The 55,115-nt window shown below is 65.8% G+C and carries 57 protein-coding genes (1 of these 57 running past the window's edge); 26 read left to right on the top strand and 31 right to left on the bottom strand.

What is annotated here, in order from left to right; all coding sequences use genetic code 11:
* Both AC07NK_RS18300 and AC07NK_RS18295 read left to right on the top strand, forming a co-directional pair.
* On the top strand, positions 1-894 hold the 3' end of the coding sequence (locus AC07NK_RS18300) for a TonB-dependent receptor domain-containing protein (protein WP_495172053.1). Its footprint begins 1,197 nt before the window's first position; only the last 894 of its 2,091 coding nucleotides appear in the window; its start codon lies beyond the left edge, outside the window; its stop codon occupies positions 892-894.
* A 29-nt stretch (positions 895-923) separates the two neighbouring features.
* A complete protein-coding gene (locus AC07NK_RS18295; protein ID WP_495172052.1) occupies positions 924-1,700 on the top strand; it encodes a hypothetical protein in 777 nt (258 codons plus the stop codon).
* Here AC07NK_RS18295 and AC07NK_RS18290 read toward each other — a convergent pair.
* Genes AC07NK_RS18290 through AC07NK_RS18280 form a run of 3 tightly spaced genes read right to left on the bottom strand, consistent with a single transcriptional unit; the run spans position 1,690 to position 4,756 of the window.
* Positions 1,690-2,733 (bottom strand): GNAT family N-acetyltransferase, encoded by a 1,044-nt coding sequence (locus tag AC07NK_RS18290; protein WP_495172051.1) that lies wholly within the window; start codon positions 2,731-2,733, stop codon positions 1,690-1,692. The genes AC07NK_RS18295 and AC07NK_RS18290 overlap by 11 nt on opposite strands.
* On the bottom strand, positions 2,730-3,614 hold the full coding sequence (locus tag AC07NK_RS18285) for a cupin-like domain-containing protein (RefSeq protein ID WP_495172050.1): 885 nt from the start codon (positions 3,612-3,614) through the stop codon (positions 2,730-2,732). The genes AC07NK_RS18290 and AC07NK_RS18285 overlap by 4 nt, the downstream gene beginning before the upstream one ends.
* Positions 3,611-4,756, bottom strand: a complete 1,146-nt coding sequence (locus tag AC07NK_RS18280; protein ID WP_495172049.1) for a GNAT family N-acetyltransferase — start codon at positions 4,754-4,756, stop codon at positions 3,611-3,613. Before AC07NK_RS18280 ends, AC07NK_RS18285 begins: the two co-directional genes overlap by 4 nt.
* Positions 4,757-5,134: 378 nt before the next feature.
* Between AC07NK_RS18280 and AC07NK_RS18275 the strand changes: the two genes are divergently transcribed.
* From AC07NK_RS18275 to AC07NK_RS18260, 4 genes are read left to right on the top strand one after another with little or no spacing between them, the layout of a single operon-like run.
* Positions 5,135-5,365, top strand: coding sequence for a hypothetical protein (locus AC07NK_RS18275; RefSeq protein WP_495172048.1), 231 nt, complete (start codon positions 5,135-5,137; stop codon positions 5,363-5,365).
* Positions 5,366-5,382: 17 nt separating this feature from the next.
* The gene (locus tag AC07NK_RS18270; RefSeq protein WP_495172047.1) at positions 5,383-5,562 is read left to right on the top strand and encodes a hypothetical protein; all 180 of its coding nucleotides are present in this window, start codon (positions 5,383-5,385) and stop codon (positions 5,560-5,562) included.
* Between the two features lie 3 nt (positions 5,563-5,565).
* Positions 5,566-6,498 carry a CorA family divalent cation transporter gene (locus AC07NK_RS18265; protein ID WP_495172046.1) on the top strand — a complete coding sequence of 311 codons (933 nt, stop codon included), beginning with the start codon at positions 5,566-5,568 and terminating at the stop codon, positions 6,496-6,498.
* Positions 6,495-7,202, top strand: coding sequence for a PA4824 family protein (locus AC07NK_RS18260; RefSeq protein WP_495172045.1), 708 nt, complete (start codon positions 6,495-6,497; stop codon positions 7,200-7,202). Before AC07NK_RS18265 ends, AC07NK_RS18260 begins: the two co-directional genes overlap by 4 nt.
* A gap of 73 nt (positions 7,203-7,275) precedes the next feature.
* Here AC07NK_RS18260 and groL read toward each other — a convergent pair whose 3' ends face one another.
* Together groL and groES are read right to left on the bottom strand one after the other, a co-directional pair.
* A complete protein-coding gene (gene groL / locus AC07NK_RS18255) occupies positions 7,276-8,919 on the bottom strand; it encodes a chaperonin GroEL (protein ID WP_495172044.1) in 1,644 nt (547 codons plus the stop codon).
* A 78-nt stretch (positions 8,920-8,997) separates the two neighbouring features.
* Positions 8,998-9,285 (bottom strand): co-chaperone GroES, encoded by a 288-nt coding sequence (gene groES, locus AC07NK_RS18250; protein WP_495172043.1) that lies wholly within the window; start codon positions 9,283-9,285, stop codon positions 8,998-9,000.
* Between the two features lie 285 nt (positions 9,286-9,570).
* Between groES and AC07NK_RS18245 the strand changes: the two genes are divergently transcribed.
* From AC07NK_RS18245 to AC07NK_RS18225, 5 genes are all read left to right on the top strand, one after another.
* On the top strand, positions 9,571-10,371 hold the full coding sequence (locus tag AC07NK_RS18245) for a hypothetical protein (RefSeq protein ID WP_495172042.1): 801 nt from the start codon (positions 9,571-9,573) through the stop codon (positions 10,369-10,371).
* Between the two features lie 54 nt (positions 10,372-10,425).
* Complete coding sequence (locus tag AC07NK_RS18240) at positions 10,426-12,009, top strand: ShlB/FhaC/HecB family hemolysin secretion/activation protein (RefSeq protein WP_495172041.1); 1,584 nt, start codon at positions 10,426-10,428, stop codon at positions 12,007-12,009.
* A gap of 285 nt (positions 12,010-12,294) precedes the next feature.
* Positions 12,295-14,187 carry a signal peptide peptidase SppA gene (gene sppA / locus AC07NK_RS18235; RefSeq protein WP_495172040.1) on the top strand — a complete coding sequence of 631 codons (1,893 nt, stop codon included), beginning with the start codon at positions 12,295-12,297 and terminating at the stop codon, positions 14,185-14,187.
* On the top strand, positions 14,184-14,741 hold the full coding sequence (locus AC07NK_RS18230) for a GNAT family N-acetyltransferase (RefSeq protein ID WP_495172039.1): 558 nt from the start codon (positions 14,184-14,186) through the stop codon (positions 14,739-14,741). Before sppA ends, AC07NK_RS18230 begins: the two co-directional genes overlap by 4 nt.
* A gap of 66 nt (positions 14,742-14,807) precedes the next feature.
* A complete protein-coding gene (locus AC07NK_RS18225) occupies positions 14,808-15,194 on the top strand; it encodes a hypothetical protein (RefSeq protein WP_495172038.1) in 387 nt (128 codons plus the stop codon).
* On the opposite strand, the gene AC07NK_RS18220 is transcribed toward AC07NK_RS18225, so the two are convergent.
* The 13 genes from AC07NK_RS18220 to AC07NK_RS18160 form a co-directional block, all read right to left on the bottom strand.
* Complete coding sequence (locus AC07NK_RS18220; RefSeq protein WP_495172037.1) at positions 15,191-15,823, bottom strand: trimeric intracellular cation channel family protein; 633 nt, start codon at positions 15,821-15,823, stop codon at positions 15,191-15,193. The two genes, AC07NK_RS18225 and AC07NK_RS18220, sit on opposite strands and share 4 nt — an antisense overlap.
* Positions 15,824-15,867: 44 nt before the next feature.
* Positions 15,868-16,887, bottom strand: coding sequence for a CAP domain-containing protein (locus tag AC07NK_RS18215; RefSeq protein WP_495172036.1), 1,020 nt, complete (start codon positions 16,885-16,887; stop codon positions 15,868-15,870).
* A 111-nt stretch (positions 16,888-16,998) separates the two neighbouring features.
* Complete coding sequence (locus AC07NK_RS18210; protein WP_495172035.1) at positions 16,999-18,687, bottom strand: GGDEF domain-containing protein; 1,689 nt, start codon at positions 18,685-18,687, stop codon at positions 16,999-17,001.
* Positions 18,688-18,827: 140 nt separating this feature from the next.
* Positions 18,828-19,916, bottom strand: coding sequence for a serine hydrolase domain-containing protein (locus AC07NK_RS18205; protein WP_495172034.1), 1,089 nt, complete (start codon positions 19,914-19,916; stop codon positions 18,828-18,830).
* 130 nt (positions 19,917-20,046) lie between these two features.
* Complete coding sequence (gene lpdA, locus AC07NK_RS18200; RefSeq protein ID WP_495172033.1) at positions 20,047-21,441, bottom strand: dihydrolipoyl dehydrogenase; 1,395 nt, start codon at positions 21,439-21,441, stop codon at positions 20,047-20,049.
* 27 nt (positions 21,442-21,468) lie between these two features.
* On the bottom strand, positions 21,469-21,804 hold the full coding sequence (locus AC07NK_RS18195) for a hypothetical protein (RefSeq protein ID WP_495172032.1): 336 nt from the start codon (positions 21,802-21,804) through the stop codon (positions 21,469-21,471).
* Between the two features lie 9 nt (positions 21,805-21,813).
* Positions 21,814-23,043, bottom strand: coding sequence for a 2-oxoglutarate dehydrogenase complex dihydrolipoyllysine-residue succinyltransferase (gene odhB, locus AC07NK_RS18190; protein ID WP_495172031.1), 1,230 nt, complete (start codon positions 23,041-23,043; stop codon positions 21,814-21,816).
* A gap of 20 nt (positions 23,044-23,063) precedes the next feature.
* A complete protein-coding gene (locus AC07NK_RS18185) occupies positions 23,064-26,030 on the bottom strand; it encodes a 2-oxoglutarate dehydrogenase E1 component (RefSeq protein WP_495172246.1) in 2,967 nt (988 codons plus the stop codon).
* A gap of 89 nt (positions 26,031-26,119) precedes the next feature.
* Positions 26,120-27,004: a succinate--CoA ligase subunit alpha gene (gene sucD, locus AC07NK_RS18180; protein WP_495172030.1), complete on the bottom strand. Its 885-nt coding sequence runs from the start codon at positions 27,002-27,004 to the stop codon at positions 26,120-26,122.
* Positions 27,005-27,586, bottom strand: coding sequence for a hypothetical protein (locus tag AC07NK_RS18175; RefSeq protein ID WP_495172029.1), 582 nt, complete (start codon positions 27,584-27,586; stop codon positions 27,005-27,007).
* The gene (mdh, locus tag AC07NK_RS18170) at positions 27,586-28,548 is read right to left on the bottom strand and encodes a malate dehydrogenase (protein WP_495172028.1); all 963 of its coding nucleotides are present in this window, start codon (positions 28,546-28,548) and stop codon (positions 27,586-27,588) included. Before mdh ends, AC07NK_RS18175 begins: the two co-directional genes overlap by 1 nt.
* A gap of 110 nt (positions 28,549-28,658) precedes the next feature.
* Positions 28,659-29,768: an acyltransferase family protein gene (locus AC07NK_RS18165; protein ID WP_495172027.1), complete on the bottom strand. Its 1,110-nt coding sequence runs from the start codon at positions 29,766-29,768 to the stop codon at positions 28,659-28,661.
* 34 nt (positions 29,769-29,802) lie between these two features.
* Complete coding sequence (locus AC07NK_RS18160) at positions 29,803-30,222, bottom strand: VOC family protein (RefSeq protein WP_495172026.1); 420 nt, start codon at positions 30,220-30,222, stop codon at positions 29,803-29,805.
* Between the two features lie 58 nt (positions 30,223-30,280).
* Here AC07NK_RS18160 and AC07NK_RS18155 point away from each other — a divergent pair, with 58 nt between their 5' ends.
* On the top strand, positions 30,281-30,826 hold the full coding sequence (locus tag AC07NK_RS18155; protein ID WP_495172025.1) for a winged helix-turn-helix transcriptional regulator: 546 nt from the start codon (positions 30,281-30,283) through the stop codon (positions 30,824-30,826).
* A gap of 3 nt (positions 30,827-30,829) precedes the next feature.
* Here the strand turns inward: AC07NK_RS18155 and AC07NK_RS18150 are convergent, their stop codons facing one another.
* The 6 genes from AC07NK_RS18150 to AC07NK_RS18125 all read right to left on the bottom strand — a co-directional run bounded on the left by AC07NK_RS18150 (position 30,830) and on the right by AC07NK_RS18125 (position 35,653).
* Complete coding sequence (locus AC07NK_RS18150) at positions 30,830-31,237, bottom strand: hypothetical protein (RefSeq protein WP_495172024.1); 408 nt, start codon at positions 31,235-31,237, stop codon at positions 30,830-30,832.
* A gap of 9 nt (positions 31,238-31,246) precedes the next feature.
* Positions 31,247-32,356, bottom strand: coding sequence for a cell division protein ZapE (gene zapE, locus AC07NK_RS18145; RefSeq protein WP_495172023.1), 1,110 nt, complete (start codon positions 32,354-32,356; stop codon positions 31,247-31,249).
* 10 nt (positions 32,357-32,366) lie between these two features.
* Positions 32,367-32,822 carry a PaaI family thioesterase gene (locus tag AC07NK_RS18140; RefSeq protein WP_495172022.1) on the bottom strand — a complete coding sequence of 152 codons (456 nt, stop codon included), beginning with the start codon at positions 32,820-32,822 and terminating at the stop codon, positions 32,367-32,369.
* Positions 32,819-33,772: an MBL fold metallo-hydrolase gene (locus tag AC07NK_RS18135; protein WP_495172021.1), complete on the bottom strand. Its 954-nt coding sequence runs from the start codon at positions 33,770-33,772 to the stop codon at positions 32,819-32,821. The genes AC07NK_RS18140 and AC07NK_RS18135 overlap by 4 nt, the downstream gene beginning before the upstream one ends.
* Positions 33,769-34,551 (bottom strand): succinate dehydrogenase iron-sulfur subunit, encoded by a 783-nt coding sequence (locus AC07NK_RS18130; protein ID WP_495172020.1) that lies wholly within the window; start codon positions 34,549-34,551, stop codon positions 33,769-33,771. Before AC07NK_RS18130 ends, AC07NK_RS18135 begins: the two co-directional genes overlap by 4 nt.
* A gap of 112 nt (positions 34,552-34,663) precedes the next feature.
* Complete coding sequence (locus AC07NK_RS18125) at positions 34,664-35,653, bottom strand: C13 family peptidase (RefSeq protein WP_495172019.1); 990 nt, start codon at positions 35,651-35,653, stop codon at positions 34,664-34,666.
* A 227-nt stretch (positions 35,654-35,880) separates the two neighbouring features.
* Between AC07NK_RS18125 and AC07NK_RS18120 the strand changes: the two genes are divergently transcribed.
* Positions 35,881-36,372 (top strand): hypothetical protein, encoded by a 492-nt coding sequence (locus tag AC07NK_RS18120; protein ID WP_495172018.1) that lies wholly within the window; start codon positions 35,881-35,883, stop codon positions 36,370-36,372.
* A gap of 9 nt (positions 36,373-36,381) precedes the next feature.
* On the opposite strand, the gene sdhA is transcribed toward AC07NK_RS18120, so the two are convergent.
* Genes sdhA through sdhC form a run of 3 tightly spaced genes read right to left on the bottom strand, consistent with a single transcriptional unit; the run spans position 36,382 to position 39,040 of the window.
* The gene (gene sdhA / locus AC07NK_RS18115) at positions 36,382-38,184 is read right to left on the bottom strand and encodes a succinate dehydrogenase flavoprotein subunit (protein WP_495172017.1); all 1,803 of its coding nucleotides are present in this window, start codon (positions 38,182-38,184) and stop codon (positions 36,382-36,384) included.
* Entirely contained in the window at positions 38,184-38,576 is a 393-nt protein-coding gene (sdhD, locus tag AC07NK_RS18110; protein WP_495172016.1) for a succinate dehydrogenase, hydrophobic membrane anchor protein, read from the bottom strand. Before sdhD ends, sdhA begins: the two co-directional genes overlap by 1 nt.
* Positions 38,576-39,040 (bottom strand): succinate dehydrogenase, cytochrome b556 subunit, encoded by a 465-nt coding sequence (gene sdhC / locus AC07NK_RS18105; protein ID WP_495172015.1) that lies wholly within the window; start codon positions 39,038-39,040, stop codon positions 38,576-38,578. Before sdhC ends, sdhD begins: the two co-directional genes overlap by 1 nt.
* A gap of 195 nt (positions 39,041-39,235) precedes the next feature.
* Between sdhC and AC07NK_RS18100 the strand changes: the two genes are divergently transcribed.
* The 9 genes from AC07NK_RS18100 to AC07NK_RS18060 all read left to right on the top strand — a co-directional run bounded on the left by AC07NK_RS18100 (position 39,236) and on the right by AC07NK_RS18060 (position 49,278).
* Positions 39,236-40,579, top strand: a complete 1,344-nt coding sequence (locus AC07NK_RS18100; RefSeq protein WP_495172245.1) for a methyl-accepting chemotaxis protein — start codon at positions 39,236-39,238, stop codon at positions 40,577-40,579.
* An 18-nt stretch (positions 40,580-40,597) separates the two neighbouring features.
* Positions 40,598-41,962, top strand: coding sequence for a methyl-accepting chemotaxis protein (locus AC07NK_RS18095; RefSeq protein WP_495172014.1), 1,365 nt, complete (start codon positions 40,598-40,600; stop codon positions 41,960-41,962).
* A gap of 47 nt (positions 41,963-42,009) precedes the next feature.
* Positions 42,010-42,711: an SDR family NAD(P)-dependent oxidoreductase gene (locus AC07NK_RS18090; protein ID WP_495172013.1), complete on the top strand. Its 702-nt coding sequence runs from the start codon at positions 42,010-42,012 to the stop codon at positions 42,709-42,711.
* Positions 42,712-42,721: 10 nt separating this feature from the next.
* Positions 42,722-43,453: a hypothetical protein gene (locus AC07NK_RS18085; RefSeq protein ID WP_495172012.1), complete on the top strand. Its 732-nt coding sequence runs from the start codon at positions 42,722-42,724 to the stop codon at positions 43,451-43,453.
* Positions 43,453-44,430, top strand: coding sequence for a 50S ribosomal protein L11 methyltransferase (locus tag AC07NK_RS18080; RefSeq protein ID WP_495172011.1), 978 nt, complete (start codon positions 43,453-43,455; stop codon positions 44,428-44,430). Before AC07NK_RS18085 ends, AC07NK_RS18080 begins: the two co-directional genes overlap by 1 nt.
* A gap of 106 nt (positions 44,431-44,536) precedes the next feature.
* On the top strand, positions 44,537-45,970 hold the full coding sequence (locus AC07NK_RS18075) for an efflux transporter outer membrane subunit (protein ID WP_495172010.1): 1,434 nt from the start codon (positions 44,537-44,539) through the stop codon (positions 45,968-45,970).
* On the top strand, positions 45,970-47,361 hold the full coding sequence (locus AC07NK_RS18070; RefSeq protein ID WP_495172009.1) for an efflux RND transporter periplasmic adaptor subunit: 1,392 nt from the start codon (positions 45,970-45,972) through the stop codon (positions 47,359-47,361). Before AC07NK_RS18075 ends, AC07NK_RS18070 begins: the two co-directional genes overlap by 1 nt.
* Positions 47,279-48,070 carry an ABC transporter ATP-binding protein gene (locus tag AC07NK_RS18065; RefSeq protein ID WP_495172008.1) on the top strand — a complete coding sequence of 264 codons (792 nt, stop codon included), beginning with the start codon at positions 47,279-47,281 and terminating at the stop codon, positions 48,068-48,070. The genes AC07NK_RS18070 and AC07NK_RS18065 overlap by 83 nt, the downstream gene beginning before the upstream one ends.
* Positions 48,070-49,278: an ABC transporter permease gene (locus AC07NK_RS18060; RefSeq protein WP_495172007.1), complete on the top strand. Its 1,209-nt coding sequence runs from the start codon at positions 48,070-48,072 to the stop codon at positions 49,276-49,278. Before AC07NK_RS18065 ends, AC07NK_RS18060 begins: the two co-directional genes overlap by 1 nt.
* Before the next feature lies 1 nt (position 49,279).
* Here the strand turns inward: AC07NK_RS18060 and AC07NK_RS18055 are convergent, their stop codons facing one another.
* From AC07NK_RS18055 to AC07NK_RS18045, 3 genes are read right to left on the bottom strand one after another with little or no spacing between them, the layout of a single operon-like run.
* Positions 49,280-50,137, bottom strand: coding sequence for an EamA family transporter (locus AC07NK_RS18055; RefSeq protein ID WP_495172006.1), 858 nt, complete (start codon positions 50,135-50,137; stop codon positions 49,280-49,282).
* Positions 50,130-50,699 (bottom strand): nucleotidyltransferase family protein, encoded by a 570-nt coding sequence (locus tag AC07NK_RS18050; RefSeq protein WP_495172005.1) that lies wholly within the window; start codon positions 50,697-50,699, stop codon positions 50,130-50,132. The genes AC07NK_RS18055 and AC07NK_RS18050 overlap by 8 nt, the downstream gene beginning before the upstream one ends.
* A complete protein-coding gene (locus tag AC07NK_RS18045) occupies positions 50,686-51,606 on the bottom strand; it encodes an XdhC family protein (protein WP_495172004.1) in 921 nt (306 codons plus the stop codon). The genes AC07NK_RS18050 and AC07NK_RS18045 overlap by 14 nt, the downstream gene beginning before the upstream one ends.
* A gap of 60 nt (positions 51,607-51,666) precedes the next feature.
* On the opposite strand from AC07NK_RS18045, the gene AC07NK_RS18040 reads away from it, so the two are divergent.
* Together AC07NK_RS18040 and AC07NK_RS18035 are read left to right on the top strand one after the other, a co-directional pair.
* Positions 51,667-52,722 (top strand): glycerophosphodiester phosphodiesterase, encoded by a 1,056-nt coding sequence (locus AC07NK_RS18040; protein WP_495172003.1) that lies wholly within the window; start codon positions 51,667-51,669, stop codon positions 52,720-52,722.
* A gap of 19 nt (positions 52,723-52,741) precedes the next feature.
* Positions 52,742-53,038: a hypothetical protein gene (locus AC07NK_RS18035; protein WP_495172002.1), complete on the top strand. Its 297-nt coding sequence runs from the start codon at positions 52,742-52,744 to the stop codon at positions 53,036-53,038.
* On the opposite strand, the gene AC07NK_RS18030 is transcribed toward AC07NK_RS18035, so the two are convergent.
* Positions 53,035-53,760, bottom strand: a complete 726-nt coding sequence (locus tag AC07NK_RS18030) for an alpha/beta fold hydrolase (RefSeq protein WP_495172001.1) — start codon at positions 53,758-53,760, stop codon at positions 53,035-53,037. The two genes, AC07NK_RS18035 and AC07NK_RS18030, sit on opposite strands and share 4 nt — an antisense overlap.
* Positions 53,761-53,876: 116 nt before the next feature.
* Between AC07NK_RS18030 and phhA the strand changes: the two genes are divergently transcribed.
* Together phhA and AC07NK_RS18020 are read left to right on the top strand one after the other, a co-directional pair.
* Positions 53,877-54,743, top strand: a complete 867-nt coding sequence (gene phhA / locus AC07NK_RS18025; RefSeq protein ID WP_495172000.1) for a phenylalanine 4-monooxygenase — start codon at positions 53,877-53,879, stop codon at positions 54,741-54,743.
* Between the two features lie 115 nt (positions 54,744-54,858).
* Positions 54,859-55,115: acetyl-coenzyme A synthetase N-terminal domain-containing protein (locus tag AC07NK_RS18020; protein WP_495171999.1), on the top strand; the 257-nt coding region annotated here is incomplete at its 3' end.

Below are 55,115 nucleotides of genomic sequence, written 5' to 3'. Positions count from 1 at the left end.
GCGCTGTTCCTGATGGAATCGCTCCAGCTCGGCCCGGTGCGGCTGGAGGGTGCGGTGCGCCAGGAGTGGCAGGACGTGAAGTCGTACGCCGCGCGCTATCCCTCGATCAGCCACAGCCCGTTCTCGGCATCGGCCGCGGCAGTCTGGAACCTTGATGACAGCTATTCGGTCGCGCTGTCCTTTGCCCATGCCCAGCGCGCGCCGTCGGTGCAGGAACTGTACGCTTATGGCGTCCACCTCGCGACCAACACATTCGAGATCGGCATGGTCACGGGCAACACGCGGCTGCGCGACAAGGTGTCGCTCGGGGTCGAGAAGTCGAACTCGGTCAATCTGACGCTGCGCAAGACCAAGGGCGCGGCGACCTTCACCATCGGTGCGTACCATCAGGACTTCGCCAACTATATCTATGGCGACACGATCGACCGGTTCGAAGACTTCCGCCTGATCCGCTATGTCGGGCGCGGCGCGACCTTCAGCGGGATCGACGGCGAGGTGCGCTATGAATTCACGCCGCAGTTCGCGGCGTCGGTGTTCGGCGACTATGTCCGCGCCAAGTTCAAGGATGGGCAGGGCAACCTACCACGCATTCCCGCCGGCCGGCTGGGCGCGCGTGCGGATGCCCATCTCGGAGCATTCACCGCGGACGCCGAATATTATCATGTGTTCGAACAGGGGAAGGTCGCGTCCTACGAGACCACGACCCCAGGGTACGACATGATCAACGCGACCGTCGCCTACAAGCTGGAGCTGGGCGCGAACCGCAGCGCGGAGCTGTTCGTGCGCGGGACCAATTTGACCAACCAACTGGCGTTCAACCACGCATCGTTCATCAAGAATGCGGCGCCGCTGCGCGGGCGCAACATCGCGTTCGGCCTGCGGGCGGCGTTCTGAGCGGGCTCCTCTCCGCCCGGGCAGGGGCAGTGCGGACGCGACAGCCGTCCGCACTGTTCCGGCATATCGAGGCGCTTCAGGGCGAGCAGCCCTGGGGCACCGTGCTCGATGCGGGGACGGGCACCAACTCGATCGGGTGGGTGACGTCGATTCCGACCGAGCGCTGGATCGCGGTGAGCGGCGCAGTCGCGCATGCCGCGCAGGTGCGCGACGTCGCCGAACCGGTGCGGCGGCCGCAGGACCGGATCATCGTCGGCAACTGGGCGGACCCGACACTGTTGGCCGGAGAGCGCTTCGATACGGTGCTGGCCGATTATCTGATCGGCGCGATCGAGGGCTTCGCGCCGTACTTCCAGGAGCGGATGTTCGCGCGATTGCACGGGGTGACGGCGGGGCGGCTCTATCTGGTCGGGCTGGAACCCTATGTCAGCCACGATCCCGGGACCGAAGCGGGGCGGATCATCTGGGAGATCGGACGATATCGCGACGCCTGTCTGTGGCTGTCTGCTGAGCGGCCCTATCGCGAGTTTCCGCTCGAATGGGTGGTGGAGCGGCTGGAAACGAATGGCTGGCGAGTCACCGATATCGCGCGCTTCCCAATCCGCTATGGCGCGCGCTTCGTGAACAGTCAGATCGACATGTGCCTGCGCCGGCTGGAGACGATGCCAGACCGGACGCTCGCGGCCGCGCTGCTGGCACAGGGCGAGGCTATTCGCGAGCGTGCACTGGCCACGGACGCGCGCCTCGACGGGCTGCATCACGGATTTGACTATACAATTGCGGCAGAGCCGATCCTCAGCCGGTAATGCGGCGGAGCGCGGCGCGGGCGGCGCGCGCCGCGCCCTGAGACAGGCCGCCGACGCTGCGCAGATTGAACAAGCGCAGGCGGAAGCGTTCGCGGCGCGTGTCCATCCACTCGGCCTTATAGGGCTCGTTGCCATTGCCATAGTCGATCACCGCCGGGTGATCCCGGTCGAGGACGTGGCGGAACATTGCGACCGACAGCAGGGTGCCGGGCGACAGCTCGCGCTCGCTTTCGAGATAGGCGAGCTTGTGGATCGTGGCGTGGCCATTCTCGACCGTCCAGAATTGCGCGGCGACCGGAGCGCCGTCGCGCCGGGCAATGCCGAGGCGCAGCGTGCCGGCGGCACCCTCCGCCGCAGCGGCGGCGCGGAGGAAGGCGGGGGCGCCTTCGTCGGGCTTCCAGCTATGCGCGTAGACCGCTTCGTACGCGTCCCATGCGGCATCGTCGAAACGATCGAGAACCTCGGTGGTGAAGGGCGAGTTCTTTGTCCGGCGGCGGACGGTGTTGCGCAGCTTCGAGGGGCGATTGGCCCAATAGGCGTCGAAGTCGAGGCCTGCGGTGTCGGCAACCCAGTTGGCGGTTTCGAACTGGAGGCGCGGCAGCCAGCCTTGCGCCCGGAAGGCGACCTGAAGTTGTGCGGCGACATCGGCTTCAAGCGGCCACAAGCTGAGCGTGTCGAAGCGGCGGCGCAGGATACGGGCGAGATCGCCGAGCAGGCGGGCGCGGGTGTCCGGATCGGTGCCGGGGGTGAAGAGCGGGGCGAAGGCGAGCGTGTACCAGCTCGCAAGGCCACGGCCATGTCCACCGCCGCAATCGTGCAGCGGCAGCCATGCCGCGGCGTCGCCTTCATGCGCGGTGGCGATGGCGAGTGGGTCGCCGGGATAGATATGCGCGCAGGTGAGCGCCAGCCAGTCGTGGCGGTCGTAGAAGCCGGATTGCGCGGCCCTCGACGCTTCGCATGCGAGACCGTCGAGCGAATCGAGAATTCGCGCGTCAACCTCATGCGTGTGGGTCAGGGGCAGAGTGACGGTCATTGCGGGTCGGGGTTTCCCGTCAGCCGCTTCGCCTTGGCGAGCGCGCGCCAGGCATAGGCCTTGAACATGTTCTGGCTTGGGTAGCGCGCGGGCATGGCGGGGCTGAGGCCCGCGCCGCGCAGCAGGCGGTTGAAGGCATGGGCGTCGGCCTCGCGATAACTCCATTCGGAGCGCCAGGTGACCGAGAGCGAGACCGAGGTCGCCGCGCCGTTCTGTACCCAGTGCGGCGCCTTGACCGGCACGTACAGCCCTTCGCCCGGTGTGAGGGAGATCGGCTGGCCCTTGCCCGCAAATTCGTCGCGGAACGGGAGGTTGCGGTGGGCGCCGCGGTGGAATTCCTCCTGCAGCGCGCCGGGCGTCAGATCGGGGTCGGCGGCGGGGAAGAGCATCATCGTCTTCTCACCCCGCAGCTGGAGGAGGATGTTGTGCTCCGGGTCCATATGGAAGGGCGTGACCGCGCCCGGGGAGGAGACGAAGATGAACGCCTCGCGCTTGATCATCGCGCCGGTGCGGGCCGTGACCAGCGGTTCCAGCTCGTCGAGAATCTCGTCGAGGAGCTGGCGGTAGATCGCGTCCTGTTCGATGAACTTGAGGACCATCCATGAGCCGTTCTGCTCGATCGAGCGGATCGAGTCCGCGACCGACAGGCCGTTATGCTGGACGGTCGAGGGATCGACCTCGATGGGCAAGTTGGCGAGGTTCTGCTCGACATCGACCGGGCGGATGCGCTGAGACAGCTCGACCAGCGACTCGAGCTCGAACAACCTGTGGCCGGTGAGGCCGTGGGCGATCTTGCCCGGCTGCTCGGGATAGAGGGTGGCGAAGCGGGCGCGGGCGTCGGTGTCGAACACGGTTGCCGGCGCGAGGCGGGTGGCGGTCATTCTTCGGTCTCCGGAGGCGCTTGCGGGCGCGTGCGGCGGTTGCGGATGGCTTCGGCCGCGCGCTCGACGGCGCGGGCGGCGTGGAAGAGCGCACGGCTATGCCAGCCGGCGAGGGGCAAAGTGACGCGGACGATGGCGCGGCGTTCGCCCCACAGGCTGTCGATCATCGGGTGATCGGCGCTGGCGCAGCTGTCCATCCAAACGATGGCGGGATTGTCGAGGATGGCGAGATTATCGAGCTGGATCAGCACGCCCGGGGAGTAGCGGGAGAATTCCTCGTCGAACGCGGTCTTGAACGAGAAGGAACCGGGCGCGGTAAGGAAGTTGACCAGCATCGCCAGCGGCTTGTCGTCAAGGTCGAGACGGAGGAGCTCGAGCTTGCCCGCGTCGAACGCGCCGGTGAGCGCATCGCGGAAGAACGCGGAAGTGTGCGGCTCGCTGGCGAGCGCGGATCCGGCGCGGCCCTTCCAGCCGGATTGCTCCAGCGCGAGATAGGTGTCGATCCAGCCGGGGAGATCGTCGCGGTTGATCAGGCGTGTGGTGGTGACGGCGCCCAGCTCTGCGAGGCGCGACTGGAGGCGCTTGATCTCCTTGCGCTTCTTCTTGCGCACCGTGGCTTCGTAATAGGCGGTCGGCGAGAGATCGCTCTGAAGCAGGGCGCGCTCGATCCGGTGGACCGTATCGCAGGGGCGGTTCGCGATGGCGAGCAGGGCGCGGTGGACGGGGCCGTCCTCGACCAGACCGGTCAGATGCAACAGGCCGGTCGATTGCGGGTCGGCGTCGAGCGCGGCGAGGATTGCGGCCCAGGCGGTCGCTTCATGCCCGCGGCGCAGCAGCGGGCCGCCGAGGAAGCAGTGATAGTGGAGCCAGTTCTCGACATGCGCGATCGGCAGGCGGCCATAGCGTGGCTCGGTGGTGAGCGGGAGCAGGCCGATCAGCTGGTCGCCGGCACGGATGGCGAGCAGGCGGCCGTGGCGCGGCGGAAGGTGTGCGGCGCCGGCGGAGACGAACCAGCGTTCCATGAAGGCGTTGGGCTCGGATGCGTCGGCGGCGAGATCGTCCCACTCGGCATCGAAGGCCGGATCGGTCAGGCCGAGCGGAAGGAAATCGGCGGACACGGCGGCCGGCGCGAGGTGCAGCATGGATGCCGCCTCACAGACAGTCGATCGATCAATGGCCTTTGCCGCGTTCATGCCGCTCCTGAACCCCCTGATCCGGCGTTAGCGGTGAACCGTTAAATTTCGGGAAGCGATACCATGAATCGCGCATTTGCTGATGCCCGAAACGGGTTGACCTTGCCGGCGGGCAGGCGCAGACGCCCGGCCGCGCCCAATCCGGGGCGCGGGAATCGCAACCAGAGGAACCATGGACAGCGACTCTAGTAGCAACGCGGTGACGGGCATGCCCGCCGCCGCATCGAAACCGAGGAACGCGCCCGGCACGGATCGCCGGGCGAGCGCCGGCCGCTAGTCGCGTCCCCGCTCGCCCCGGAGGCCCATGACGGGCCGATGGAGGTGAGCATGACCAATCTGAACAATCGCCGTTTCACGCTGGCGCCTGGCCGTCCGGCCGCGTGCGTCTATCGCCTGCCTGTGCGGGTAGTCCGCATCGTCCCGCGGCCCGCGCCGCTGCGGCTCGACTGGTCGCCTGACCCGGTGACCGGGGTGCCGACGGCCCGTTGGGTCCGCGACGAAGGAGAGGTGGCGCCGCGATGCGTGCCGCCCCGCCGCGTCTTCCGTCTCGCCGCCTGACAGAGGAGGGCTGAGCCATGCGCAAGCGCAGGAACTCGTCCGCCGATCTGGAGCGGGAGGTGATCCTTTCGGTGATCATCCTCTACGTCCTGATCTGCGCCGCGATGATCGGAATCCACTATCTGCAGCCGGGCGGGACGGCGACGGTGACGTCGTCCTCCTCGCCCTCGCACGCCGACCGCGCCGGAAGGGAATAGGCGATGGCACATGCAAATCAGGCGGGGTTGGTCCCCGAACAGGTCAGCCTTGCCCCGGTGTGGCGGCGGCTGCGCAGTGACGACGCGGCCGGCCTTGGCCGCGCGGCGGCCGATCTCGGCTGTCGCTTTCCGCCGCCCGAGGAGGGCTATGAGGAAGATGCCGGGTTCATCTATCTGCCCGTCAGCGTGCTGGCGCGCGAGGGACATGACGTACGGCAGGACCAGATCGGCTTTGCATTGGGTGACACGGTGCTGGTGACACGCGAGCCGGCGGAGGGATTCGCGCCGTTCGATCGGGCGCTGGCGATCCTGCGACGGCGGCCGGGCATCCCGCGCACCGCGCATGGCGTGATGTACGCGCTGCTTCAGGCGGCGAATTCGGCGTCGAACCAGATCCTCGAGCTCGCCAGTGCGGCGCTGGAGGGGATGAACCGCAAGATCCGCCAGATCGCCGAGGGCTATGATGATGCCGGACGCGAGCTGACGACCGACGATATCGGTGAGACGATGGCCGAACTCAACGATCGCGAGGAGCTGGTCTCGCGCATCCTGGAGAGCCAGTTGCTGCTGGCGCGGGCGGCACGATATCTGCGCGCGGAGGTCGAGGACGTCGAGTTGCGCGGCCAGATCGAGACGCTGATCTCCGATATCCAGAGCATCAAGGAACATGCCGGGTTCGAGCACGACAAGGTCCGCTATCTCCAGCAATCGGTGATGACGAGCCTGAACGTGAGGCAGAACCAGGTGGTGAAGGTGTTCACGATCATCACCGCGGTGTTCCTGCCGCCGACGCTGATCGCGACCTTTTACGGGATGAACTTCGCAGTGATGCCCGAGTTGTCATGGGAATGGGGGTTCACCGCCACCATCCTGCTGACCCTGCTCGCGGCGCTGCTGCCGCTCTGGTACATCAAGCGCAAGGGATGGCTTCGGTGATCCGGCTCCGGCGCGGGGACGTTCCCCGCGGCTGGAGTGCCGCCGGTCTCGGTCTTGCCGCGATGTTCGTGGTGGCCGAGGAGGCGCGCGCGTCGGGCGGGGCCCATGTCATCGACGATGCCGAAGTCGAGACGCCGGGCCTGTGTCACGCCGAAAGCTGGCTGACCGGGTTCGAGGGCGGTCGGCGGCTGGTGAACCTGTCGCCCGCCTGCACCTTCCATGCACTGTCGTCGGTCGAGTTCGGTGCGGCGATCCAGCATGGCTGGGAGCGGGGGCACCGGCACACGCTGATCGGGCCGGCGGCGAAGCTGGCGCTGCGTTCGCCGTCGCGCGGGTTCGGGCTGGGCGTGGCGGTGTCGGCGGCGGTGGATATGAGAACCGGCAAGGCGGAGAGCGCCACGGTGCTGGTGCCGGTGACGATCGATCTGACGCCGCGGGTCCGCACTAATTTCAACCTGAGTTACCAATGGGCCAGGACCGAGGACCGGCATGGGGTGGTTGTCGGGGCGCAGGTCGAGGCGCGGGTGGGCGGCAATTTGTCGGTGATGGCCGAGGGGTTCGTTCGCGACGGCAGCAAACCGGGGTTTCAGGCCGGGGTGCGCTGGACACCGAAGGTATGGATCGATGTCGATCTGCTCGGCGGGCGGCGGATTGACGGGACTGCCGCTAGGGCGGTGACGCTGGGGGTGACGTTGCGGCGGTGAGAATGAAGAAAGGGCCGGCGGATCGCTCCGCCGGCCCCTTGCTTGTTCCAGCCGGGTGGCCGGGTGACAGGACTTAGAAGTCCATGCCGCCCATGCCGCCCATGCCGCCACCGCCCATCGGCATGGCCGGCTTGTCTTCGGGCAGTTCCGAGACAGCGGCTTCCGTGGTGATGAGCAGGCCGGCGACCGACGCTGCGTTCTGGAGCGCGGTGCGAACGACCTTGGTCGGGTCGATCACGCCGGCAGCCACGAGGTTCTCGTAGGTGTCGGTCGCAGCGTTGAAGCCGAACGAGGTGTCGGTCTGGTCGAGCAGCTTGCCCGAGACGACCGCGCCGTCATGGCCGGCATTCTGCGCGATCTGGCGAACCAGCGAGGTCAGCGCGCGGCGGACGATGTCCACACCGCGGGTCTGGTCCTCGTTCGCGCCTTCGGTGCCGTCCAGCGCCTTGGTCGCATAGAGCAGCGCGGTGCCGCCACCGGGGACGATGCCCTCTTCGACGGCTGCGCGGGTCGCGTGCAGTGCGTCGTCGACGCGGTCCTTGCGCTCCTTCACTTCGACTTCCGAAGCACCGCCAACCTTGATCACGGCCACGCCGCCGGCGAGCTTGGCGAGACGCTCCTGGAGCTTCTCACGGTCGTAATCGCTGGTGGTGACTTCGATCTGCTGGCGGATCGCGTCGGTGCGGCCCTTGATCGCATCGGCTTCACCCGCACCGTCGACGATGGTGGTGTTGTCCTTGTCGATCGAGACGCGCTTGGCGGTGCCGAGCATGCCGAGCGTGACGCTCTCGAGCTTGATGCCGAGATCTTCACTGATGACTTCGCCCTTGGTCAGGATCGCGATGTCCTCGAGCATCGCCTTGCGGCGATCGCCGAAGCCCGGCGCCTTGACGGCTGCGACCTTGAGGCCGCCGCGCAGCTTGTTCACGACGAGCGTGGCCAGCGCCTCACCCTCGATGTCCTCGGCGATGATCAGCAGCGGGCGACCCGACTGCACGACCGCCTCGAGGATCGGCAGCATCGCCTGGAGCGACGACAGCTTCTTCTCGTGGATCAGGATGTACGGATCGTTGAGTTCGACCGCCATCTTCTCGGGGTTGGTGATGAAGTAAGGCGACAGATAGCCGCGGTCGAACTGCATGCCCTCGACGACGTCGAGCTCGAATTCGAGACCCTTCGCTTCCTCGACGGTGATCACGCCTTCCTTGCCGACCTTCTCCATGGCTTCAGCGATCTTCTCGCCGACTTCACGGTCGCCATTGGCCGAGATGATGCCGACCTGGGCGATCTCGCTCGAACCCGAAACCGGCTTCGAACGCGACTGCAGGTCCGCGACGACCTTGGTCACCGCGAGATCGACGCCACGCTTCAGGTCCATCGGGTTCATGCCGGCCGCGACCGACTTCATGCCCTCGCGCACGATTGCCTGGGCAAGCACGGTCGCGGTGGTGGTGCCGTCACCGGCGACGTCGTTGGTCTTCGAGGCCACTTCGCGCACCATCTGGGCGCCCATGTTCTCGAACTTGTCCTTGAGCTCGATTTCCTTCGCAACCGACACACCGTCCTTGGTGATGCGCGGCGCGCCGAAGCTCTTGTCGATGACGACGTTGCGGCCCTTCGGCCCCAGCGTGACCTTCACCGCATCGGCGAGGATGTCGACGCCGCGCAGGATACGCTCACGCGCGTCGCGGCCGAATTTTACGTCCTTGGCTGCCATGGTGGCTACCCTTTCAAAATCTGGAAAGTCTCAAAAGTCACACCGCCACGCGTGCGCGAGGCGGTGCGGTGAATGAGGTCAGGCGATGATCCCGAGGATATCGCTTTCCTTCATGATCAGCAGGTCTTCGCCGTTGACCTTGACCTCGGTGCCGGACCACTTGCCGAACAGAATGCGGTCGCCGGCCTTGACGTCGAGCGGGGTCACTTCGCCCTTCTCGTTCTTCGAGCCCGAACCGGCGGCGACGACTTCGCCTTCCTGCGGCTTTTCCTGGGCGGTGTCGGGGATAATGATGCCGCCGGCGGTCTTGGCCTCGGCCTCGACGCGACGAACAAGCACACGGTCGTGCAGCGGACGAAAGTTCATGGAGCTCTCCTGAACGCGGGTTGAAATTGTTGGCACTCCCCTGAAGCGAGTGCCAGCGCCCGGCATATGGATGCGGGGTCTGGTATCGTCAACCGCAGCCGCGGCGAGTCCGGAAAAGAATCCGACAGGCGGAGGAACGTTCGGCGCTACAGTAGATGGCAAGTAAACTGAAAATAAATGATTCAGTAACTACGATTTATTCCAAGTTCATGGAACCTACTGCAGTGAATAGAATTTTCTGTCATCATCGATGCGTGAAAGTATCGATAGGACAGGAGATGCGTCATGACTGGAAAAACGGCCATTTGGCCGGTGCTGGTGTTCGCCTCCACGGCGGCATTGGCACTGGCAGCGTGCGAAAGTTCCGGAAATTATCGGGTCGGATGGGTCGGCGACAACCCGCCACCTTCGAGTTCGAGCAGTTCGGGCGGCTCGAGCAGCTCGTCCGGTGGGTCGGGCAGCTCATCGGGAGGAAGTTCGGGTGGGTCGAGCAGTTCGTCGGGCGGCACCGGCAGCTCGGGCGGCGCCACCGGGCTGGTCGGCAATCTGATCGTCACCGCGGGGAACACGGTGATCGGCGTTGCTGGCAAGCATGACCAACTGGCGCAGGTGGTGAACGGCAAGCTTCCGGTAGCGGGAATCGTTACCGGTACCGTCACCCGCGTGCTCGACCGGACCGGGCAGACTTTGGTCAATCTGGGTGAAGGCAGCGGCACCGGCGGGCTGATCCTCGACGGGGTCGGCGGCAAGCTGGGCGCGCTGGTCGCGATCGATCTGGGCAAGGGGCAGGTGATTGCCGCACCCGAAGGGTCGAAGCCGCTGATTGGGCTCAACGTGCTCGCACAGAACCCCGGCACGGGTTCGCTGGCGACGGTAGGCGCCGCGACCGGCGGAAAGCTGGTCGCGCTCGACGTGAACGGCACGCTCGGAAACACGGGCGGGCTGCTGGGCGGTACCACGAACGGCCTGGTCGGAACGACTAAGGGCGTGGTGCAGACCACCACCGGCACAGTCGGCAATTTGCTGGGCAAGAACGGCCAGAATGGCGGGTTACTCGGCGGCCTTACACCCAAGAAGAACGACTGAGCCTCCTGCGCCCGCGCCAGCCAGCGCGGGCGCCTCCATGGCGAGGATGGAAAGATGATGCTGGCAGCCATGATGGCGCTGGCCGCCGCTGCGAGTCCGCAGGACGGCACCCGGCTGATCGACCGTAACCGGATCGATCGCCCGAGCCCGACCGTACCGCAGCTCAAGCCGGCGCCGCCGATCGAGCACGCAAAGATCAAGGCCAGCGGCACCGGACGACCGATCCGCGGCATCCGGTTCCGTGGGGCCGAAGCGCCGCGCCCCGTGGCGCGCGCGGCCGAGGCGTTTCTGGGGCGGCCGATGGACGCCGGGACGCTCGCCGAGCTCGCCGGAAGCCTGTCGCGGGCCTATGGCAAGAGCGACATCGCGCTGTATACGATCGCGATCCCCGAGCAGGATTTCGCCAACGACGTGGTCGAGGTGCTGCTGACCGAAGGCCGGATCGCGCAAGTCGAGATCAAGGCGCCGCGCGGCAGCCACCGGCTGCTTGGTGCGCGGGCGGGGCGGATGACGACCGAAGCCCCGCTGAGCCGGGCGACGTTCGAACGGCAGTTCACGCTGATGCGCGCGATCCCCGGCCTGACGGTCGAGCCGGAATTCAACGATCCGCAGAACAATGGCGCGCTCAACCTGACGCTGACGCCGCGACAGAAGCGGCGCAGGATCACCGCCGGTTTCAGCAATCGCGGCGTCGACCTGACCGGGCGCGGGCAGTTCGACCTTAACGCCGAATTCTATGGCCTGGCAGGTGAGGGTGACCAGCTGACACTGAGCCTGTCGTCGGCGAGCGATTTCAGGCGCTATCGCTATGCCGCGGCGGGCTATCAGGCGCCCTTGACGGCGAGCGGGCTGACCTTTGCCGCGAACGCCGCCTGGCTGGAGACGCGGCCGCGCGGCTATGCCGGCAAGGGTATTGCGAAGCTGGCGGGGGTGACGCTGTCCTATCCGCTGGTGCGCAGCTTTCACCGCGCCGCGGACCTGAGCGTGGGCGTCGACGGGATCAACAGCGACAATGCCGTGCTGGGCAATCTGATCGCGACCGAACGGACACGCGCGGTACGGGTTGCGGCGGGGATCAGCGACACGCGCGAGAAACGGTCCTGGGCGGTGAGCGCGGCGGCGTCGCAGGGGATCGACATGTTCGGTGCGCGGGTGATCGAACCGTTCGCGCAGAAGCGCTTCCGCAAGGTGAGCGGTGCCGCGAGTGTTGCGCAGGCGCTGGGCAAGCGCGTGGCGGTGCGGCTGAACCTGTCGGGCCAGTATAGCGGCGACCGGCTGCCTGCGGCGGAGCGCTTTTCGGTCGGGGGCGAGGTGCTGGGGCGCGCATTCGACACCGCCTTCCTGACCGCCGACAAGGGCGCGGGAGCGCTGGGCGAGCTGGCGGTGCGCCCGCTTAAAAGCGGGGCGTTCGCGGCGAGCGAACTCTATGCCTTCGCCGACCGTGCCTGGATCGGCATCGCGCCGCGCGGGATCGATCCCGGGATCGACCTGTCGATGGCATCGGCGGGGGTCGGCGGGCGGATCAGGTTCAGGGAGAAGGCCGAGATCGGGCTGGAGGCGGCGACCGCAATCGACGATCCTTACCCCGCGTTCGACGAGGACTGGCGGATTTCGGTGATGTGGAAGCTGTCGCTTTAGGATCGAAGGAACCGCCGCGTCCTCCCGCCTGCGATCGTCATCCCGGCCTTGTGCCGGGATCCACGGTGCCGCGCCGGCGGGGCTTGAGCCTTTGGTCCATGCGCTGCCTCCCGGTGGATCCCGGCACAAGGCCGGGATGACGGCCTGAGGGAATGCTCTTCTCTCCTGAGACGCCGGACGCCATCGCGCACCTGTATTGCGTCCTTAACACAGCCTCGTTATCGCTTGCTCCAAAGCCTTGCCTGTGCGTCAAGAGACGCGGGGCATCTTCGAGGAGCAGAAGACGTGAAACTGGTGCGCGGCGCATGGAAGCTGCTGGTCGGGATCAAGGACGGACTCGTCCTTCTGTTCATGCTGTTGTTCTTTATCGGATTGTTCGCGGTGCTTTCGGCACGGCCCAATCCGGCGGCGGTCAAGGACGGCGCGCTGGTGGTCAACATCGACGGCATGATCGTCGAACAGCCTTCGGAAGCCGATCCGTTCGCAGCGTTCGGGGGCGGCGATACGATCCGCGAACACCGGACGCGCGATCTGGTGCGCGCGCTCGACGCAGCCAAAGGCGATGCCCGCGTGAAGGTGGTGGTGCTCGACCTCGACCGGTTCATGGGCGGCTATCCTGCTGCAGTCGCCGAGGTAGGGCAGGCCGTCGCGCGGGTGCGTGCCGCGGGGAAGCCGGTGCTCGCTTATGCCACCGGCTATACCGACAGCGGCTATTTGCTGGCAGCGAATGCGAGCGAGATCTGGGTCCATCCGATCGGCGGCACGCTGTTCACCGGGCCGGGTGGCTCGCGCCTCTATTATAAGGGACTGATCGACAAGCTCGGCGTCACTGCGCACGTCTACAAGGTCGGCAAATTCAAGTCGGCGGTCGAGCCGTATCTCCTGACCGGCCAGTCGCCCGAGGCGAAGGCCGCGAACGAGGCGCTCTATGGCACGATCTGGAGCCAGTGGCAGGAAGCGGTCGCCAAGGCACGGCCCAAAGCGAAGCTCGCCCAGACGATCGCTCAGCCCGATGTGGTGGTCGCGGCGGCCAATGGCGACATCGCCAAGGCGAACCTCGACGCCGGGCTGGTCGACAAGCTGGGCGACCGGCTGGCGTTCGGCAAGCGCGTCGCGGAGATCGCGGGCGCAGATGCCAGCAAGCCCGCAGGCAACTATAAGAGCATCAAGCTGGCCAATTGGCTGGAGGCCAACCCGGCGCCCAAGGGCGGCGACGCGATCGGCGTGATCACCGTCGCGGGCGAGATCGTCGACGGCAAGGCGGGACCGGGCACCGCGGGCGGCGACACGGTTTCTGCGCTGCTGCTCAAGGGCCTTGCCGAGAAGAAGCTCAAGGCGCTGGTCGTCCGCGTGGACTCGCCGGGCGGGTCGGTGCTGGCGTCCGAGCGCATCCGTCAGGCGATCCTCGAAGCCAAGGCGCAGAAGCTGCCGGTGGTGGTTTCGATGGGCAGCCTTGCCGCGTCGGGCGGATATTGGGTCTCGACGCCGGCCGACGTGATCTTCGCCGAGCCGAACACGATCACCGGATCGATCGGCATTTTTGGCGTGATCCCGACCTTTGAGAACACACTCGCCAAGATCGGGGTGACCAGCGACGGGGTGAAGACCACGCCGCTGACCGGCCAGCCGGATCTCTATGCCGGCACCAACGAGACGCTGGACCGTGTCCTGCAGTCGGGGATCGAGCAGGGCTATCGCCGCTTCATCACTCTCGTCGCGCAGTCGCGCAAGCTGACCCCGGAGCGGGTGGACGAGATCGGTCAGGGTCGCGTCTGGGACGGCGGCACCGCGCGCCAGCTGGGGCTGGTCGACCGGTTCGGCAACCTTAGTGACGCGGTCGCCGAGGCGGCGAAGCGTGCCAATCTCGATCCGGCCAAGGTGCATGCACTGTACCTCGAGCGGGAGCCGGGCTGGTTCGAACAGCTGTTCGCGAGCTTTGCCACGAGCGGTGACGAGGAAGAGGAAGCCGCGCCCGAGAGCGGCGGCGACCTATATGCCCGTATCGCAGCCGACCGGCGCGCGGTGTTCGGTCAGGCGCTTGGAGATGCAAAGCGGCTGGCGATGGGGTCGTCGATGCAGGCACGCTGCCTTGAATGCGGCGCGCTCGGCCCGAGCGCTGTGAATGCGCGGGCGGATGTCAGGCTGATCGACCTGATCTTGGCGAGGATCGGCCTGTGATCAAGCTTCGCGCCGCCGAGTCCGCCGATGCCGCGGCGATTGCCGCCATCTATGCCCCTTATGTGCTGACGGGGACGGTGAGCTTCGAGTTCGATCCCCCCGATGCGCGTCAGATGCGCGCGCGGATGGAATCGTCCGATGGTCTTTTCCCATGGATCGTCGCGACCAATGGCGAGGGCAAGGGCGTGCTGGGCTATGCCTATGCCACGCGCTTCCGCGAGCGTGCAGCGTATCGCTATGTCGTCGAGACGTCGGTCTATGTCGCGGGTGCGGTGCAGGGGCAGGGGATCGGCCGGCTGCTCTATGAGGCGCTGATCGACACGCTGCGCGCGCAGGGCTTCACCCAGGCGATTGCGGTGATCTCGCTGCCCAACGACAGCTCGATCCGTAACCATGAGCAGGTCGGCTTCCGCCGTGCCGGGCAGCTGCGTGAGATCGGGTTCAAGGAAGGCCGCTGGGTCGATATCGGCATCTGGCAGTGCGAGCTGAACAATGCGGTTACGCCGCCGGTCGAGCCGAGGCCGTTCAGCGAGACGGGCGTGGTGCGCGACTGAGATTCGTCATATTATTTCTACGTTAAGAATGACTTGGCGGTTGTGGCGCGCTAGGTTCAGCGCACCATGTCCGCCCCCCTGACGCACCGGATCATCGTCGACCGCCCGCGCAAGCTGGTGATCGTCGAGGCGTATACGGTCCTGTCGCCCGAGGATTCGAGCTGGGTCGGCGAGGAGCTGCGTGCCGCGATCCAGACTTTCGGGGACGAGATCGGCCAGCATGTGACGCTCTACGACGTGAGCGGCGTCCCCGCGGTGCCGACTGCGACGATCGACATGATGATGGAGTCGTTCGATCATCCGGCAGTCCGCGCGCTGTGGGCGCGCAAGGTCGCGTTCGTGGTGACCAATGCGACCGGGCGCATGCAGGGCAAGCGCCTGCAGAAGATACGGCCCGATTTCGGTATCTTCGCCAGGCGCGACGCGGCGATCGCCTGGCTGATGGAGCCTTAGCGCCTGCCGCGATAGGCGGGGAGCTTGATCTTCCAGGCGATGGCGGCGGCGCGCAGGGCGAAGCCGGCAATGGCGGCGATCACTGCGGCAACGAGCAGCGGCAATCCCGCAAGCATCAGCAGCACATAGAGGCCGGAAGAGAGCGCGGCGGCGGTGACGTAGAGCTCGGGCCGCATCAGGATCGACGGTTCGCCTGCGAGTACATCGCGGATGATACCGCCGCAGCAGGCGGTGAGTACGCCCATCAACGCCGCCGGAACGGGCGGGATGCCGAAGCTGAACGCCTTGGCGGCCCCGAACACCGCATAGGCGGCGAGGCCGAGCGCATCGAGCCAGTCGAGCGCTGCGCCGTGCCACCATTTCTGCGGCGTCACCCAAATCAGCAATGCGACGCCGAGGCACAGCGCAGAGACATAGGGGTGGTGGACCCACCATACCGGCGCGCCGATCAGCAGATCGCGGATCGTGCCGCCACCGACTCCGGTGATCAGTGCGAAGAAAGCGGCGGTGACCATAGTCTGTCCGTGCCGCGCCGCCGCCAATGCGCCGGTGGCGGCGAACAGCGCGATGCCGAGCAGGTCGAGAAGCGGTAGAACGGTGCCGAGCTGGGCGAGGGCAGGCGGGGTCATTCCAAGACCCTAGCCGAGCCTTTCAGAGGGAAAAAGCGCTTCGGTTACGGGACGATGCGGAAAGTGTAACTGTAGGCCCCCTGCGGTGCGCCACGCACCCCCGCAATGGTCACCGTATAGCTGGTATTGGCGGCGAGTCCGGTGGCGCGCCACTGGATGTTGTTGGCGATGCCGTAGCCGTCATTGTCGCGGCTGATATTGGTGACGGGAAGATCGCCCGAGGGTCCACGCACCGTGACGGTGGCGGCCGAGAAATCGACCGAGCGGTCGGCGCCGTTGTCGCTGCTGCTCGGTACCACCGAGAAGGAAAGATAGTCGGTCAACGCAAAATAGCGCGACGGATAGTCGCCCTGCGGGAAGCCGACATAGGACGGGACGGTCGTGGGTGCAGGGCCTGCGCTCACGAAACCGAACACGCGCATCGACGCGGTGGTGGCGCGACGGCCGTCGGGAAGCAGCGCCGAAACGCGGCCATAAGAGGTCTTGCGCAGGAAAGGGTGGAGGATCCAGCGGCGATGGCCGAGCGAGGCGGTGCCGCCCTCGCGCAGCCAGCCTGCGAGCAGATCGTCCTCGCTGTCGAAGCCGAGACCGGTGCCCCAACCGCCGATCAGGTTGCTCGCGCCTGCGCCGCTCGCGCCGCCACTGGTGTAGCAGCGCCAGCTGGCCGGCGGGGTGTGGCTGAGCGCGACATTGGCGGCCATCATCAGCGAGGACTCGGCCTGCTGGACATCCTCGTCGGTCGAATAGGTGACGGGCGCAAGGCCGTGACGCGCGCGGATATCGTTCAGACGCGCGAGAAATTCGGTCTTCACCGCCGCCTTGAGTGTGCCTGCACGGCACCCGGCGATGTCGGGCTGGACGTCGTAATAGCCCGCGACGCCCGCCCATGTGGTGGGCAGCGGTGACGGCGAGGGTGTCGGTGACGGGCTCGGTGCCGGCGTGGGGGTGGTGGTTGGCGTCGGGGTCGGGGCGACGATGACGCCGCTGTCTCCACTTCCTCCGCCGCAAGCGGCGGTCATCAGGGTGAGGGCGACGAGCGGAAGGGGCCAGACGGGTTTGCGCATCCGCGCTGAACGCGCCTTGAGCGGTGCGGGTCCGGGTTAGCGCGCGGCTAACCCTGATTTTGCGTCGGCTGGCCGGGGGCGGTGGTCGAATTTACGGCTTCGAGCCGCGCGCTATTCGGCGGCAAGAAGCTGGTCGCGGATCGGATCGATCAGCGGCGGTGCCGTCACCACGCGGTTGCGGCCCTGTTCCTTGGCGACATAGAGCGCCGCGTCCGCAGCCTGCATCAGATCATGCACCGATGACGAGGTGATCGGGATGGAGGCGACGCCGAACGACGCGGAGATATCGATCCCCGGCTGCGACAGCGCAGCGATGCCGATGCGCAGCCGCTCGGCCTTATGCGCGGCATCCTCGAGACTGCAATTGGGCATCACGACCAGCAGTTCCTCGCCGCCATAGCGGCAGGCGACGTCGGTTTCGCGTGACTGATGGGTGATGACCGAAGCCGCGTCGCGCAGCACCGTATCGCCCTTGGCATGGCCGTGCTGGTCGTTGAGCCGCTTGAAATGGTCGAGGTCGATCATCACGACCGACACCTCTTGCTTCTCGCGCTGCGCAAGCTGAACCGCGCGCTGGAGCGCGTCTTCCATATAGCGCCGGTTGTAGAGGCCGGTCAGCGGATCGCGCAGCGCCTGGCTGCGCAGCTTGGCGCCGAGCGCGAGATTGGCGAGCGCGAGCGACATCGCATCGGCAAGCGCGGTGCCGAGCCCTGCGACCTCCTGAAGGCGGACATCGCCATCGGCGCGGGTGGTCTGGATGCAGAACAGGCCAAGCACCTCGCCACGCGCAGCCATCGGGATTTCGAGCACGAAGGCGCCTTCGGCATGATGCTCGCAGCGCAGCTTGTCGCCGCCGGGGTGGTTGACGTGCGGCTTGCCGCGCTTGAGCGCCCAGCATTGGTTGAGGCCGATGGTATCGGCGGGAGCAGGGCCGTCGCCGAGGTTCCAGCTCGCCGAAAGCACCAGCCGGTCGCGCGAATTGCTGAACACATAGAGCGTGCCGGTCAGGTCGGGCAGCAGCTCCATCGCGGTCGCGCGCAGCACCATGTTCGCGTCGCTCTGGTCCTGTGCGCTCTGGAGCATGTCGGTCATCTCGAAGAGGCGCATGACCTCTTCGCGCGAGCGCGTGGCGTTGTCGACCGCCAGCGCGCGCGCTTCGGCCTCCGCTGCGCCCCGCCGGGCCGCGAACAGGAACACGGCGATGCAGAACAAGCCACTCGCAAGCTGAAGGATCACGACCGCCTTGATCGTGAAATCGATATTGCCCTGCGCGCGGTCGTTATGCGCGTCGAGTTGCTCGATCTGGACGATCATCGCATCGACCACTGCTGTGGTCCGTTGCCGGATGCCGAGCGTGTCGTGCAACGCACGCGCGCCGGCAAGGTCACCCGCCTCGATGCGTTCCATGATCGCCGTCCAGCCACGTCTCACGCTGCCGATGACTGCGATGGTGCTGGTTTCGCGCCGGTCGAACCGGATGGTCTGCGGGAAGTGGTTGACCGGCTGGCCGTCGAGCTTGTCGATCGCCGTGCGATAGCGGCCGGCATGGGCGGCGGCGCCATCGACCATGGCGTTGAGCACGGCGACATCGGCTTCCATCAGCGCCTGCCGCGCGATGCGGATATGGCGGCTTTCCATACGGCCGTTGCGCAGTTCGGCTTCCTGCCCCGAAACATAGGCGAAGCTTGCGATCATGACGCCGATCATCAGCAGCATCAGCGCGATGATCGTGCTGGTGGTTCCCGGACGGGCCATCGCCGACGGCGTGTCGGCGGAAAGAGGATTCGTGGTGCTTGTCATGCGCTCATTCGTACAGGCCGAGGGGAATCCGGCAGCGGACGACATAGCGGAGACATGGATGAGAAGCGGCTAACGGAGGTGGTTAATGCGGGGTTGGGGCGGCGGCGGGTGATCAACCCGCCGCCGCAAACGATGGTGGCCTATTTGCTGTTAGCTTGCGGTTCGCTTGCCAGCGTCACCGTCCCGCCGCGTGCCAGTGTGAGCATCGCCTTGCCCAGCCGGCTGGCCGCGCCGCCGTTGAGGTTGGCGAGTACGACGACGGTGAGCTTGCGATCGGGATCATAGCCGAGCCAGGTGTTGAAGCCGTTGATCCCGCCGCTGTGCGAGATGGTGCTGCTGCCATCGGCAGTGACGACGTTGACGCCCAATGCGTAGTTGTTCTTGAGCGGCGTCAGATATGCCTTGAGCGATTCCGGCGTGAGCAGCTTGCCGCCGAACAGGCCGCGCTGCCATTTGAGCAGGTCGTGCGACGTCGAGTAGAGCGCGCCCGCCCCCTGGGGAACCGTCATCGCGACATAGTCGGCGTTGACCACGCCCTTGGGCGAGGGGGTGTAGCCCGCAGCACGGCGCGGGATGATCGTGGCGTGATTGTCATAGCCGGTGTCGGCCATGCCCAGCGGCTTGAAGATACTGTCCGTCAGAAAGGTCGCATAGGGCTGGCCGCTCGCCGCTTCGATGATCGCGGTGAGCAGGACATAGCCCGAGTTGGAATAGGCGTATTTCTCGCCCGGCTGGAAATCGAGCGGCTTGTCGCTGAAGCGCGCGATCAGGCTCGCGGGTGTCGTCTCGAGCGTCTGCAGCTTCGCATAATCGGGGAAGGAGGTGAAATTGGGGATGCCGCCGGTATGGGTGAGGAGGTTGCGGACCGTTACCTGGTCCCATGCCGCGGGCGCATCAGGCAGATAGGTCTTGATCGGCGCGTCGAGCTTCACCTTGCCGCGTTCCTGCAGCAGCAGGATGGCAGTGGCGGTGAACTGCTTGGTCAGCGATCCGATGCGGAACTTGGTGTCGCCGTCACTGGCGATCTTCCATTCGAGATTCGCCGAGCCATAGCCCTTGTCGAACAGGATCTTGCCGTCGCGCGCGACGAGGACGACGCCCATGAACTCGCCCTTGTCGGCATCGGCGCGGACGACCGCGTCCATCCGGGCGGGGTCTGCCTTCGCAGCATCCTGCGCAACGGCGGGCGTGGCGAGGACGAGCGCAAGGCCGGCGGCGTATCTGAGCATCGAGTTCTCCAATATGTTGTATAACCGTTATGATACAACCGATTGGAGGAGCGCAAGCCGGATCGGCGAGGCGGCCGTCACGGCAATGACGGCGGACGCGGCAGTGGCCGCGCCCGCCGATCTGGCCAGATCAGATGTGGATCGGCTTGCCCGTCACCGCCATCGCCGCTTCCTTGATCGCCTCGCTGTGCGTGGGATGGGCGTGGCAGGTATAGGCGATATCCTCGCTGGTCGCGCCGAACTCCATCGCCTGCGCGGCCTGCGCGATCATCGTTCCGGCAACGCTGGTGATGATCCACACGCCGAGCACGCGATCGGACTTGGCGTCGGCGATGACCTTCACAAAGCCGTCGGGCTCATGGTTGGTCTTGGCGCGGCTGTTGCCGGCCATCGGGAACTTGCCGACCTTGACTTCGCCCTTGGCCTTGGCGGCTTCCTCGGTCAGGCCGACGCCGGCGATCTCGGGCATGGTGTAGACCACCGACGGGATGACGTCGTGGTTCACGATGCCGGTGAGGCCGGCGATGTTCTCGGCGACCGCGATGCCTTCGTCCTCGGCCTTGTGGGCGAGCATCGGGCCGGGGATGACGTCGCCGATCGCCCAGATGCCGGGGACCGAGGTCTTGAAGCTGTGGTCGGTCTCGATCTGGCCGCGCTGGTTGACGGTCAGGCCGGCCGCTTCGAGGCCGAGGCCATCGGTGTTGGGCTTGCGGCCGATCGCGACGAGGACATTGTCCGCCTCGATCGTCTCGGCGGCGCCGCCCGCGGCGGGCTCGACGGTGATCGTGGCCTTCTTGCCCTTGACGGCAACACCGGTGACCTTGGTGCCGGTCTTGAACTCGATGCCCTGCTTCTTGAAGAGCTTGGCGGCTTCCTTGCGCACGTCGGCGTCGAAGCCGGGCAGGATCTGGTCGAGATACTCGACCACGGTGACCTTGGCGCCGACGCGGCGCCACACGCTGCCGAGCTCAAGTCCGATCACGCCGCCGCCGATGACGACGAGATGCTCGGGAACCTTGGCCAGCTCGAGCGCGCCGGTGGAGTCGACGACGATTTTCTGGTCGATCTCGACGCCGGGCAGGGGCGTGACCGACGAGCCGGTGGCGATGATGATGTTCTTCGCGCGGACCTCACGGTCGCCGACCTTGACGCTGTCCTTGCCCGTGAAGGCGGCATAGCCCTTGAGCCATTCGACCTTGTTCTTCTTGAACAGGAATTCGATGCCGCCGGTCAGGCCCTTGACCGCGTCGAGGCGCTGCGCGTGCATCGCTTCGAGGTCGAGCTCGACCTTGCCGAGCTTGACGCCGAGCTTGGCGAGCGCGCCGCTGGCGGCTTCCTCGTACAGCTCCGACGCATGGAGCAGCGCCTTGGACGGGATGCAGCCGACGTTGAGGCAGGTGCCGCCCAGCGTCTCGCGCCCCTCGGCGCACGCGGTCTTGAGCCCGAGCTGCGCCGCACGGATCGCGGCGACATAGCCGCCGGGTCCGGAACCGATCACGAGGACGTCGAAGTCGTATTCAGCCATTTCTTTGCTCCTCGGCGAAGTTGCCGATCAGTCTGTCATTGAAAATTGCTGGCCCGTTTCAGCTTCCCAAGCTTCCCGTACATCATATGGGGTCGGCCCAGAATGAAACTTGGCGTAGAAAAACGAGGTAGCCTCAGAGGCATCGGGAAATTGCCCAAGCTCACGCCACAATCCGCGCTCGGTATAGGCAACGACCCATCGTTCACCCTCTCCATATAGGCAGAGGCAATCGTCGCATGGTTGCAGAGCGTCGAACGTCAGCGCCAACTGCCAAACACGCTGCTCCACACCGCTTTTCAAGAGCGCGAAGCGGAGAAGGTCGAGGCTCTTGCGAGCCTCTCGCTCTTCAATGTGCTGCGGCAATCTCACCCCTTACAGGTCGATCAGCAGGCGGGTCGGGTCCTCGATCGCGTTCTTGAGCGCAACGAGGAAGGTGACCGCCTCACGGCCGTCGATCAGGCGGTGGTCGTAGGACAGCGCGAGATACATCATCGGGCGGATGACGATCTGGCCGTCGCGGACGACCGGGCGATCCTCGATGCGGTGGAGGCCCAGCACCGCCGACTGCGGCGGGTTGATGATCGGGGTCGACATCAGCGAGCCGAACACGCCGCCGTTGGAGATGGTGAAGGTACCGCCCTTCATCTCTTCCATCTTGAGCGTGCCGTCCTTGGCGCGCTTGCCGAAGTCGCCGATCGTGCGCTCGACCTGAGCGACCGACATCTTGTCGGCGTCGCGGATCACCGGGACGACCAGGCCCTGCGGCGCGGAGACCGCGACCGAGATGTCGGCATAGTCGTGATAGACGATCTCTTCGCCGTCGATTTGGGCGTTGACCGCAGGAATGTCCCTGAGGGCCATGGTCGCGGCCTTCACGAAGAAGCCCATGAAGCCGAGACGGACGCCGTGCTTCTTCTCGAACAGGTCCTTGTACTTGGTCCGGGCCTCGATCACCGCCGTCATGTCGACGTCGTTGAAGGTGGTGAGCAGCGCCGCGGTGTTCTGCGCTTCCTTGAGGCGGCGGGCGACGGTCTGGCGCAGGCGCGTCATGCGCACGCGCTCTTCCTTGCGGTCGCCCGTGGCCGGAGCGGCAGCGGCGGGTGCGGCTGCTGCGGCCGGAGCGGCGGCGGGCGCCGCGGTCTTGGCCGAAGCGGCGACGACCACGTCTTCCTTGGTGATGCGGCCGTCCTTGCCGGTACCCTGAACGGTCGAGGGATCGACGCCATGCTCGAGGATCGCGCGACGGACCGACGGCGAGAGCGCAGCGGCTTCGACATCCTGTGCCGGCTCGGCTGGAGCGGCGGCCGGGGCTGCAGCTGCCGGAGCCGCGGCGGGCGCAGCAGCCGGGGCTGCAGCGGCGCCGGCGCCGGCTTCGACCGTGCCGATCAGCGCGCCGACATTGACGGTGTCGCCGACCTTGGCGGCGTGGGCGCCCATGACGCCGGCGACGGGTGCGCCGACCTCGACCGAGACCTTGTCGGTCTCGAGACTCACAACAGGCTCATCGGCGGCGACGGCGTCGCCCGGCTGCTTCAGCCATTCGCCCACGGTGGCTTCGGTGATGGATTCGCCCAGAACGGGAACGAGGATTTCGGTGGCCATGGTTCAGTCCTTCCTGGCGATCACGCGCCGGCCTTGCCGGCGGTCTTTTGGTCTTCGGTCTTGCGTGCGCGGCGGATTTCATTGCGCACATTATGGCCGAGCGCGTCGGCGACAAGTGCGCCCTGCTCGGCCTGGTGGCGCTTCATCAGGCCCGTGGCGGGCGATGCCGCCGGGGCGCGGCCCGCATAGCGCGGACGCTGTGGCGTGATGCCCGCTTCGACCATGCACGCTTCGATATAGGGTTCAACGAAGAACCAGTAGCCGCCATTCTTCGGCTCCTCCTGCGCCCACACCACTTCCTCGACATTGGGCATGCGCGCGAGGCGCGCGACCAGAGGTTCGCCGGGGAAGGGGTAGAGCTGCTCGATGCGGATGATCGCGGTGTTCTTGTCGCCCGCCGCATCACGCGCCTCGATCAGGTCATAGGCGACCTTGCCGGTGCACAGCACGACGCGCTTCACATCCTTGTCAGCCGGGGCCGACGGATCCGAAAGGATGCGCTTGAAGTGCGTATCACCCTGGAAGTCGGCCGCGGTCGACACTGCCAGCTTGTGGCGGAGCAGCGACTTTGGCGTCATGATGACCAGCGGCTTGCGGAAGTTGCGGTGCATCTGCCGGCGCAGCAGGTGGAAGTAATTGGCCGGCGTGGTCACGTTCGCGACCTGCATATTGTCGCCCGCACACGATTGCAGGAAGCGCTCGGGGCGTGCCGAGCTGTGCTCAGGACCCTGGCCCTCATAGCCGTGCGGCAGCAGCATCACGAGCCCATTGGCGCGGAGCCACTTGGCCTCGCCCGACGAGATGAACTGGTCGATCATGATCTGCGCGCCGTTGACGAAGTCGCCGAACTGCGCCTCCCACAGCACCAAAGTCTTGGGATCGGCGAGCGCATAGCCATACTCGAAGCCGAGCACGCCATACTCGCTCAGCGGGCTGTCGAGGACCTCGAAGCGGCCGTGCGGAATCTCGTTCAGCGGCACATATTTGTGCTCGTCGGTCTGATCGACCCAGACGGCATGACGCTGGCTGAACGTGCCGCGGCCCGAATCCTGCCCCGACAGGCGCACGCCATAGCCTTCCGACAGCAGCGCACCGAAGGCCAGAGCCTCCCCGGTCGCCCAGTCGAAATTCGCGCCTGACTTGAACATCGCCGCCTTGGCGTCGAGTACGCGGTTGAGCGTCTTGTGCGGCGTCAGATCGCCAGGGACGGTGGTCAGCGTACGGCCGAGGCTGTCGAACAGCTTCTTGTCGATGCCGGTCTCGACGTTGCGGCGCGCGGTCTCCGCGTCCATCGGTGCGCTCAGACCCTGCCAGCGGCCGCCGAACCAGTCGGCCTTGTTCGCCTTGTAGCTCGCGCCCGCGGTGAACTCGTCCTCGAGATGCGCGGTGAAGGCCGCAGCCTGGGTCTTGGCGAATTCGCCGTCGATCACGCCTTCGCCCTCGAGCCGCTTGGCATAGAGGTCGCTGACACCGGGATGGCCCTTAATCTTGGCGTACATCAGCGGCTGAGTGAACGAGGGCTCGTCGCCTTCGTTGTGGCCGAAGCGGCGATAGCACCACATGTCGATGACGATGTCGCGCTTGAAGGTCTGGCGGAACTCGATCGCCATCTTGCAGGCGAAGGTCACCGCCTCGGGATCGTCGCCGTTGACGTGGAAGATCGGCGCCTGGACGCCCTTGGCGACGTCCGACGGATAGGGCGACGAGCGCGCGAATTGCGGGCTGGTCGTGAAGCCGATCTGGTTGTTGATGATGAAGTGGACGCAGCCGCCGGTATTGTAGCCGCGGATGCCCGAGAAGCCGAGGCACTCCCACACGATGCCCTGGCCCGCGAATGCCGCGTCGCCATGGATCAGTACCGGCAGGACCTGCTCGTGATCCTCGAGATCGTTGCGGTTGGTCTGCTGCGCGCGGACCTTGCCGAGCACGACCGGATCGACCGCCTCGAGATGCGAGGGGTTGGCGACCAGCGACATATGGACGTTGATGCCGTCGAACTCACGGTCGGTACTGGTGCCGAGGTGGTACTTCACGTCGCCCGAACCGCCGATGTCGTCCGGGTTGGCCGAGCCGCCGGCGAACTCGTGGAAGATGACACGATAGGGCTTCGCCATCACCGTGCCGAGCATGTTGAGGCGGCCGCGATGCGCCATGCCATAGACGATCTCGCGCACGCCCTGCGCGCCGCCGTACTTGATGATCGCTTCCATCGCCGGGATCATCGATTCTCCGCCGTCGAGGCCGAAGCGCTTGGTGCCGACGTACTTGCGGCCCAGGAACTTCTCCCACTGCTCGGCTTCGATCACCTTGGACAGGATCGCCTTCTTGCCCTCGGGCGAGAACTCGATCGCCTTGTCCTTGCCCTCCATGCGGTCCTGCAGGAAGCGACGCTCCTCGACATCGGCGATGTGCATATATTCGAGGCCGACATTGCCGCAGTAGTTGCGGCGCAGGATCTCGACCAATTCGCGGATCGTGCCCTTTTCAAGACCGAGCGCACCGCCGAGATAGATCGGACGGTCGAGATCGGCGGCGGTGAAGCCGTGATATTCTGGCGTCAGGTCAGCGGGCAGGTTCTGGTGCGACAGGCCGAGCGGGTCGAGATTGGCGGCAAGATGGCCGCGCACGCGATAGGTGCGGATCAGCAGCATCGCGCGGATCGAATCGTTCGCGGCGCGCGCGATGTCGGCGGACGAGGCAGCGGGCGCCGCGACCGGGGCGGGAGCCGCGCCGCCGCGGGCGGGCTTGGGCGCCGGCTCCATCTGGGTCGGGTCGAGCGCCGCGGTGAGCGCGTCGGTGTCGCTGAGCGGCCAGTTGGCACGCTCCCAGCTCGGACCGTTGACGGTGCCTTCGAGCCCGTCGAACCACTCGCGCCAGCCGGCCTCGACGGACGACGGGTCCGCCTTCCACTTGGCGTACAGCGTCTCAACGAACGCGGGGCTTACGCCACCGGCGATGTCTGCGAAATCCAGGCCTTCAGCGCCCACCATCTTCCTCATTCCTTCGTCACCCGGCCGCTGCCGGGATCTTCAAACCGCACGATGCCCCGGCGCGAACCGGGGCGCCGGCGTGTTCGTCAGCCCTTCAGCACCTCAACCAGCGTCGAGCCGAGCTCCGACGGGCTGGCCGAAACGCGGATGCCGGCGGCTTCCATCGCTGCAATCTTGCTTTCGGCGTCGCCCTTGCCGCCCGACACGATCGCGCCGGCATGGCCCATGCGGCGGCCCGGAGGCGCCGTGCGGCCTGCGATGAAGCCGGCCATCGGCTTCTTGCGGCCGCGCTTGGCCTCGTCGATCAGGAACTGGGCAGCCTGCTCCTCGGCGTCGCCGCCGATTTCGCCGATCATGATGATCGACTTGGTCGCCTCGTCGGCGAGGAACAGCTCAAGCACGTCGATGAAGTTGGTGCCGTTGACGGGGTCGCCGCCGATGCCGACTGCGGTCGTCTGGCCAAGGCCTGCATTGGTGGTCTGGAACACAGCTTCATAGGTAAGCGTGCCCGAGCGCGAAACAACGCCCACCGAACCTTCGGAGAAGATGCTGCCCGGCATGATGCCGATCTTGCACTGGTTCGGCGTCAGCACGCCGGGGCAGTTCGGACCGATCAGGCGGGTCTTCGAGCCGCTGAGCGCGCGCTTGACCTTGACCATGTCGAGCACCGGAATGCCTTCGGTGATGCAGACCACCAACGGGATCTCGGCATCGATCGCCTCAAGGATCGAGTCCGCGGCGAAGGGCGGCGGCACGTAGATGACCGAGGCATCGGCGCCGGTCTTGCTCTTCGCTTCCGCGACGGTGTCGAACACGGGCAGGCCGATATGCTCGGTGCCGCCCTTGCCGGGGGTGACGCCGCCGACCATCTGAGTGCCGTAGGCCAGTGCCTGCTGGGTGTGGAAAGTGCCGGTCTCACCGGTCATTCCCTGGGTGATGACCTTGGTATTGCGGTCGATCAGAATCGACATTCAGAAACCTCCAGTAGCTTGGCTGACGAAAATCAGCCCTTGGATTCCATAGGATACGCCGAGCGGATGACCGCGCGGCACGTAGGTGATTTCGAGGCTGACGCCCGGCTGCCACGGCTCCCACCGCCGCTTGCTGGCAGCGCCATTGGCCTGAACGGTATTGGGTGCGGCTCCGACCCAACCGTCGATCGCTTCGCGTGCCGGAGCGGCGGGGGCGTCGAGGTCGTAGGCGCGGCAGCCATTGGCCCAGCCGCCCTTGCCGGTCCGGACGCTGCTGGTGGTCAGCCACACATCACGCCCATCGAAGCGGCCGCGGAATGTCTGGCCGAAGATCTTCGCGTCCGGCTCGGCCTTGCGCATCGCATCGCGGCCCTTGGCGATAATCGCGGTGACGCGCGGATCAGCCTTCGCCTCGGCAATTTCGGTCCAGCCCGCGGCGGCAGCGGCCGCGCTGACACCATCAAACTTCTGAACGTTGAAGCACGCCGCCTTGAATGCGCTGAACAACGGCGACGGCGCAGGCAATGCCTGCGCCGTTCCGACCGTCGCTGCGATCAGTCCAAAGGCGGCGAGTGCTGGCATCAGCCGAGCGAGCTGTCGATGCCCTTGCAGGCGACCAGCAGTTCCTTGACCGCGTCGACCGAGACCTCGAGGTTCGCCTTGGCCTCCTCGTTCAATTCGATCTCGACAATCTGCTCGACGCCGCCGGCGCCGATGATCACCGGCACGCCGACATAGAGGTCATCGACGCCATACTGGCCGGTCAGGTGCGCGGCGCAGGGCAGCAGGCGCTTCTGATCATAGAGATAGGCTTCGGCCATCGCGATGCCGCTGGTGGCGGGGGCATAGAAAGCCGAGCCGGTCTTGAGCAGGCCGACGATCTCGCCGCCGCCCGAACGGGTGCGCGCGACGATGGCGTCGATGCGCTCCTGGGTCGAGCGGCCCATCTTGATGAGGTCGGGGATCGGGATGCCCGCGACGGTCGAATATTCGACCACTGGCACCATCGTGTCGCCATGGCCGCCGAGCACGAAGCTGTTCACTTCCTTGACCGACACCTGGAATTCTTCCGCGAGGAAATGGCTGAAGCGTGCGCTGTCGAGCACGCCGGCCATGCCGACGACCTTGTTGTGCGGCAGGCCCGAGAATTCGCGCAGCGCCCACACCATCGCGTCGAGCGGGTTGGTGATGCAGATGACGAAGGCGTCGGGGGCGTTGGCGGCGATGCCCTCGCCGACGGCCTTCATGACCTTGAGGTTGATGCCGAGCAGGTCGTCGCGGCTCATGCCCGGCTTGCGGGCGACGCCGGCGGTGACGATGATGACGTCCGCGCCCGCGATATCGGCATAGTCGTTGGTGCCAGTGATTTTGGCGTCGAACCCTTCGACCGGGCCGCACTGCGACAGATCGAGCGCCTTGCCCTGAGGGACGCCTTCGACCACGTCGAACAGGACGATGTCACCGAGACCCTTGAGCGCGGCGAGGTGGGCGAGCGTGCCGCCGATATTGCCGGCGCCGATAAGGGCGATCTTCTTGCGGGCCAAATGAGCCTCCCTAAAACAAGGTTGGGCGGCTCCAATGACTCTCCGGGCCGCAGGGAACGACCGCGCATTAGGCGCTTTGGTCCCCTGCGGCAACAGCCGAATTGTGCCTGTCAAGGAAATCTTTGCACTTGCGAATTAATTGCAATAATGGGCGTTTTCCCCGGTTTGTCGTTCCGCTTGCGATCGCGGAACTCCAGGGCGGGGCGCTCGATCAACCCGTATAGAGCAGCGGAAAGGCCGATGGCTGTTGCGAGCTGGAACGCGATGATCCCGGCCGGATGCGTGACTCCAAGCGAGGGTGCCAGCGCCTCTGCTGTCCGGCCGAGGCTGGCGTGCCAGATATAGAGCGAGTAGGCGATCGCTCCTAGGGCGGCGAAGGCGCGAGCGGGCGCGTCAGCCCATCGCGGCATCTGGGCATCGAGCATCGCCAGCACCAATGCACCCGAACCGAACGCGGCGAGTGTAAAGCCGATCGTATGGCGGAATGGCTCAGCGTCGCCGATAGCGATCGCGCTGAAGCAGCTCAGGGCAAGCGCCAGCAATGTGGTACGATGGCGCCCGGCAGCGGCGATCCAGTGCGGCCGGTAGAGCGAGCAAGCGGCGATCGCGACTCCGATCGCCAGTCCTTCCAGCCGGAACTGGGTTTGCCATTGCAGAGAGAGTGGTGGCACGCCTGCGGCGAAGGCGAGCAGGCGAAGCGTGAATGAGAGGCTGGCGATCGCCACAAGACCGAAGAGCAGATGAGATGGCCCGCGCCGCAGCAGCAAGGGAAGCAGGAGCGCGGCACCAAGGTAGAAATGCTCCTCAACCGCCAGCGACCATAAGTGGCTGGGCGTCGTCTCGTGATAGTTCTGGACATGAAGCAACACCGGCCAGATCGTCTGCCAGCCGTGCGCGCCACCCGCGACCCCCAATAGCGCGAGATAGGCGAACAAGGCAGGCCAGAGCCGCCATGCGCGGCGCCAGAGAAAGCGGGAGTAGCTGAACCCGCCGGTCGCGGCGGCTTCGTTCAGGATCATTCGGCCGACCAGGAAGCCGCTGAGCACGAAGAACAGATCGACGCCGGCCCACCCCGCGCGTTCGAAGGGGGAGGCCAGCATATCGAGCAATGGGCTGCCGGGCGCAGGTTGGAAATGGAACAGCAGTACGAGCAGGATCGCGATCCCGCGCACGACATCCAGCGCGAACGATCTTTCCCCGTTTGTCGTCGCTCCCCGCATGAGTCCGGGATAGCGCCACGGCGTTAATGGAGGTTTAGCCGGCGTTCTCGCCAGCCATATCCTGATAGAACATCAGTGCGTTGCCGTCGGGATCGAAGAAGGTGAGGTAGCGCACCATGCCGGGCACATCGGCGATCGGCCCGTCTTGCCGCACACCGGCCGCGTCGAGTGCCGCCTTCGCTGCCTCGATGTCCACGACTCCAAAGGTGAGCGTTGCCCCGCCACCGGCGGGCACGCTCTCGACCTGCGACAGGCCGACCGTGACGCGTGCGACGCTGGTCTCCATCTCGCACCATGCGATCTCGTCCATGCGGTAGAGCAATTTCATGCCGAGCACGCCGGTGTACCAGTCGATCGAACGGTCGAAGCTGGTGACGTTGATCGCGCAGGCGAGGCCGCCGTCATAGGCGATGGCCGAAGCAGCCGTGGTTTCGGCAGTTGCGGAACTTGCCATGTCATCCTCCATTGGTTATGGTTCCGTTTGTATAGTAGATTGTAATATGGTCAAGCCCATGAACGATCCGGTTCTTTCACCCGCGGTTCTGCAACTGCTCAGCGCCAGCCGCTGGGCGATCCCGGTGCTGGCGCTGCTCAGCCGCGAGCAGGGATCGCGCTTTGTGGTGATCGAGCGGCGCTTCGGCCTGTCGCGCAACAGCCTGACGCGTACGCTCGCCTATCTGCGCGAACAGGGCTGGGTGATGCCCAACCCCGGTCACGGCCACCCGCTGCGTCCCGAATATGTGCTGAGCGATGCCGGGCGCACGATCGGTGCAGCATGCGAGCGGATCGAGGGGGTGCGGGAGCGGCTGGGGCTGGACGCACCCGATTTGTCGCGCTGGACGTTGCCGGTGGCTGGCGGGCTGGAAGACGAGTGGACCCGGTTCAACGCGCTGCAGACGCGGCTGTCGCCGGTGACGCCGCGCGCGCTCTCGCTGACGCTGCAGGCGATGATCGGGCAGGATCTCGTGCGTCGGCGGCTGGAGGACCGGTTTCCGCCGGTGCCGCTCTATGGGTTGACGGAGCGGGGGGGCGAGTTGGCGGCGGCGGTGGTGGGGTGAGGCTTAGAGCGGCAAATCTTCGATTCGGTAGAGCGTGTCGTGCGTGATTCTAAATGCGCCGCCGAAAGAGTTTGATCCGGTAGCGAAACCACGGACTTCATAGTCTGTATCGAGGCGCAGCTTCGCCGGTGCGATCACAACGTTCGCTTGCTGACGGCCCTGCCCGTAGAAATGGGGATCATCTCCAAAGCAATCCCGCTCGACGGAATCTCCGTCGATCTTCCAGACTGGTTTGCCGGTGACACGTTCGGCGACTTCAATTTCGTAGATGCAGCCAAGCTCTTGCTCGATGCCGATGAATGCGATGCGCCCTTCGACAAATCGCGCCTGCACGATCGTTGCCTTTGAGCAGCCGGACAGCGTGGTAGCGAGCGCCAAGGACAACAGAGCGACGACTGCGCGAGAGATCATGGCGCGAGGCTAGACGCTCCCATGCCCCTGCGCCAGATAGTCCTCCGACTGCATCTCCATCAGGCGGCTGACGGTGCGTTCGAACTCGAACTTGCCGTCGCCTTGCGCATAGAGGTCCATCGGCGACGCGTCGGCCATCGCCAGCAGCTTGACCTTATGCTCGTACAGCGCATCGATCAGCGTGACGAAGCGCGCGGCCTCGTTGCGGTTCTCCGGGCCGAGGCGCGGGATGCCGACGATGATCACGGTGTGATAGCGGCGGGCGACGGCGAGATAGTCGGCCGCGCCGCGCGCTTCGCCGCATAGCCGCCTGAACGAGAAGACCGCGACACCCTTGAGGCTCTTGGGCACGTGCAGCGTGCGGCCCTGCACCTCGATATCCTCCGACGGCACGTTCGCGCGGTCCTCGACCGGATAGTCGGTCAGGCGGAAGAAGGCAGCGGAGAGCGTTGCGGTGTTGGCCGGGCTGTTGGGAACGAGCCACATGTCCATCAGGCCAAGCCGGTCGCGGCGATAGTCGGTCGGACCATTCAGCGGCAGGACGTCGAGCTTCTCCTTGAGCAACGCGATGAAGGGCAGGAAGGAGTCGCGCTGCAGCCCGTCCTTGTAGAGATCGTCGGGCGGGCGGTTGGAGGTCGCGACCACCGTCAGCCCCTCGGCCATCATCGCGGTGAACAGGCGCGAGAGGATCATCGCGTCGGCGGCGTTGTTGATGACCATCTCGTCGAAGGCGAGCAGACGCAGATTATGGGTCAGCGCCTTGGCGACGGGCACGATCGGGTCGCCGGACTCCTTCTTGCGCTCCTGGGCGATGCGGGCGTGAACCTCGATCATGAATTCGTGGAAATGGACGCGGCGCTTGCGGTCGATCTTCACGGTTTGGAACAGCAGGTCCATCAGCATCGATTTGCCGCGTCCGACGCCGCCCCACATGTATACACCCTTTGGCGCTTCGGGCGCCCGGCGGGCAAGGCGCCACAGCACGCTGCCCTTGCGCGGGCCGGTCTCCAGCTCGTGCGCGAGGTGGTCGAGTCGGCGCGCAGCCGCCGCCTGATCGGGATCGGCGCGAAGCTCGCCCGCGGCGACCAGCGCCTGATATTTTTCGAGAACCTTGGTCATCGTGCGGGGGTCATAGTGCCTTGGGAGAGGATTTGCGGACGGTGCCGGAGAAGCTGGCGAGGACGCTCTCCTCCTGCCTCACCAGCCCGCGCATGAACAGCATCCGGCCGGTCTCACGCAGCAGCTCGACCTCGGCGACGATCGGCTGGCCTATCGTGCTGGTGCCGATGAACTGCGCGGACAGGTCGAGCGTCACCGCGCCGCCGGCGGAGATCACGCCGAAGCTGCGCGCTGCGGCGAACAGCGCCACGTCCATGAAGCCGAGCAGCGCGCCGCCATGGGTGGAGTCGCGCAGGTTGGAGTGCTCGCGCCCCGGAATCATCCGCACCAGCGCCTTGCCGTCTTCGATCCGCGTCAGGATCGGGCCGAGAAAGGCGTTGAACCGTGTGGGATCGCGCAGTTCCCAGCGCTTCCAGCCGGGGTGATCGGGATCGTCGGTGAAGGTGAAATGCGGCTCTTCGCTCATTTGGGGCAGTTCTTGTCCAGTTCGCCGCTGCGGACGCGGCCGACATAATAGGGAATCATGGAAAGCACGCGCAGCTTGTCGGCAGGCGGCGTGCCGTCCGGGTGCCAATCCTGCCATCTGTCGGCGCAATAGGTCGCCTTCTCCCTGCCGCGCGCGCAATCGAGGAAGCGCTTGAACTTGAATTGCCAGCTCTGGAAGGCTGGCCAGCTCATCGGCTTGCCGTGACCCGGGATCAGTGTGGTGAAGGGCACGGCACCGATTGTCTCGAGCGCCTTAAGCCAGCCATCGGGGCAGGCGGTATCGAGGAAGGGGACCGGGTCCGTCACGAGATCGCCGGCGATCAGGACTTTGCTCTTCGGGTCATAGAGCCACACATCGCCTGCGGTGGCAGCGTGGCGGGTGAGGTGCAATTCGACCTTTCGCCCGCCCACCGCAATCACCCCGTCCTTGCGCACGACATCGTCGGGGCGCAACTCGGTTCCACGCTCGAACGTCGCCAGGTCGCCGCGTACCTCGCTCGCCATCGGTTCGGGGATCTTGCCTGACTCGAGTGCCGGACGGGCCGAGTCGGCGCTGCGCCTGAGGAAGCCGGTCAGCGCCGCGTCGATCGCATCGCTTGCCGAGACGCGCACGCCGGGATGCTTCGCCTTGAGCGTCAAATTACCGCTGACATGATCCAGATGCCAGTGGGTGTTGACGATACGCACGAGCGGCTTGCCGCGCGCCGCGATCGCCACCTCAACCTTTGCAGTGTGGCTGGCGTGGCGGCCGCTATCGACGAGAAGCAGCCCGCGCGGCCCCTCGATCAAGACGGAGTTGCCGTCAGGCTGGCGGCCCGGCTCAAATTCGCCCTCGATCAGCCAGATGCCCGGAGCGACCGGTTTGGCCTCCTGCGCCGCGGCGGGAACCGCGAATGCGGCCAGCAGGGCGAGGGCGGCGCGCGCGATCAAACGATGCGCTCGGCTTCCATCTTCTTGATCTCCGCGATCGCCTTGGCGGGCGAGAGGCCCTTGGGGCAGACATTCGCGCAGTTCATGATCGTGTGGCAGCGATAGAGGCGGAAGGGGTCTTCCAGCTCGTCCAGACGCTCGCCGGTCGCCTCGTCGCGGCTGTCGGCCAGCCAGCGATAGGCCTGGAGCAGGATCGCCGGGCCGAGGAAGCGGTCGGAATTCCACCAGTAGCTCGGGCAGCTGGTCGAGCAGCACGCACACAGGATGCACTCATACATCCCGTCGAGCTTGTTGCGGTCTTCTGGCGACTGCAGCCGCTCCTTACCCGAGGGTGCGGGGGAAACAGTCTTCAGCCAGGGCTGGATCGACGCATATTGCGCGTAGAAATGGGTGAAGTCGGGGACGAGGTCCTTGATCACGTCCATCGCGGGAAGCGGGGTGATGCGGATGTCGCCCTTGATGTCCTCGATCGCGGTGGTGCAGGCGAGGCCGTTCTTGCCGCCCATGTTCATCGAGCACGAGCCGCAAATGCCCTCACGGCACGAGCGGCGGAAGGTGAGGCTCGGGTCGACCTCCGACTTGATCTTGATCAGCGCATCGAGAACCATCGGACCGCAATCGTCGAGGTCGATGGTGAAATTGTCGTAGCGCGGGTTCTCGCCCGAGTCGGGATCGTAGCGATAGATGGTGAAGGTCTTCGCGCGGCTCGCGCCGGCCGGTGCCGGGTGGCTCTTGCCCTTCGTGATCCTGCTGTTCTTGGGAAGAGCGAAATCAGCCATGTGAAACCCCGTACCGTGTCTGCGGAGGCGCAGTGCTGCCTCTCGAATTTGGGGGTCAGATACATAAGCGGGGGCGGTGCTGCAAACGCTTCGATAGCGGGGTGGCCAAAGATCAGTGCTGTAGCGCCGCCAGACCCTCTGCCGAAGGCCGCCCGACCGGCGGCGTCGCGACCTTGGGCATCCGCGCCTCGAGCGGGGCGAGCCACCGTTCCACCTCGGCGCCCGTACTTTGCTGGGGAAGCGAGGGTTTGAGGTTGCCCTGTTGCTCCCAGCCCGCGATCAGCCCGATTGCTTCGCTGACGGCCGCATCGAATGGCTGGGGCTTGCGCAGTGCGCGATTGATCAGCGCGTCGCCGAAAAAGGTCCAGTCATTCTCGGCGACGCAGCCGAAAGAGGTGCGGTCGGAGGATGCTGCGCTGATGATCATCGTCTGTGGCCCCGACAGGACCGGCACGAACACGCCCGAGTAACAGGCGCTGATGATCAGCAGGCGGCGGTGGATACCGAGCGTGTCGAGCAACTGCGCGAGCCGGGCAGGCGAGATCGCGCCATAGCCTTGGTCGGCGTCATTGTAGACGACGCCATAGGGCGCGCCGTGGCTGGTGGCGTAGAGGATCAGCACGTCCTCGGCCGGGTCCATCAGCTCAGCAATACGGGCCAGCGCGGCTTCGACATGGACCGGCGAACCCATCGGTAGCGGGCTGGGCGCCGATCCGTCGGTGCCGCCCAGAACCAGCGCGCGGCCAATGGCGTCGTAGCGGCGCGCCAGCACCTTGCCCGCTTCCCGCGCCTCCCGCCCGAACACGGGATCGCTGTCGAGCGCGACCGAGAGGACATAGGCATCGACGACCCCCTTGCGGTGGGGAAGCAGCGGGGCGAGCGCCTTTGTCAGCCGGCGGTGTTCGGCAAGCGCGTGGCGGGCGGGGCGGTCGCGTTCGATCTGGGTGCCGCCATCGGCCTGCTGGACGACCTCCCACGGCGTCGAACGCGCGATACCGGGCGGAGGCGGAGCGGTGTGCTGGGGCGGAGAATATTGCTGCGGGATCGCCAGCGCGGAGAGAGGCGCGAGCAGAACGGCCAACGGCAGCAATATCGAACGCATCGATTTCCCCCGGAGATGTTCGGGGAAGTTGGGGGTGCGAGGGGGGGATCGTCAAGCGGTAGAAATATGATCCAGCTCGCAACGCAGTTGAAGCATCAAATGGCAGGAGTTTCTCGAAACTTCGAGGGGTGTGTAGTGAGTGAAAACTATGAATGCCTTACATAGTTTCCGAAGCCCGGCGACTGACGGAAGCGACCATTGAAATGACATTGATATGGAGGGGGTAAATGACGGTGAGTGATTGGGCTGATGTTTTAAGTGCAGCAGGTAGCATTTGTAGCGTAGTAGTTACGCTCGGTATCGCAATCATGATTCATGATTACACTAGGCGCCGGGACAAGGCTGCAGTCATTCATGAGATGTGGCGTCAGCAGCAAGATTGGAATCTGCAAGCGTGCAGTTCACCCGTGCATCAAATTGCAACGGAAATGATGATCTATGGCGATCAGCCGAAGTCTGAATTTGAGGCTCTGGCGCTGCGTAGTTGCATGTTCTTCTTTATTAATCGCGTAAATCATATCTATAATGCGTATGAATTGAGAATCTTGTCGTGGGAAGAATTTGAGGCTGAGGCGAGGACGAATTTGAGCCTGATGGCCGGTCAAAAGCCCCTCCTTCATCGCCTCCTCGACAATAGAGGTTACGATGCGGGATTTGCCATCACCGTTAAGAAGCTCATTGCAGGGATGGCGCCGGTCGAACGGATAGATACCCGCTGACCGTTCAACTCAGTACACCCGCTTCTTCGGCTTGATGTACTCGACATCGTCCGTGAGCGTGTATTCGTGGACCGGACGGTAGTCGATCTTGGTGCCGCCGCCCTTGCCGCCCCAGCCTTCGAAGGTCGCGACGCTGTGCTTCATCCAGTTCGCGTCGTCGCGATCCGGGAAGTCCTCGTGCATGTGTGCGCCGCGGCTTTCCTTGCGGTTCTCGGCGCCCTTGATCGTCACCAGCGCCTGACCGATCAGGTTGTCGAGCTCGAGCGTCTCGATCAGGTCGGTGTTCCAGATCAGCGAGCGGTCGGTGACGTCGATGTCCTCCATCCGCTTATAGACCTGATCCATGTGCTGGACGCCCTCGGTCAGCAGCGCACTGTCGCGGAACACGGCGCAATGGCGCTGCATCGTCTTCTGCATGTCCTTGCGGATCTCCGCGGTCGACGATCCGCCCTTGGCGTTGCGGAAATGGTCGAGGCGGGTGAGCGCGAACTCCTCCGAACCTTTGGGCAGCGGATTGTGCGGCGTGTTGGGCTTGAGCGTCTCCTTGAGGCGCAGGCCGGTGGCGCGGCCGAACACGACGAGATCGATCAGGCTGTTGGAGCCGAGGCGGTTGGCGCCATGGACGCTCACGCACGCCGCTTCGCCGACCGCGAACAGGCCGGGGACGACCGCGTCGGGGTTACCGTCGCGCAGCTGCACGACTTCGCCATGATAGTTGGTCGGGATGCCGCCCATATTATAGTGGACGGTCGGCACCACCGGCAGCGGCTTCTTGGTCAGATCGACGTTGGCGAAGATCTTTCCGGTCTCGGTGATGCCCGGGAGGCGCTCGGCCAGCACCTTGGGGTCGATATGGTCGAGGTGAAGGAAGATATGATCCTTCTCCTTGCCGACGCCGCGCCCCTCGCGGATTTCCATCGCCATCGAGCGCGCGACGACGTCGCGGCTGGCGAGATCCTTGGCCGAGGGGGCATAGCGCTCCATGAAGCGCTCGCCTTCGGAGTTGGTGAGGTAACCGCCTTCGCCGCGCGCGCCTTCGGTGATCAGCACGCCCGCGCCGTAAATGCCGGTCGGGTGGAACTGGACGAACTCCATGTCCTGCAGCGCGAGGCCGGCGCGCAGCGCCATGCCGTTGCCGTCGCCGGTGCAGGTGTGCGCCGAGGTCGCCGACTGATAGACGCGGCCGCCGCCGCCGGTCGCGAGGACCACGGCATGGCTGCGGAAGCGATGAATCGAGCCGTCTTCCATGCACATGGCGATGACGCCGCGGCAGGCGCCGTTCTCCATGATCAGGTCGAGCGCGAAATATTCGATGTAGAAGTCCGCGTCGTACTTAAGGCTCTGCTGGTAGAGCGCGTGAAGCATCGCGTGGCCGGTGCGGTCCGCCGCGGCGCAGGTGCGCTGCACCGGGGGGCCTTCGCCCATATTCTGCATATGGCCGCCAAACGGGCGCTGGTAGATCGTGCCGTTGTCGTTGCGGCTGAACGGCACGCCGGCATGTTCCAGCTCGATCACGGCCGCGGGCGCCTCGCGCACCATATATTCGATCGCATCCTGGTCGCCGAGCCAGTCCGACCCCTTGACGGTATCGAACATGTGCCAGGTCCAGTGATCCGGCGAGTTGTTGCCGAGCGATGCGGCGATGCCGCCCTGCGCCGCCACGGTGTGGCTGCGGGTCGGGAACACCTTGGTGATGCACGCGGTCTTGAGGCCGGCCTCGGCGCAGCCCATCGTCGCACGCAGGCCCGATCCGCCGGCACCCACGACCACCGCATCATAGCTGTGGTCGATGATCTTGTAGGCGGCGGACATCAGGCGGCTCCGGTGGTGGCGGTGAAGGCGATCCTGAGGATCGAGAAAATCGCGAAGACCGCAGCGGCGATCGCGAAGAAGTTGAGCAGGGTCATGAAGACGATACGGCGGGCATCGCGCTCATAATCCTCGATCACGACCTGAAGGCCCATCTTGAGGTGATAGAAGACGCTGATGACCAGCAGGATCATCGGCACCGCGGCAAGCGGCGAGGAAAGCCAGGCCTGAATGGTGACGAAGTCGAGGCTGGGAAGCAGCACGAGGCTGACGATCAGCCACAGCATGAGCATCAAATTCGCGCCCGCGGTCAGCCGCTGCTGCCACCAATGGTGCGTACCCTCATGTGCGGCGCCGAGACCGCGGACGCGGCCGATGCTGGTTCCGTTGCCCATTACTTCGTCTCCACCACGATCGGCGCGTTCACGACCGGCTTCGCGGTTAGCCGGTCATAGCTCAGATAGCCCCACAGCGCCGCAGTGAGCGCCACCGACACGACCATCGTCAGGATCGCGAAGCGCTTGTTCTCCTGAAGCTCGAACCCGGCACCCGCGTCCATGAAGAAGTGGCGGATGCCCGTCATCATGTGCTGGAAGAAGCTGAGCGTCAGGCCGATACCCAGGATATAGCCCGCGATGTTGGGCGCGCCCGACTTCACGGTCAGCAGGTCCATGAACCAGTCATAGCATTCCTTGCCGTTCGCCAATGCGCCGAGCCAGGCGAGAAAGACGATCGCGCCGACGGTCGCGAGGCCGGAGCCGGTCACGCGATGCAGGATCGAGACCAGCATGTGCGGACCCCATTTCCAGACCTGGAGATGCGGCGAGAGCGGGCGGTTTTCGTTGCGGGCGGATGCCAAGGCCAAGGTTCCCCTGTCGAGTTGCGCGCCTAATGAGACAGAGACGCGGACGATGCAAGCGGGCCGTGGCTAACCAGCCCTTAACAGTTGACCGTTTACCTCAGGCATGAAGGGGGGCGCGAATATCTCACGCCCCAAGAAGCATGGGCGTGCGAATCAGATGGGTGAGTCGTGAGCGAAGCCGCGAACAAGCAGATGCCGGCGCCGGAGAGCGTCAGCCCTACGATTGATCTGCGCGCGCGCCTGCGCCTGTTCGACCTGAGCGACGCGGACCTCAAGCTCGCGCAGCAGCTCTGGACGACGATCGAACCCGATGTCGAGACGATCGCCGCTGCGCACTGGAAACAATGGCAGCGCTTCCATGATGGCAGCCGGAACTTCCTGCAGAAGGATCAGGACCGCGTCATCGAGCTGGGCGTCGCCTATCTGCGTAACCGCTACACCAACCTTCCCGGAATCGCCTGGGTCCAGTCGGCCGAGCGCACGGTCGCTTCGGCCTATGCGCAGGACGTGTCGTTGACCGCGATCCTGTCGATGACCGATGCGGGTGGGCGCGCGACGCTCGACATCCTCAACAAGCGGCTGCCGGCGGGATCGCCTGAATTGTCGCAGCTGATCGACCTGCTGTTCCGCCTCCGCTCGATGGAGTGCGAGGTCTATACGGCGCTCTATACCGCCTATTACGAGTTCAATGCGCGCTCGGAGCGTGATCGGCTGGCTGTCGAGTTCCGCGATTCGATCGGCACCACAGTCGAGCAGGCCACGCGCGACGGCGAAGCGCTGCGCGCGCAGGCTGCGCTCACATCGGGCGCTACCCGCGGAATGCTGGGCAAGGCGTCCGAGGTTGCTGCGGCTGCGGAACAGTCGGCGGTGGCGATGCGCGAGGCTGCGCATACCGCGGCGGGCCTGATCCGGGCGATCGAGGATGCGCGGACCGAAGTCGAAGCTGCAGCCGGCATCGCGACGCGTGCGTCGGCACAGGCGGGCGAAGCGGTGGCGATGAGCGAGATGCTTAGCGACCACGCCAAGTCGATCGAATCGATCCTGGGGCTGATCCGCGACATTGCCGGCCAGACTAACCTTCTGGCATTGAATGCGACGATCGAGGCAGCACGCGCCGGGGACGCAGGCCGCGGGTTCGCGGTGGTCGCACAGGAGGTGAAGAGCCTTGCCAACCAGACGGCGCGCGCGACCGACGACATCGCCGCCAAGATCGCGGCGATCCAGTCGGCGACTAAGGGAACCGTCGATACCAACGCATCGATCCGCGACACGGTGATGGAGGTTCAGGCCAGCGCCGATCGCATCCGCACCGCGATGGAGATTCAGGCTCAGACCGTCACCGCGATCACCGCGGCGGTCGATGAAACCGCGCTCGCCGCCGATTCCATGTCCGCCACCATCGGCGCGATCCGCGAGGATACCGAGTCGGTCGCGAGCGAGATCGACCGGGTCGGGCAGGGCTTTGCCGCGCTCGACGGCCAGCTTGGAACGCTCAGAAACAGCGCGGGCGAGTTTGTCGCAAAAGTCGCTGCATAAGTATTACGGAGAGAATGAATGGCCGGAGCGAAGGAGCTCGGCCAATGGAGCGGCCGTGGCCGTCCCATTGCCGAACGGATCCGGGACTATGACTGGGACGGCGCGATCCGGGAAGGGTGTGCCGATGTCGCCGCGCTGATCGGCGACGATTTCGAGGGCGTCTCACAGGCCTTTTGGGACCATTATCTCTCGCTGGATGCCACGGCGCATGTCCGCGACTATTTCACGGGCGAGCGGATGCGCGACCAGGTGCGCGCCAGTGCAATCTATATGGGCGCCAAGTTTCAGCGCCCGTTTGACGAGGCGTGGCTCAATATGGCGTCGAAGCATGCCGATGACGCACACCGCTCTCGAATCCCGCTTTCCGCGCTGCTGTCGGCCTTCGCCTATGCGCATGCGCGCACGCAGGAGATCATCCGGCAACGGCTGATCGACGATCCGGAGCGGTTCGCGCGCCTCGCCGATGTCGCACAGCGTATGTCGATGCTCGAGGCAGACTTCATGGCGTCGCAGCTCGGCGGGCGCGATGCCGAGCTGGCGCGCAACGAGCGGCGGGCGCGATCCGAACAGTTTCGCGGCGAGATTGCCGGAACGATCGAACTGACCACCACGCTGGGCGCCAAGGTACGCGATCAGGCGCGCGGCGCGGCGGATTCGACCCGCGGGATGCTGGGTAAGGCGTCCGAGGTTGCTGCGGCCGCGGAACAGTCGGCGGTGGCGATGCGCGAGGCTGCGCATACCGCGGCGGGCCTGATCCGGGCGATCGAGGATGCGCGGACCGAGGTCGAGGCTGCAGCCGGGATCGCGACGCGTGCGTCGGCACAGGCGGGCGAAGCGGTGGCGATGAGCGAGATGCTGTCGGATCACGCCAAGTCGATCGAATCGATCCTCGGGCTGATCCGCGACATTGCCGGGCAGACCAACCTTCTCGCACTCAACGCGACGATCGAAGCGGCGCGGGCCGGCGACGCAGGCCGCGGGTTCGCGGTGGTAGCACAGGAGGTGAAGAGCCTCGCCAACCAGACGGCGCGTGCGACCGACGACATTGCAACCAAGATCGCGGCGATCCAGTCGGCGACGAGGGGCACGGTCGACACCAATGCCTCGATCCGCGACACGGTGATGGAGGTTCAGGCCTCGGCTGATCGCATCCGCACCGCGATGGAGATTCAGGCACAGACCGTCACTGCGATCACCGCGGCCGTGGATGAAACGGCGCTCGCCGCAGATTCGATGTCCGCCACCATCGGCACGATCCGCGAGGATACCAAGGGCGTTGCCGAGGAGATCGACACGCTGCAGCAGGAATTCGGCGCGATCGATGCGCGGCTGGTGCAGCTCAGGGACGCGGCGGGCAACTTCTCGGCATCAGTCGCAGCGTAGTTCATCACAGGGGTGACGGCGCGGGGGTTCGCCGTTAGTCCGGTTTCATGACGATCAATATTCTGGTCACCGGCGCGAGCCGGGGCATTGGCGCTGCGATCCTGAACGCTCTGGACCTGCCCACCGTTAAGGCGGTGGGGCAGGGCACCTCCAGCAATATCCCCGCCGACTTCACGGATCCGGCAGCGCCGCGCGCGCTGTGGGAGGCAGCGCTCGAGCAGCTCGACGGGCGGATCGATGTGCTGATCAACAATGCCGGCATCTTCGAGGCTGCGCCGGTCGATCTCGACGACGAGGAATGGCTCGCCGTGTGGGAACGGACGATGCAGGTCAATCTGACCGCCGCCGCTCAGCTCTCGCGGCTTGCTGTCCGTCACTGGCATGAGCGCAAGCGTGGCGGTCGGATCGTCAACATCGCCAGCCGCGCCGCCTATCGCGGCGACAGCCCGGCGCATTGGCATTATGCCGCATCCAAGGCTGGCGTGGTCGCGATGACCAAGAGCATCGCGCGCGGGTTTGCGCGTGAGGGCATCCTTGCCTTCGCCATCTGTCCCGGCTTCACCATGACCGGCATGGCCGATGAGTATATGGCGAGCCGTGGCGGAGATAAGCTGCTCGCCGACATCCCGCTTGGCCGCGTGGCGATGCCCGAGGAGGTCGCGACGATGGCCCGCTTCTGCGCGCTCGAGGCGCCCGCTTCGATGACTGGCGCCGTGCTCGACGTGAATGGCGCGAGCTACGTGCGATAAGGAGTTCGGCATGACCGATACGGCAAGGCAAGGCTGGACGGCGGGAAAGATACTGACCTGGGTGTTCGCGGGTGTCGGCCTGTTGGCTGCGATTGCGGTGATCTGGCTTGCACTGGTGATAACGGGCGTCGGTGGTCTGCATCGCGACCGGGAACCGGCCAAGGTTGCGGTTGAGGGAGAGACTGAGCCCTTTTCGGTGCAGGATGTTCGAGACGTACATGGAACCGGGCTGGTTCAGATAGCGATCGGCGTTGCCGGGCGCGGCGGCGGGAAGATCGCTTCCTCTGGATCGAGCAGCTACGAATTCGACCATCGCAACCTGATCCTGCTCGACAAGGCGACGGGCACGAGCCGGAGGCTACTTGCGGATAATCATCGCCGTATCGTCGAGTTCCGCTTCTTTCCCGCCAGCGCGGCGATCGACGGTGTGGGCCGCGCTGCCGAAGAGTATCTGGTTGAGGCGGCTGATGAGATGGGCTCCAAGAAAGTGGAGCCGCCGGCCGCCTATTATGTACTTACGGTCCGTCAGGCAGGCAGCATGCGTCAGGATATTCTGGTCGGAACCATCGCTGACGGTCGCCAGGATTTCCTGCTCAAGAATATCGATGGTGTCGACCGGATGTGGATGCTCAGCCCGACCCGGCTGGCGCTGGTCATCCGTGAAGGAATGAAAGTGCATTACAAAGTGATCGACGTGCCGACACTCAAGCTTGTTCTCTCCCGCCCAGTCGAGATCGGCTGATGAGCAGCTGGAAGATCACCTTGCCCTGTACCCGTGACGAAGCGGAGGCGATCGATTTCGAGGGCGCCGAACTGCTCGGTATCGAACCCACGCCGGTGCTGCTGACCAGCGAGACGATCCCCGACGATCCGCTCGCCTGGCAGATCGAGGCCTATTTCGAGAGCAAGCCCGGCAAGGCCGAGATCGCGGCGCTGCACGCACTTGTCCCCAGCGCCGGCAAGGCCAAGCCGCTGATCGAGAAGCTGCCCGACGAAGATTGGGTGACGCTCAGCCAGGCGGGGATCGAGCCGGTCCATGCCGGGCGCTTCTACGTCCACACCGGCACCAATCGCGGCGACGTGCCCGATGACGCCAAGACCTTCCTGATCGAAGCCGGGCGCGCATTCGGTACGGGCACGCATCAGACGACCAGCGGCTGCCTGCGCACGCTCGACGGGATGCGCGCGCGGGGCGAAGTGGTGCGCAACCTGATCGATGTCGGCACCGGCACCGGGCTGCTCGCCTTCGCCGCGATGCATTTGTGGCCGCGCGCCTATGCCACCGCATCGGACATCGATCCGGTCGCGGTGGAGGTGACGGCGGAGAATGCCGTCGTCAACGGCGTGCCGCTCGGCGTCGGCATGGGTGAACTGGCGCTTGCCGCCGCGCCGGGGCTCGAGCATCCGTTGTTGCTCAACCGCGCGCCCTATGACCTGATCATCGCCAACGTCCTTGCCGGGCCGTTGATCGAGCTGGCGCCGAGCCTCAGCGCGGCACTGGCCGAGGGCGGGACCCTGGTGCTTGCCGGCCTGCTGGAGTCGCAGGTTGAGCGTGTCGCTTATGCCTATCGCCGGCAGGGGCTGCGGCTCGCGGGCCGGACCTCGACTGGTGAGTGGCCTGCGCTGCGGCTGCGCAAGCGCACCCGCTATGGCTGGGGCCGTGTCGAGCGGCCCGGCCCGGACGGCCTCGGTCTCGCGCCCGGTTTCGGCAGCTGGTAGCGTCCGGAAACCGGATTGTTTCGGATGCGTTCAGGTGCAACGTATACAATTTGCGACAATGTTTTGATGGACGTGACCGACTGACCTGACCAGTTTCGGAGGCATGATGAACCGTCCGACGATCCTGATGACGCTCATCGCGCTGCCGCTCGCCGGTTGCGCTGCCGGACCCGATTACCGGCCGAAGGGCGCGTCCGAACTGGGCGTGCCGCCGGCTTATTCGGTCGAGGCGCGGCAGGAGGCGCAAGCGGACCTTCGCCAGTGGTGGACGGCATTCGACGATCCGTTGCTGACCCGGCTGGTCGGGCAGGCGGCGACGCAAAATCTCGATGTTGCTCAGGCGGTCGCGCGGTTGCGGCAGGCGCGCGAGGGACTGGTCCAGTCGCGTGCGTCGCTGCTGCCCGGCGTCAGCGCGAGCGGCGGCGCATCGCGGACTGAGGGGATCGCGGGTTCCTCGGGTGGCACATCGAGCTTCTCGCTCGGCGCAGACGTCAATTATCAGGCCGATCTGTTCGGCGGCGTGCGCCGTGGGGTCGAAGCGAGCCGCGCGGCGCTCGACGCCAGCGGCTATGACTATGCGGCGGTGCTGATCTCGACCCAGGGGGAGATCGCGCGCAACTATATCCTCGCGCGTGCCGCGCAGTCGCAGCTCGCCAACGCGCGCGACAGCCTGACCATTCAGGACGACAATCTGGAGATTGCCGGCTTCCGCGTTCAGGCGGGTCTCGTCTCCTCGCTCGATCAGGAGCAGGCGCGCGCCAGCCGTGCACAGACCGCGGCGTCGATCCCCAATATCGAGGCGAGCTACAACAATGCGGTCTCTCGGCTGGGCGTGCTGACGGGGCAGGCGCCCGGCGCACTTAAGGGCGAGATGGAGGCGGCGCGGCCCGTACCGCAGGGACCGGCGGCCATCGCGGTCGGCATCCCGGCGGACACGCTGCGCCAGCGTCCCGATGTGCGTTCCGCCGAGCGCAATCTCGCCGCCGCGGTCGCGCGGATCGGGGTGGCGGAAGCACAGCTCTATCCTTCGCTGTCACTGGGTGGGAGCATCGATGCCGGCGCGCCGAACCTCGGCAACATCTTCGACATCATCACCGGGCGCGTCTTCGCCAACATCGCCCAGACCATCTTCGATGCGGGCCGCACCCGATCGCAAATCCGCTCGTCGCAGGCCGCGGCAGACGGCGCCTTCTACGCCTATAAGCAGACGGTGCTGAGCGCGCTTGAGGACGTCGAGAATGCGGTGGTTGCGCTTCAGGCGGCGCAACGGCGCGAGCGCGAGTTCACCATCGCGCTCGATGCCGCGAACAACAGCGCGATCCTGTCGCGCAGCTCCTACCGCGTCGGCCTCACCGATTTCGTGACCCTGAACCAGAGCGAGGCTGCGCTGATCTCGGCGCGCAACGGTTTGCTTCAGGCACGTTCGGATCAGGCGACGGCGCTGATTCAACTCTATCTCGCGCTCGGCGGCGGCTGGGACGCGGGCATCACCCCAACGCCGGAGCGCGTTCCCGCGCCCGCTACGTCAGGACATGACTGATGGCCGAACCTGCGAACCCCAAGCTCGACGAATTCCTCGGCGGTAAGGTGACGCCCGTCTGGCAACGCTACGCCAAATGGATCTTGCTGGCGCTGGTGGTGATCGCGGCCGCGTTCGGCCTGTGGCGGTACTTTGGGAGCAGCGAGCAGGCGGGTTATGCGACGCAGAAGGTCGAGCGTGGTGCGCTGACCGTCACGGTTTCGGCAACGGGCAAGCTCGCGCCGACCAATCAGGTGCAAGTGGGCTCGGAATTGTCGGGTTTGATCACCCGGGTCGAGGTCGACGTGAATGATCGCGTTACCGCCGGCCAGCCGCTCGCACTGATCGACCCGTCGCGTCTCGACGACACGATCGAGCAGAGCAAGGCAGCAGTGGCCGCCGCGCAGGCGACCGTCGCGCAGAATCAGGCGACGGTCACGGAGGCGCGGTCGCAGCTTACCCGGTTCGAGGAGGTCAGCCGCCTCTCGGGCGGGCGCGTGCCGGCCAAAACCGAGATGGACAATGCCCGCGCCGCGCTCGCCCGCGCCGCCGCGACCCTGCGTGCCAGCCAGTCGCAGGTCGTGTCGCAACAGGCGGCGCTCCGCTCGAACCAGACTCAGCGCGACAAGGCGATCATCCGCTCGCCGGTGAACGGCGTCGTCCTCGCGCGGCAGGTCGATCCGGGCCAAACCGTCGCGGCCTCGTTCAACACGCCGACACTGTTCGTGATCGCCGAGGATCTGAGCGCAATGGAGCTTGAGGTCGCGATCGACGAAGCCGATGTGGGTCAGGTCAAGGACGGGCAGAAGGCCAACTTCACCGTCGATGCCTTCCCCGGCGAAACCTTCCCGGCGGCGATCCGGCGGGTCGATGTCGGTTCCAACCTGTCGGCGCAGAGCAGCACGTCTTCGACCTCGACCTCGACGACGAGTGCGCAGGTCGTGTCCTATGGCGCGACGCTGAGTGTCGCCAATGCCGAGCAAAAACTACGGCCCGGCATGACCGCAACCGCGGAGATCGTGACGTTGCAGAAAAACAACGTCCTGCTGGTTCCCAACGCCGCACTGCGCTTCACCCCGACCGATGCGAGCGCACCGCAGGCCGGTGGCGGCATGGCGGGCGCGCTGGTGCCGCGGGGCGGGCGGCGCGGTCAGGGCGGAGCCACGAAATCCGCGACGATGGGCCGCGGCGCGCGCCAGACGGTCTATGTGAAGGGCGCCGACGGCCAGCCGCAGGCGATCGAAGTGACGACCGGCGACACCAACGGGCAGGTGACTGAAATCCTGTCGGGCGACCTCAAGCAAGGGATGGAGGTCATCACCGGCCAATATGCCGGCGAGTCCAAGGGCGGTCAGCGCAAGTCGGGCGGCGGCGGTCAGCGTCGGCAGGGCGGGGGCGGTACGGGTGGCTGACGCCGAACCGATCATCCGTCTGCGCAACATCACCAAGGTGTTCGGCGAAGGGGCGACCGCATTTCAGGCGCTGAAGGGTGTCGACCTCGATATCGCCGAGCGCGATTTCGTCGCGGTGATGGGGCCGTCGGGATCGGGCAAGTCGACGACGATGAACATCCTCGGCTGCCTCGACGTGCCGACCAGCGGTGAGTTCCGCTTCAAGGGCGTGCACATCGAGACGCTCGACCGCGATCAGCGCGCGCTGGTGCGCCGCAAATATCTCGGCTTCGTGTTCCAAGGGTTCAACCTGCTCTCGCGCACCAATGCGCTCGAGAATGTCGAGTTGCCGTTGCTCTATCGCGGCGAAGACAAGAAGACCCGGCACGAGCTGGGCATGGCAGCATTGGATAAGGTCGGCCTTGCCGACTGGTGGGACCATACCCCCGCCGAGCTGTCGGGCGGCCAGCAGCAGCGCGTCGCCATCGCCCGCGCGATCGTCACCAGCCCCGCGGTGCTGCTCGCCGACGAGCCGACCGGCAACCTCGATTCGGCGCGCTCGATCGAGATCATGGAGCTGCTCACCAGCCTCAACAAGGACAGCGGCATCACCGTGCTGATGGTCACGCACGAACCCGACATGGCCGCGTTTGCCCACACCATCGTCCACTTCAAGGACGGGCTGGTCGAGCGGACCGAAGTCGGTAACGGCGCAAAGGTTTCCGCCTGATGCTCGGCACCACCTTCACGCTCGCGATCCGCTCGATCCTGCGGCACAAGCTGCGCTCGTTCCTGACGACGCTTGGCATCATCATCGGCGTCGCGGCGGTGGTGGCGATGGTCACGCTGGGCAAGGCGACAACTGCCGCGGTGCAGCAGCAGATCGCCAGCCTCGGCACCAACATCCTTCAGGTGCGCCCCGGTCAGGGCTTCGGCCGCGGCGGCGGCGGACCGCGCCCGCCGGATTTCGAGGAAGCCGATGTCGAGGCGGTGAAGGAACAGATTGCCGGCGTCACGGCAGTCGCCCCGCAGGCGCAGACCACCGGCACCGCGATCCATGAGGGTGCGAACTGGTCGACCACGGTCAACGGCACCACCAGTGACTTCTTCAAGGTCCAGCCCTGGCCACTGACCGCGGGCAGGACCTTCTCCCCGGCGGAAGAGGCTGCGGGCAAGTCGGTGTGCATCATCGGCAATACGGTGCGCCAGAACCTGTTCCGCGGCGCGCCCGCTGTGGGCCAGCGGATGCGGGTCAACAATGTGTCATGCGACGTGATCGGCACGCTTTCGACCCGCGGTCAGGCCGGGTTCGGCGGCGATCAGGACGATGTCATCATCATGCCGATCAAGATGGTCCAGCGGCGCTTCACGGGTAATCGCGATATCCGGCTGATGCTGGTCGGGGTCGATCAGAGCTACAACAGCGCGCAGGTGCAATCCTCGCTTAGCGATCTGTTGCGCGAGCGCCGCCGGATTGAGCCGGGCGCCGAGGACAATTTCAACATCTTCGATACGGCGCAGATCAGCGCAACGCTGACTGGCACCACGACCCTGCTCACCCAGATCGTCGCGGCGGTTGCCGGGATCAGCCTGATCGTCGGCGGGATCGGCATCATGAACATCATGCTCGTCTCGGTGACCGAGCGCACGCGTGAGATCGGCATCCGCCTCGCGATCGGCGCGATTGCCAGTGAGGTGCTGCTGCAGTTTCTGGTCGAAGCAATCGTGCTGTCGATGCTTGGTGGCGTGATCGGGCTGGCGCTCGCCCAGCTGGTGATCGCGATCATCACGCCGTTGATGCAGGTGCCGTGGACCTTCGATCTTCAGATCAACGTCGTGGCTTTCCTGATCTCGGCGGTGATCGGCGTGGTGTTCGGCTTCTTCCCGGCACGGCGCGCGGCAAGCCTCAACCCGATCGACGCGCTGCGGCACGAGTAGCTCACCCGAACTGGAGCAGCACCAGTCCACCGGCGAGTGCGATGGCCGCAAGGATGCGCCGCTGCCCCAGTCCTTCGCCAAGGAAGCGCGTGCCGATCAGCGCCGCCCACACTACGGCAGTCTCGCGCAGCGCAGAGACTTTGGCGACTTCGATCAGCGAATAGGCATAGAGCGCCGCCCCGAACGAAGCGATCGACAGCGCGCCTGCAATCGCGCCCATCTGCCAGGTCTCGGCGATCGCGCGCCGCAGCTCGCGCCGCCGCAGGACCAGCGCGGTCGTGGTCACGCACACAGCGTCGAGCATGAACAGCCAGACGATATAGGTGAACGGGTCGGGCGCGACGCGCACGCCGCGCGCGTCGGTCATGTTGTAAAGCGCGACGCCCAGCGCCGTCGCCAGCGCCCAGCCCATCGCCGCCTTGTCGGGGTGCGCGCGCAGTGAAACCCCGCGAGCGGGCAGGGCAAAGGCGATCACCGCTCCGGTCGCGATCACCAGACCGAGCCAGCCGATCGCGGGCAGATGCTCGCGCAATATGATCACCGCAAACCCGGCGGTCAGGAGCGGTGCCGCGCCACGCATGATCGGGAAGACAAGGCTCAACTCGCCGCGCTGCATCGCCCGGATCAGGCAGATCTGGTAGAAGAAATGCGCCGGGATCGCCCAGGCGAGCGCCTGCCAGGTGGCGGTGTCGGGCAGTGGCACGATCAGCGCGAAGGGTGCGACGAGCAGCGCCGCGATCGACGACAGCACCGCGCGGCCGACCAATATGTCCTGCCCCTTCTTCACCGCGGTGTTGGCGAGCGCCAGCGTCAGCGCGGAGAACAGCCCCAGCGCGATCGCCAGCGCGCGGTCATCCATGGATCAGCTTCGCCAGATCCTGCGGTGTGTCGACGTCGACCAGTTCGGCGGGAGAGGTCACGACATGATGCCCGCGCTTCACCAGATCGCGCGCGCCGATGTCTCCCTCGCTGCGCAGCAGCTGGTCGAAATGCGTAGCGCCGAACAGCACCGGCGGGCGCGGAATCACTCCGTCGCTCGACGCCACGATCGCGTCTGGCCCCTCGGCGCGGTCGAGCAGGCGATAGATATGCGTCGCGGTGACGCGCGGCATATCGGCGAGCGCGATCAGCACTGCCTCTGCACCGCCCGCGCACGCGGCTTCCACGCCCAGCCGCAGCGAGCGGCCCATGCCCGCTGCGGGGTCATCGTTGGCGATCACGCGATAGCCGCAGCCTGCAAGGTCGAGCCGGGTCTGCGAGACCACCGCAATCCGCTCGCGGAACGGTACGGCCTCCAGCGCGACAACGACATGCAGACCCAGCGGCCGCCCGAGATAGAGTTGGGTCAGCTTGTCGCTTCCGAAGCGTTCGGAGCGTCCCCCGGCCAGCAATACCAGCGTAACCCGTTCAGCCTCGATCATGCAGGCTCCTCACCATCCCCGCCGCGATCGACAGCGCGATCTCCGCCGGGCCGATCGCGCCGATGTCGATCCCCGCCGGGCCGTCGATGCGGTCGATCCGTTCGGGGGAAAGTCCCACCGCCGCCAATCGTTCCCGCCGCGCTTCGTGGCTCTTTCGCGATCCCAGCGCGGCGACATAGCCCGCGCCTGCGTTGAGGGCTGCGATCAGCGCCGGATCGTCGATCTTGGGATCGTGGCTCAGCGTTACCACCGCGGTCGCGCCATCAGGCCGCAGCGCGGTGATCGCCGCGTCGGGCCAGCGGTCATCGAGCATCACGCCGGGAAAGCGCTCGGGCGTCAGGAACCGGCCACGCGGGTCGATCACCACGGTCACGATCCCCAACTCCCGCGCGAGTCCCGCAAGCACCTGCGCGATTTGCACGGCACCGACGATCAGCAGCCGGCGCGGCGGCTCATAGCGGTTGATGAAGGCGCCGTTGTCTGCCGGTTCGATGCTGCTGTGTCCGCTTGAAAGATCTGTGCTTACCTCCAGCGCCCGCCCTTCGGCGCGCGCGGTGGCGATCTGTGCGAACAGTGCCGGGTCGAACCCGTCCGGCGTCACCGGTTGCACCATCACCTCGATCTCGCCGCCACAGGGTAAGCCGACCTCCCACGCCGCCGCATCCGCCACGCCATAACGCCGCCGCTGGAACCCTGCGCCGCCGATCACCTGTGCCGCGACCGTCAGGATATCCGCTTCGACGCAGCCGCCCGACACCGATCCCTCGAACCGACCGTCGCCATGCACCAGCAGATGTGAGCCGCGTGGACGAGGTGCCGATCCCCAAGTCGAGACGACGGTCGCCAGCGCCATCGGCTGCCCTGCCCAGGTTCGCGCCGCCGCGATCACGCTGTCGTTGTCTGCCATTGCCTTTAGACTGTCATCCGAATCGAATAGCCGATCGTGCTTTTCGAAGGAGATAGGGCGATGCCGGGCATGTGGCGAGCCGCGCTTGCACTGATTATGGTCACCGCTCCCGTCGCCGCAAAGGAAGCGATCATGCCTGCCGCCAAGCCCATCGTCATCGCGCACCGCGGCGCCAGCGGCGAACGGCCGGAGCACACACTCGCCTCCTACGAACTCGCGATCGAACAGGGCGCCGACTTCATCGAACCCGATCTGGTGATGACGAAGGACGGCCAGCTGGTCGCGCGGCACGAGAACGACATCACCGACACCACCGACGTCGCGTCGCGACCGGAGTTCAGGGACCGCAAGACCAGCAAGGTGATCGACGGGACGAAGCATAGCGGCTGGTTCACCGAGGATTTCACGCTCGCCGAACTCAAGACGCTCCGCGCAAAGGAGCGCCTCCCGCTGCTGCGCCGCGGAAACACGAAGTTCGACGGCCAGTTCGAGGTGCCGACGCTGCGCGAGATCATCGCGCTCGCCAAATCGGCGTCGGCGAAGACCGGCCGCACCATCGGCATCTATCCCGAGACCAAGCACCCGACCTATTTCGCGTCGATCGGCCTGCCACTGGAGGCCGCGCTGGTGGCGGAGCTCAAGGCGGCAGGCTGGGACCGCGCCGATGCGCCGGTGTTCATCCAGTCGTTCGAGGTGAACAACCTCAAGGCGCTCGGGAAACTGACCAGGGTCCCCCTGATCCAGCTGCTCGACGCCGATGGCGGCCCGGCGGACGGCGCGCAGCCAAGCTATGCCGCGATGATTTCACCGGAGGGGCTGAAGGCCGTTGCCGCCTACGCCGCCGGGATTGGCCCGGCCAAGGCGATGGTGGTGAAGAATGACGGCACCGTGACCCCATTGGTCGCGGACGCGCACGCCGTGGGGCTCAAGGTCCATCCCTGGACCTTCCGTGCCGAGAATTTCTTTCTGCCTTCGGGCTTGCGGAGCGGCATCAATCCCGCGGGGCACGGGCGGCTGGGCGAGGAAATTTCACGCCATCTCGCCGCCGGGGTGGATGGCTTCTTCACCGATTTCCCCTATCAGGGGGTCGAGGCGCGCGATCGGCATGTTCGCTGATCGGCCAGGAGGCAGCGTGATGCGTAAAGGTTTGATTCTGGTCGTTGCGGCGCTGCCGCTGCTGACGGGGGGCTGTCTTGTGAAAGCTGCCGCCGATGTCGTCACGGCGCCGGTCAAGGTGGTGGGCAAGACCGCCGACTGGGCGACCACCAGCCAGGACGAGGCCGACCGCAATGCCGGCCGCAAGCTACGCAAACAGGAAGCGCGCGAAGGCCGCGAGCGCAAGAAGCACGAAGAGGCCTGCCGCAAGGATCCCGATAATTGTGGCCCCTATCAGGGGTATCGGGCCGGCGACCCGGAGCCTGAGAAGGACTAGGATTCCCGTCCGTCGCCGCCCAGCGTGTCGGCGATCGCGCGCAGCACTTCGGGTTTCATTTGCACCCAGAGGTGCGAGCTGACGACTTCGATCGAGCGCGCGTCGCCATGCGCTTCTTCATGGCAGCACATTCCGTTGACCAGCCCGTCGCTGCGGCTCCAGATCGCAGTGGCAGGGACGGGCAGGGGCGTCGCCGCCTCTTCCAGCCATGCGCGCACCGCCGGGTCGTCGGAACGCTGACCGCACGCCAGCTCGAACACGCGCCAGACGTTTGTCGCCTTGGGCAGGCCGGCAAAGGGCGAACTGACGGTGATGACTTCGCGCACCAGCTCGGGATGCCGGTGCGCAGCGACCCGCGCCATGATCCCGCCCAGACTTACGCCGATCAGTGTCACCTTCTCGCCCGTCTCCGCATGGATGGCCGCGATCCGCTCAAACAGCCGTTCACCCTCCATGCCGATCACGCGCGGACCGAAATTGAGACCCAGCTCCCAGGGCAGCGCGCGATAGCCCAGTGCTTCGAGATAATGGCGCATGACGAAGTTGGACGTGTCGCCGTTGACCAGTCCCGGCAGCAACAGCACCGGTCGTCCGTCGCCCCGCGGCATCTGCATGAGGTCGGACCATGCAAACGGCAACTTGGACAGGCTCCACGCGGCGCGGGGCCATTCGGCGAGCATCACCGTCATCGGCGGGGCTTTGGCTTCGGTGTTCAGCGTCATCCGGTCACTCTCTGCCGAGATAGGTCGGCCAGCGCATAATTCCAGCACCGCGGCATAACCATCTGGTTTCCGTTGTTACTTTATTCATGCTATGGGCACCCATGTTATAGGGAAGAATGATGAACGAAACCCATGTACTTGACCGTCCGCCGGAGGGTGCGTCGGCTGACTGGACGATCTCGCAGAACTGGGACGCTTTCACGGCGGAGGAACATGCCGTGTGGGACACGCTGTTCGAGCGTCAGGCAAAGCTGCTGCCCGGTCGCGCGTCGAAGGCGTATCTCCACGGGCTCGACCTGCTCAAGCTCTCCGATGGCGGCATTCCCAATTTCGAGGAATTGTCGGAACGGCTGATGAAGCGGACCGGCTGGCAGGTCGTCGCGGTGCCGGGTCTCGTCCCGGACGATGTGTTCTTCGATCACATGGCCAATCGACGGTTCGTCGCGGGCAATTTCATCCGCCGGCCCGACCAGCTCGATTATCTGCAGGAACCGGACGTGTTCCATGACGTGTTCGGCCATGTGCCGATGCTCGCCGATCCGGTGTTCGCCGATTATATGGAGGCCTATGGCCGTGGCGGCGGACGGGCGATGGAGCTGGGCGCATTGAAGCAGCTCTCGCGCCTCTATTGGTACACCGTCGAATTCGGGCTGATCGAGGAAGAAGGCGATCTGCGCATCTATGGCTCGGGCATTGTGTCGAGCTTTGGTGAAAGCCGCTTCGCGCTCGACAGCGACAGCCCCAACCGCATCGGTTTCGACCTCAAGCGTGTGATGCGCACCGAGTACCGGATCGATGATTTCCAGCAGAATTACTTCATCATCCCGGGCTTCGACACCCTGCTTCACGCAACGGTCGAAACCGACTTTGCGCCGCTCTATGCCGAGATCCTGGCGCAGCCCGATATCCCCGTCGCGGAGATCGTCGAGGGCGACCGGGTGGTCACTCGCGGCACGCAGGAATATGCCAATTCCAAGGCCTGATCCGTACGGACATTCGCCTGAGATCGCTATCACGGCAGCTTAAGGTCGCGAAAGCGCTGTTGGCGTTGCCCTTTTCCGGGCCGGAAACTACAGCTCCGGCCCGAGAGGAGAGGCGATGACCGGTGAGACTTATCCAGTTCCCGCAATATGGGCACAGGGGGCGCGTTACGATGCGGCGGGCTATGAGCGGCTCTATGGGCGCTCGCTCGCCGATCCGGGCAGCTTCTGGCTGGATCAGGCGAAGCGCCTGGAGTGGGTGAAGCGTCCGGAGCTGGCGGGGAACTGGTCGTTCGACGAGGCGAATTTCCGGATCGAATGGTTCGCGGACGGCAAGCTCAATGTCGCGGCCAACTGCATCGACCGGCATTTGGC

The sequence above is a fragment of the Sphingomonas sp. GW821-FHT09B04 genome, from assembly GCF_059418285.1.
The sequence above is the reverse complement of the archived record's forward strand: the minus strand, read 5'-3'. Positions and strand labels throughout refer to the sequence as shown.

Excerpts from the sequence above, each read along its gene's own strand:
- AC07NK_RS18290 (WP_495172051.1), bottom strand. The coding sequence starts at position 2,733 with ATGACCGTCACTCTGCCCCTGACCCACACGCATGAGGTTGACGCGCGA.
- AC07NK_RS18285 (WP_495172050.1), bottom strand. The coding sequence starts at position 3,614 with ATGACCGCCACCCGCCTCGCGCCGGCAACCGTGTTCGACACCGACGCC.
- AC07NK_RS18280 (WP_495172049.1), bottom strand. The coding sequence starts at position 4,756 with ATGCTGCACCTCGCGCCGGCCGCCGTGTCCGCCGATTTCCTTCCGCTC.
- AC07NK_RS18275 (WP_495172048.1), top strand. The coding sequence starts at position 5,135 with ATGACCAATCTGAACAATCGCCGTTTCACGCTGGCGCCTGGCCGTCCG.
- AC07NK_RS18270 (WP_495172047.1), top strand. The coding sequence starts at position 5,383 with ATGCGCAAGCGCAGGAACTCGTCCGCCGATCTGGAGCGGGAGGTGATC.
- AC07NK_RS18265 (WP_495172046.1), top strand. The coding sequence starts at position 5,566 with ATGGCACATGCAAATCAGGCGGGGTTGGTCCCCGAACAGGTCAGCCTT.
- groL (WP_495172044.1), bottom strand. The coding sequence starts at position 8,919 with ATGGCAGCCAAGGACGTAAAATTCGGCCGCGACGCGCGTGAGCGTATC.
- groES (WP_495172043.1), bottom strand. The coding sequence starts at position 9,285 with ATGAACTTTCGTCCGCTGCACGACCGTGTGCTTGTTCGTCGCGTCGAG.
- AC07NK_RS18245 (WP_495172042.1), top strand. The coding sequence starts at position 9,571 with ATGACTGGAAAAACGGCCATTTGGCCGGTGCTGGTGTTCGCCTCCACG.
- AC07NK_RS18240 (WP_495172041.1), top strand. The coding sequence starts at position 10,426 with ATGATGCTGGCAGCCATGATGGCGCTGGCCGCCGCTGCGAGTCCGCAG.
- AC07NK_RS18225 (WP_495172038.1), top strand. The coding sequence starts at position 14,808 with ATGTCCGCCCCCCTGACGCACCGGATCATCGTCGACCGCCCGCGCAAG.
- AC07NK_RS18220 (WP_495172037.1), bottom strand. The coding sequence starts at position 15,823 with ATGACCCCGCCTGCCCTCGCCCAGCTCGGCACCGTTCTACCGCTTCTC.
- AC07NK_RS18215 (WP_495172036.1), bottom strand. The coding sequence starts at position 16,887 with ATGCGCAAACCCGTCTGGCCCCTTCCGCTCGTCGCCCTCACCCTGATG.
- AC07NK_RS18210 (WP_495172035.1), bottom strand. The coding sequence starts at position 18,687 with ATGACAAGCACCACGAATCCTCTTTCCGCCGACACGCCGTCGGCGATG.
- AC07NK_RS18205 (WP_495172034.1), bottom strand. The coding sequence starts at position 19,916 with ATGCTCAGATACGCCGCCGGCCTTGCGCTCGTCCTCGCCACGCCCGCC.
- lpdA (WP_495172033.1), bottom strand. The coding sequence starts at position 21,441 with ATGGCTGAATACGACTTCGACGTCCTCGTGATCGGTTCCGGACCCGGC.
- odhB (WP_495172031.1), bottom strand. The coding sequence starts at position 23,043 with ATGGCCACCGAAATCCTCGTTCCCGTTCTGGGCGAATCCATCACCGAA.
- sucD (WP_495172030.1), bottom strand. The coding sequence starts at position 27,004 with ATGTCGATTCTGATCGACCGCAATACCAAGGTCATCACCCAGGGAATG.
- AC07NK_RS18175 (WP_495172029.1), bottom strand. The coding sequence starts at position 27,586 with ATGCCAGCACTCGCCGCCTTTGGACTGATCGCAGCGACGGTCGGAACG.
- AC07NK_RS18165 (WP_495172027.1), bottom strand. The coding sequence starts at position 29,768 with ATGCGGGGAGCGACGACAAACGGGGAAAGATCGTTCGCGCTGGATGTC.
- AC07NK_RS18160 (WP_495172026.1), bottom strand. The coding sequence starts at position 30,222 with ATGGCAAGTTCCGCAACTGCCGAAACCACGGCTGCTTCGGCCATCGCC.
- AC07NK_RS18155 (WP_495172025.1), top strand. The coding sequence starts at position 30,281 with ATGAACGATCCGGTTCTTTCACCCGCGGTTCTGCAACTGCTCAGCGCC.
- AC07NK_RS18150 (WP_495172024.1), bottom strand. The coding sequence starts at position 31,237 with ATGATCTCTCGCGCAGTCGTCGCTCTGTTGTCCTTGGCGCTCGCTACC.
- zapE (WP_495172023.1), bottom strand. The coding sequence starts at position 32,356 with ATGACCAAGGTTCTCGAAAAATATCAGGCGCTGGTCGCCGCGGGCGAG.
- AC07NK_RS18140 (WP_495172022.1), bottom strand. The coding sequence starts at position 32,822 with ATGAGCGAAGAGCCGCATTTCACCTTCACCGACGATCCCGATCACCCC.
- AC07NK_RS18130 (WP_495172020.1), bottom strand. The coding sequence starts at position 34,551 with ATGGCTGATTTCGCTCTTCCCAAGAACAGCAGGATCACGAAGGGCAAG.
- AC07NK_RS18125 (WP_495172019.1), bottom strand. The coding sequence starts at position 35,653 with ATGCGTTCGATATTGCTGCCGTTGGCCGTTCTGCTCGCGCCTCTCTCC.
- AC07NK_RS18120 (WP_495172018.1), top strand. The coding sequence starts at position 35,881 with ATGACGGTGAGTGATTGGGCTGATGTTTTAAGTGCAGCAGGTAGCATT.
- sdhA (WP_495172017.1), bottom strand. The coding sequence starts at position 38,184 with ATGTCCGCCGCCTACAAGATCATCGACCACAGCTATGATGCGGTGGTC.
- sdhD (WP_495172016.1), bottom strand. The coding sequence starts at position 38,576 with ATGGGCAACGGAACCAGCATCGGCCGCGTCCGCGGTCTCGGCGCCGCA.
- AC07NK_RS18100 (WP_495172245.1), top strand. The coding sequence starts at position 39,236 with ATGCCGGCGCCGGAGAGCGTCAGCCCTACGATTGATCTGCGCGCGCGC.
- AC07NK_RS18095 (WP_495172014.1), top strand. The coding sequence starts at position 40,598 with ATGGCCGGAGCGAAGGAGCTCGGCCAATGGAGCGGCCGTGGCCGTCCC.
- AC07NK_RS18090 (WP_495172013.1), top strand. The coding sequence starts at position 42,010 with ATGACGATCAATATTCTGGTCACCGGCGCGAGCCGGGGCATTGGCGCT.
- AC07NK_RS18085 (WP_495172012.1), top strand. The coding sequence starts at position 42,722 with ATGACCGATACGGCAAGGCAAGGCTGGACGGCGGGAAAGATACTGACC.
- AC07NK_RS18080 (WP_495172011.1), top strand. The coding sequence starts at position 43,453 with ATGAGCAGCTGGAAGATCACCTTGCCCTGTACCCGTGACGAAGCGGAG.
- AC07NK_RS18075 (WP_495172010.1), top strand. The coding sequence starts at position 44,537 with ATGAACCGTCCGACGATCCTGATGACGCTCATCGCGCTGCCGCTCGCC.
- AC07NK_RS18070 (WP_495172009.1), top strand. The coding sequence starts at position 45,970 with ATGGCCGAACCTGCGAACCCCAAGCTCGACGAATTCCTCGGCGGTAAG.
- AC07NK_RS18065 (WP_495172008.1), top strand. The coding sequence starts at position 47,279 with ATGCCGGCGAGTCCAAGGGCGGTCAGCGCAAGTCGGGCGGCGGCGGTC.
- AC07NK_RS18060 (WP_495172007.1), top strand. The coding sequence starts at position 48,070 with ATGCTCGGCACCACCTTCACGCTCGCGATCCGCTCGATCCTGCGGCAC.
- AC07NK_RS18055 (WP_495172006.1), bottom strand. The coding sequence starts at position 50,137 with ATGGATGACCGCGCGCTGGCGATCGCGCTGGGGCTGTTCTCCGCGCTG.
- AC07NK_RS18050 (WP_495172005.1), bottom strand. The coding sequence starts at position 50,699 with ATGATCGAGGCTGAACGGGTTACGCTGGTATTGCTGGCCGGGGGACGC.
- AC07NK_RS18045 (WP_495172004.1), bottom strand. The coding sequence starts at position 51,606 with ATGGCAGACAACGACAGCGTGATCGCGGCGGCGCGAACCTGGGCAGGG.
- AC07NK_RS18040 (WP_495172003.1), top strand. The coding sequence starts at position 51,667 with ATGCCGGGCATGTGGCGAGCCGCGCTTGCACTGATTATGGTCACCGCT.
- AC07NK_RS18035 (WP_495172002.1), top strand. The coding sequence starts at position 52,742 with ATGCGTAAAGGTTTGATTCTGGTCGTTGCGGCGCTGCCGCTGCTGACG.
- AC07NK_RS18030 (WP_495172001.1), bottom strand. The coding sequence starts at position 53,760 with ATGACGCTGAACACCGAAGCCAAAGCCCCGCCGATGACGGTGATGCTC.
- phhA (WP_495172000.1), top strand. The coding sequence starts at position 53,877 with ATGATGAACGAAACCCATGTACTTGACCGTCCGCCGGAGGGTGCGTCG.